This window comes from Cellvibrio sp. UBA7661 (genome assembly GCA_002483365.1).
Taxonomy (GTDB): domain Bacteria; phylum Pseudomonadota; class Gammaproteobacteria; order Pseudomonadales; family Cellvibrionaceae; genus Cellvibrio.
The window spans coordinates 117475-175145 of record DLHT01000015.1 but is presented as its reverse complement, the minus strand read 5'-3'; the positions used below and the strand labels follow the sequence as shown (position 1 = coordinate 175145).

The 57671-nt window shown below is 48.5% G+C and carries 54 protein-coding genes, 1 tRNA gene and 1 pseudogene (2 of these 56 only partly in view); 42 read left to right on the top strand and 14 right to left on the bottom strand.

Annotated features, from left to right (window positions below):
• From B2739_RS12890 to B2739_RS12875, 4 genes are all read left to right on the top strand, one after another.
• A protein-coding gene (locus B2739_RS12890; protein WP_331346252.1) for a type IV pilus secretin PilQ family protein crosses the window boundary here: on the top strand, nt 1-342 show its final stretch. 1800 nt of this gene lie to the left of the window's left edge; 342 of the gene's 2142 nt are visible here — the last part of the coding sequence; the start codon falls outside the window, past its left edge; the stop codon is at nt 340-342.
• On the top strand, nt 342-860 hold the full coding sequence (gene aroK, locus B2739_RS12885; protein ID WP_331346251.1) for a shikimate kinase AroK: 519 nt from the start codon (nt 342-344) through the stop codon (nt 858-860). The genes B2739_RS12890 and aroK overlap by 1 nt, the downstream gene beginning before the upstream one ends.
• Before the next feature lie 141 nt (nt 861-1001).
• Nucleotides 1002-2084 (top strand): 3-dehydroquinate synthase, encoded by a 1083-nt coding sequence (gene aroB / locus B2739_RS12880; RefSeq protein WP_331346250.1) that lies wholly within the window; start codon nt 1002-1004, stop codon nt 2082-2084.
• 26 nt (nt 2085-2110) lie between these two features.
• Nucleotides 2111-3823, top strand: coding sequence for an SPOR domain-containing protein (locus tag B2739_RS12875; RefSeq protein WP_331346249.1), 1713 nt, complete (start codon nt 2111-2113; stop codon nt 3821-3823).
• A gap of 73 nt (nt 3824-3896) precedes the next feature.
• On the opposite strand, the gene gcvH is transcribed toward B2739_RS12875, so the two are convergent.
• The 6 genes and pseudogenes from gcvH to B2739_RS12845 all read right to left on the bottom strand — a co-directional run.
• Entirely contained in the window at nt 3897-4289 is a 393-nt protein-coding gene (gene gcvH, locus B2739_RS12870; protein ID WP_049631809.1) for a glycine cleavage system protein GcvH, read from the bottom strand.
• Between the two features lie 63 nt (nt 4290-4352).
• Nucleotides 4353-5441, bottom strand: coding sequence for a glycine cleavage system aminomethyltransferase GcvT (gcvT, locus tag B2739_RS12865; protein WP_331346248.1), 1089 nt, complete (start codon nt 5439-5441; stop codon nt 4353-4355).
• A gap of 108 nt (nt 5442-5549) precedes the next feature.
• On the bottom strand, nt 5550-6503 hold the full coding sequence (locus B2739_RS12860) for an FHA domain-containing protein (RefSeq protein ID WP_331346247.1): 954 nt from the start codon (nt 6501-6503) through the stop codon (nt 5550-5552).
• Nucleotides 6500-7972, bottom strand: a complete 1473-nt coding sequence (locus B2739_RS12855; protein ID WP_331346246.1) for a serine protease — start codon at nt 7970-7972, stop codon at nt 6500-6502. Before B2739_RS12855 ends, B2739_RS12860 begins: the two co-directional genes overlap by 4 nt.
• Before the next feature lie 162 nt (nt 7973-8134).
• Complete coding sequence (locus B2739_RS12850) at nt 8135-8650, bottom strand: ComF family protein (protein WP_331346309.1); 516 nt, start codon at nt 8648-8650, stop codon at nt 8135-8137.
• A 57-nt stretch (nt 8651-8707) separates the two neighbouring features.
• Nucleotides 8708-8884: pseudogene (locus B2739_RS12845) on the bottom strand (hypothetical protein); the annotation flags it as partial.
• A gap of 207 nt (nt 8885-9091) precedes the next feature.
• Between B2739_RS12845 and bioB the strand changes: the two are divergent.
• The 16 genes from bioB (at nt 9092) to pnp (ending at nt 26385) form a co-directional block, all read left to right on the top strand.
• Nucleotides 9092-10150, top strand: a complete 1059-nt coding sequence (gene bioB, locus B2739_RS12840; protein WP_331346245.1) for a biotin synthase BioB — start codon at nt 9092-9094, stop codon at nt 10148-10150.
• 12 nt (nt 10151-10162) lie between these two features.
• Complete coding sequence (locus B2739_RS12835) at nt 10163-10948, top strand: carbohydrate-binding family 9-like protein (protein ID WP_331346244.1); 786 nt, start codon at nt 10163-10165, stop codon at nt 10946-10948.
• A 56-nt stretch (nt 10949-11004) separates the two neighbouring features.
• Complete coding sequence (gene bioF / locus B2739_RS12830; protein WP_349681269.1) at nt 11005-12192, top strand: 8-amino-7-oxononanoate synthase; 1188 nt, start codon at nt 11005-11007, stop codon at nt 12190-12192.
• On the top strand, nt 12185-13729 hold the full coding sequence (gene bioC / locus B2739_RS12825) for a malonyl-ACP O-methyltransferase BioC (RefSeq protein WP_331346243.1): 1545 nt from the start codon (nt 12185-12187) through the stop codon (nt 13727-13729). Before bioF ends, bioC begins: the two co-directional genes overlap by 8 nt.
• Nucleotides 13730-13744: 15 nt before the next feature.
• Nucleotides 13745-14440, top strand: coding sequence for a dethiobiotin synthase (gene bioD / locus B2739_RS12820; protein ID WP_331346242.1), 696 nt, complete (start codon nt 13745-13747; stop codon nt 14438-14440).
• Complete coding sequence (locus B2739_RS12815) at nt 14437-15141, top strand: DUF2459 domain-containing protein (RefSeq protein WP_331346241.1); 705 nt, start codon at nt 14437-14439, stop codon at nt 15139-15141. Before bioD ends, B2739_RS12815 begins: the two co-directional genes overlap by 4 nt.
• Before the next feature lie 182 nt (nt 15142-15323).
• Entirely contained in the window at nt 15324-15566 is a 243-nt protein-coding gene (locus B2739_RS12810) for a hypothetical protein (protein ID WP_049632517.1), read from the top strand.
• A gap of 30 nt (nt 15567-15596) precedes the next feature.
• Complete coding sequence (locus B2739_RS12805) at nt 15597-16556, top strand: putative metalloprotease CJM1_0395 family protein (protein ID WP_331346240.1); 960 nt, start codon at nt 15597-15599, stop codon at nt 16554-16556.
• A gap of 195 nt (nt 16557-16751) precedes the next feature.
• A tRNA-Met gene (locus B2739_RS12800) sits at nt 16752-16828 on the top strand.
• 303 nt (nt 16829-17131) lie between these two features.
• On the top strand, nt 17132-17626 hold the full coding sequence (rimP, locus tag B2739_RS12795; RefSeq protein ID WP_331346239.1) for a ribosome maturation factor RimP: 495 nt from the start codon (nt 17132-17134) through the stop codon (nt 17624-17626).
• Between the two features lie 114 nt (nt 17627-17740).
• The gene (nusA, locus tag B2739_RS12790; RefSeq protein WP_331346238.1) at nt 17741-19222 is read left to right on the top strand and encodes a transcription termination factor NusA; all 1482 of its coding nucleotides are present in this window, start codon (nt 17741-17743) and stop codon (nt 19220-19222) included.
• 59 nt (nt 19223-19281) lie between these two features.
• Complete coding sequence (infB, locus tag B2739_RS12785; protein WP_331346237.1) at nt 19282-22047, top strand: translation initiation factor IF-2; 2766 nt, start codon at nt 19282-19284, stop codon at nt 22045-22047.
• Between the two features lie 158 nt (nt 22048-22205).
• Entirely contained in the window at nt 22206-22622 is a 417-nt protein-coding gene (rbfA, locus tag B2739_RS12780; RefSeq protein ID WP_331346236.1) for a 30S ribosome-binding factor RbfA, read from the top strand.
• A 5-nt stretch (nt 22623-22627) separates the two neighbouring features.
• Nucleotides 22628-23617, top strand: coding sequence for a tRNA pseudouridine(55) synthase TruB (gene truB / locus B2739_RS12775; protein ID WP_331346235.1), 990 nt, complete (start codon nt 22628-22630; stop codon nt 23615-23617).
• A 153-nt stretch (nt 23618-23770) separates the two neighbouring features.
• Nucleotides 23771-24040, top strand: a complete 270-nt coding sequence (gene rpsO, locus B2739_RS12770) for a 30S ribosomal protein S15 (protein WP_049632519.1) — start codon at nt 23771-23773, stop codon at nt 24038-24040.
• 212 nt (nt 24041-24252) lie between these two features.
• Entirely contained in the window at nt 24253-26385 is a 2133-nt protein-coding gene (pnp, locus tag B2739_RS12765) for a polyribonucleotide nucleotidyltransferase (protein WP_331346234.1), read from the top strand.
• A 77-nt stretch (nt 26386-26462) separates the two neighbouring features.
• Here the strand turns inward: pnp and B2739_RS12760 are convergent, their stop codons facing one another.
• Both B2739_RS12760 and B2739_RS12755 read right to left on the bottom strand, forming a co-directional pair.
• On the bottom strand, nt 26463-27134 hold the full coding sequence (locus B2739_RS12760) for a ChrR family anti-sigma-E factor (protein ID WP_331346233.1): 672 nt from the start codon (nt 27132-27134) through the stop codon (nt 26463-26465).
• On the bottom strand, nt 27131-27733 hold the full coding sequence (locus tag B2739_RS12755; protein WP_331346232.1) for a sigma-70 family RNA polymerase sigma factor: 603 nt from the start codon (nt 27731-27733) through the stop codon (nt 27131-27133). The genes B2739_RS12760 and B2739_RS12755 overlap by 4 nt, the downstream gene beginning before the upstream one ends.
• A gap of 281 nt (nt 27734-28014) precedes the next feature.
• Between B2739_RS12755 and B2739_RS12750 the strand changes: the two genes are divergently transcribed.
• From B2739_RS12750 to B2739_RS12720, 7 genes are all read left to right on the top strand, one after another.
• On the top strand, nt 28015-30828 hold the full coding sequence (locus B2739_RS12750) for a DUF4397 domain-containing protein (RefSeq protein ID WP_331346231.1): 2814 nt from the start codon (nt 28015-28017) through the stop codon (nt 30826-30828).
• A gap of 166 nt (nt 30829-30994) precedes the next feature.
• On the top strand, nt 30995-31870 hold the full coding sequence (locus B2739_RS12745) for an ABC transporter ATP-binding protein (RefSeq protein ID WP_331346230.1): 876 nt from the start codon (nt 30995-30997) through the stop codon (nt 31868-31870).
• Nucleotides 31867-33237: a hypothetical protein gene (locus B2739_RS12740; protein WP_331346229.1), complete on the top strand. Its 1371-nt coding sequence runs from the start codon at nt 31867-31869 to the stop codon at nt 33235-33237. The genes B2739_RS12745 and B2739_RS12740 overlap by 4 nt, the downstream gene beginning before the upstream one ends.
• A complete protein-coding gene (locus B2739_RS12735; RefSeq protein ID WP_331346228.1) occupies nt 33237-33611 on the top strand; it encodes a GntR family transcriptional regulator in 375 nt (124 codons plus the stop codon). Before B2739_RS12740 ends, B2739_RS12735 begins: the two co-directional genes overlap by 1 nt.
• A gap of 26 nt (nt 33612-33637) precedes the next feature.
• Nucleotides 33638-35176, top strand: coding sequence for an alpha/beta hydrolase (locus B2739_RS12730; protein WP_331346227.1), 1539 nt, complete (start codon nt 33638-33640; stop codon nt 35174-35176).
• A complete protein-coding gene (locus B2739_RS12725) occupies nt 35173-35967 on the top strand; it encodes an ATP-binding cassette domain-containing protein (protein WP_331346226.1) in 795 nt (264 codons plus the stop codon). Before B2739_RS12730 ends, B2739_RS12725 begins: the two co-directional genes overlap by 4 nt.
• The gene (locus B2739_RS12720; RefSeq protein ID WP_331346225.1) at nt 35960-37153 is read left to right on the top strand and encodes an ABC transporter permease; all 1194 of its coding nucleotides are present in this window, start codon (nt 35960-35962) and stop codon (nt 37151-37153) included. Before B2739_RS12725 ends, B2739_RS12720 begins: the two co-directional genes overlap by 8 nt.
• A gap of 151 nt (nt 37154-37304) precedes the next feature.
• On the opposite strand, the gene B2739_RS12715 is transcribed toward B2739_RS12720, so the two are convergent.
• Entirely contained in the window at nt 37305-37865 is a 561-nt protein-coding gene (locus B2739_RS12715) for a glutathione S-transferase family protein (protein ID WP_331346224.1), read from the bottom strand.
• 18 nt (nt 37866-37883) lie between these two features.
• Entirely contained in the window at nt 37884-38354 is a 471-nt protein-coding gene (locus B2739_RS12710) for a nuclear transport factor 2 family protein (protein WP_331346223.1), read from the bottom strand.
• A gap of 274 nt (nt 38355-38628) precedes the next feature.
• On the opposite strand from B2739_RS12710, the gene B2739_RS12705 reads away from it, so the two are divergent.
• The 4 genes from B2739_RS12705 (at nt 38629) to B2739_RS12690 (ending at nt 41124) form a co-directional block, all read left to right on the top strand.
• Nucleotides 38629-38934 carry a hypothetical protein gene (locus B2739_RS12705; protein WP_049631829.1) on the top strand — a complete coding sequence of 102 codons (306 nt, stop codon included), beginning with the start codon at nt 38629-38631 and terminating at the stop codon, nt 38932-38934.
• Nucleotides 38935-39088: 154 nt separating this feature from the next.
• The gene (locus tag B2739_RS12700; RefSeq protein ID WP_331346222.1) at nt 39089-39610 is read left to right on the top strand and encodes a hypothetical protein; all 522 of its coding nucleotides are present in this window, start codon (nt 39089-39091) and stop codon (nt 39608-39610) included.
• Nucleotides 39611-39718: 108 nt separating this feature from the next.
• Nucleotides 39719-40483 (top strand): sulfite exporter TauE/SafE family protein, encoded by a 765-nt coding sequence (locus tag B2739_RS12695; RefSeq protein WP_331346221.1) that lies wholly within the window; start codon nt 39719-39721, stop codon nt 40481-40483.
• Between the two features lie 116 nt (nt 40484-40599).
• Nucleotides 40600-41124: a porin family protein gene (locus B2739_RS12690; RefSeq protein ID WP_331346220.1), complete on the top strand. Its 525-nt coding sequence runs from the start codon at nt 40600-40602 to the stop codon at nt 41122-41124.
• 68 nt (nt 41125-41192) lie between these two features.
• Here B2739_RS12690 and B2739_RS12685 read toward each other — a convergent pair whose 3' ends face one another.
• From B2739_RS12685 to B2739_RS12675, 3 genes are all read right to left on the bottom strand, one after another.
• Entirely contained in the window at nt 41193-41735 is a 543-nt protein-coding gene (locus tag B2739_RS12685) for a hypothetical protein (protein ID WP_331346219.1), read from the bottom strand.
• Nucleotides 41736-41800: 65 nt separating this feature from the next.
• The gene (locus tag B2739_RS12680; RefSeq protein ID WP_331346218.1) at nt 41801-42139 is read right to left on the bottom strand and encodes a zinc ribbon domain-containing protein YjdM; all 339 of its coding nucleotides are present in this window, start codon (nt 42137-42139) and stop codon (nt 41801-41803) included.
• Between the two features lie 120 nt (nt 42140-42259).
• A complete protein-coding gene (locus B2739_RS12675; protein ID WP_331346217.1) occupies nt 42260-44590 on the bottom strand; it encodes a Tex family protein in 2331 nt (776 codons plus the stop codon).
• Between the two features lie 228 nt (nt 44591-44818).
• Here B2739_RS12675 and B2739_RS12670 point away from each other — a divergent pair, with 228 nt between their 5' ends.
• Together B2739_RS12670 and B2739_RS12665 are read left to right on the top strand one after the other, a co-directional pair.
• The gene (locus B2739_RS12670) at nt 44819-45604 is read left to right on the top strand and encodes a DUF2884 family protein (protein WP_331346216.1); all 786 of its coding nucleotides are present in this window, start codon (nt 44819-44821) and stop codon (nt 45602-45604) included.
• A gap of 69 nt (nt 45605-45673) precedes the next feature.
• Nucleotides 45674-46444 carry a head GIN domain-containing protein gene (locus B2739_RS12665; RefSeq protein WP_331346215.1) on the top strand — a complete coding sequence of 257 codons (771 nt, stop codon included), beginning with the start codon at nt 45674-45676 and terminating at the stop codon, nt 46442-46444.
• On the opposite strand, the gene B2739_RS12660 is transcribed toward B2739_RS12665, so the two are convergent.
• Nucleotides 46431-47744: a sensor domain-containing protein gene (locus tag B2739_RS12660; protein ID WP_331346214.1), complete on the bottom strand. Its 1314-nt coding sequence runs from the start codon at nt 47742-47744 to the stop codon at nt 46431-46433. The two genes, B2739_RS12665 and B2739_RS12660, sit on opposite strands and share 14 nt — an antisense overlap.
• Nucleotides 47745-47964: 220 nt before the next feature.
• Between B2739_RS12660 and B2739_RS12655 the strand changes: the two genes are divergently transcribed.
• The 9 genes from B2739_RS12655 to B2739_RS12615 form a co-directional block, all read left to right on the top strand.
• Nucleotides 47965-48354, top strand: coding sequence for a hypothetical protein (locus B2739_RS12655; protein WP_331346213.1), 390 nt, complete (start codon nt 47965-47967; stop codon nt 48352-48354).
• 67 nt (nt 48355-48421) lie between these two features.
• Nucleotides 48422-49456, top strand: coding sequence for a hypothetical protein (locus B2739_RS12650; protein ID WP_331346212.1), 1035 nt, complete (start codon nt 48422-48424; stop codon nt 49454-49456).
• Between the two features lie 38 nt (nt 49457-49494).
• Entirely contained in the window at nt 49495-49863 is a 369-nt protein-coding gene (locus B2739_RS12645; protein ID WP_331346211.1) for a GntR family transcriptional regulator, read from the top strand.
• Nucleotide 49864: 1 nt separating this feature from the next.
• Nucleotides 49865-50743 (top strand): ABC transporter ATP-binding protein, encoded by an 879-nt coding sequence (locus B2739_RS12640; protein ID WP_331346210.1) that lies wholly within the window; start codon nt 49865-49867, stop codon nt 50741-50743.
• Nucleotides 50743-51672: a hypothetical protein gene (locus tag B2739_RS12635; protein WP_331346209.1), complete on the top strand. Its 930-nt coding sequence runs from the start codon at nt 50743-50745 to the stop codon at nt 51670-51672. Before B2739_RS12640 ends, B2739_RS12635 begins: the two co-directional genes overlap by 1 nt.
• A 94-nt stretch (nt 51673-51766) precedes the next feature.
• The gene (locus tag B2739_RS12630) at nt 51767-52441 is read left to right on the top strand and encodes an ABC transporter ATP-binding protein (protein WP_331346208.1); all 675 of its coding nucleotides are present in this window, start codon (nt 51767-51769) and stop codon (nt 52439-52441) included.
• Entirely contained in the window at nt 52441-54924 is a 2484-nt protein-coding gene (locus B2739_RS12625) for an ABC transporter permease (protein ID WP_331346207.1), read from the top strand. Before B2739_RS12630 ends, B2739_RS12625 begins: the two co-directional genes overlap by 1 nt.
• A 36-nt stretch (nt 54925-54960) precedes the next feature.
• Nucleotides 54961-55770, top strand: coding sequence for a hypothetical protein (locus B2739_RS12620; RefSeq protein WP_331346206.1), 810 nt, complete (start codon nt 54961-54963; stop codon nt 55768-55770).
• A gap of 141 nt (nt 55771-55911) precedes the next feature.
• Nucleotides 55912-57671, top strand: partial view of an insulinase family protein gene (locus tag B2739_RS12615; protein ID WP_331346205.1) — the 5' portion only. 1078 nt of this gene lie beyond the right edge of the window; the window shows 1760 of its 2838 coding nt (coding positions 1-1760); the start codon lies at nt 55912-55914; its stop codon lies beyond the right edge, outside the window.

Sequence of the window (57671 nt, the reverse complement as noted above, 5' to 3'; positions counted from 1 at the left end):
GCAGTACTGAAGCTGGAAGTAACTCCGCAGATAACACCTGATAACCGGATTATTATGGATTTAAATGTGTGGAAAGATTCGATTGCTGCGGTTGAGGAAAGTGGACGCCCTACATTGGATATTACGCGTCTGCAAACGAAAGTGCTTGTTAACAATGGCCAGACAGTTGTGTTAGGCGGTGTGTTTTCGTTAGAGGGTACAAAAGGTGAAAACAAAGTGCCTGTATTGGGCGATATTCCTTACCTGGGCCGTCTATTTAAGAAAACGGTGGATAACCAATTCAAAACCGAACTGTTGATATTTGTTACTCCCAAGTTGATGTCGGATACCCTTTCTAACTAATGCAAAAGCCAAATGTTTTTCTTGTCGGCCCCATGGGGGCCGGCAAATCTACCATAGGCCGTTTATTGGCTGCTGAGTTGAATCTTAATTTTCGCGATAGTGACCGCGTTATCGAAGAGCGGACAGGGGCTGATATTCCCTGGATCTTTGACATGGAGGGAGAGGAGGGCTTTCGCGAACGTGAGACTGCGGTATTGAAAGAGTTGGCTGGTGAAACCGATGCTGTGGTCGCTACTGGTGGCGGTATAGTACTGCGTGAACAAAATCGTGAGCTGATGAAATCATCGGGGTTTGTGTGTTATCTCACCGCGTCTATTGAACAGCTGGTAGAGCGTACGGCTCGTGATAAAAAACGCCCCCTGTTGCAAGTTGATAATCCGCGTCAGAAAATCATTGATTTATTGGCCTTGCGTGATCCTCTCTATCAAGCGGCTGCTGACTTTGTTGTCAATACAGATCGTCGTTCCCCCAAATCTGTTGCTCAGGAAATAGCTGCGTTAGTGCAGCAAGGGCAATAGTAATTTTCGATGCGTTTGGTTGCTTCGTTTTTGTCCTGATGACCAGCAACTGCAGTATCTCTGGATTTACCGCTTCTGATATCGGCTGCTGCTTTGTGATAAAGTGCGGCTGATTTCTATTTTCATTGTCAAAGGTTTTATATGCAGGTTCTAACCGTTAATCTGGATGACCGTAGTTACCCTATTTATATCGGCGAACACTTAATGGCAAAGCCGGGATTGCTAAATCAACATATTCGTGGTCGCCAGATTTGTGTCGTGACTAATGAAACGGTTGCTCCTCTTTATCTCGAAAAACTATGTTCATCTTTAGCTGATTATCAGGTCGATCATGTGATATTGCCTGATGGCGAAAGTCATAAAACCTTGGATGTCTGGAGTGGCATTTTCGACACATTACTGAATAAACGTCACAACCGCACTACAACACTGATCGCATTGGGCGGAGGTGTGGTTGGTGATATGACTGGTTTTGCGGCGGCTTGCTACCAGCGTGGCGTTGACTTCATTCAAATTCCAACCACTCTGCTTTCTATGGTTGATTCCTCTGTTGGTGGTAAAACAGGAGTCAATCACCTCTTGGGTAAGAATATGATTGGTGCGTTTTATCAACCATTATGTGTTGTGGCTGATACATCGTTATTAGTCACCTTGCCTGGGCGCGAATTGTCAGCTGGTATTGCTGAGATCATCAAATATGGGTTGATCTCAGATTATGAATTTTTTGTCTGGCTTGAAAATAATATGGATGCGTTGCTTGCAGGTGATCAAGCTGCGCTTGCCTATGCAGTAAAACGTTCATGCGAAAATAAGGCGGATGTAGTTGCCCAAGATGAGCGCGAAGGAAGTATTCGGGCGATTTTGAATTTGGGGCATACATTTGGTCATGCGATTGAGACTGCTCAAGGTTATGGCAATTGGCTGCATGGAGAAGCTGTCGCAGCCGGAATGGTAATGGCGGCGGATTTATCCTGGCGTCGTGGAGCCATTACGAAGGAAGATCTTGGGCGCACAATACAACTGTTGCAGCGAGCAAATTTGCCCGTTAAAGCGCCTGCAGATATGACACCCGAACAATTTATGAGCCTGATGGGTGTTGATAAAAAAGTATTGGATGGCCGTTTGCGTTTGGTGCTGTTAGCTGCGATGGGGCAGGCGATTGTCACCAGCGATATTGATATGCGAATGTTGCAGGAGACATTCGATGCTTGTAAGGCTAATTAAGCAAACAGGATATAGAGAAAGAAATCATGACAAGAGAGCCTCCTATGCGTGCCGAGCCTGATAGCCGTTTGTTGGATCATGGTGAATCGCAGCAAGGCTATCTATTTGACGAGGTGGATGATAATCCTGTTGGTGATCAACTACTGGAGGATTATCGCCAGCGTTATGGCTTGTCGGAAGATCCTTTTTCGCATGATTACTCATTCCCATTGTTTACTGGTGCCGGGCGTCGTCAGTTGTTGGATCAATTACTGCACCTGTGTCAATTCAGTAACAGCGTCATGGTTGTATTGGGTGAATTCGGTGTTGGTAAAACCCGTATTGCCCATGCATTTATGGACTCTTTATCTGATCAGGATGAAATTTGTTTTATCAGCTTGCGCTCCGGGCAGGGGCTTGAGCAAATTTTATTGTCCATTGTTCAAGCTTTTGGTTTGCGCACCAATAATCCGTTATCGATTGAAAACCTGTTGACCGAAATTGAGGCATTTATTGCCCAAGAGGCTGTCTCTGAAGATGATGGTTTGGCGGTCGTGGTTTTGGATAATGCGCATTTACTGGACGATCAATCTATTTCGGTCATCACGTCGTTATTACACAATTTCCCCCAACAAAACCGTTTACATTTGGCGCTTTTTGGCGAGCCGCAATTGATTGCTCGCTTGGAGCGGTTGAGTCCTGAAAATTTATTAGTCAATGATTTTAATTTGCCGCCACTTGGTCTGTCGGAAACGGTTGACTACTTAAATTTTCGTATGGAAATGGCAGATTATCTTGGGCCGGAAATTTTTACAGAATCAATAGTGGAGCCTTGGTGGCGTCAGATGCATGGGCAGTTAAATGTGCTCCATGAGTTGGCACAAGACCGGCTTCTTCAGTCGGTGACCTCCACCCAGTCTGCCAGTAAGCGGCCATTGCCTATTGTTCATATCATCGCTCTGTCGATGCTGATTGCAGTTGTTGGCGTGGTGTTTTTATATATGGGCGATGATGATGTCGCACCAGCAGTTGTTACCACAAATCCCGGTGTGCAACCTGTCGCAACCACATCATCTGCGGGCAATCAGGATGTGAGAAATCTGAGTTCGACAGAGACTCCCGTGCAACCGTTGATGCAATCATTACCTCAACCGACGCAACCTAATCAGCAAGCGGCCGCAAACGCCATCGCACCTGATTCATTGCCGCGCGAGGAAGTAGTGCCATTAGCACAATTACCTACCTCGCCCAAAAAAGCTGAAGCAATGCCTTCCAGCGCAGCAGCGGCAATCGCCTCATCCCAAGCACCAGTGGTTGAGCACGCGCCCGCATCTGTACCTTTACCTGAGCCGATGAAAGTGGCTGGCGAAACCCAACCAGCAAAGCCGGTCGAAAAAGTCGTTGTGCCTGAGCCGGTCAAGCAAAAAACCACCACTGTAGTCTCGACCGCCCCTGCAGGAAGCGCGCAGGAGCGTAACATCCTGACATGGAGCCCTAATGAATTTACTATTCAATTATTGGGCGTCAGTAGTAAAAAAGCAGCGCTTGATTTTATTGCTGCCCAGCCGAACAAAAAAGATTTATTGGTATTCCAAAGCAAGCGTCAGGGGCGCGACTGGTTTGTGGTCATTACTGGCCGCTACGCCAACTCGGCGCAGGCGCGTCAAGCAATAGCGCGATTGCCTGCCGTCCAGCGCGATGCAGGGCCTTGGCCGAGGGATGTCAGAACCATCCAGAATGAAATCAAATCGGCGATGTAAACGGCGCAGCTTGATCAATAAAAAACGCGGCACAATGGCCGCGTTTTTTTATGAAGAATGTCGAGAAGCAGAGTTACTCTTCGCTTTCCAACATTTCACGATATTCACTTGCATCGAGCGCTTCATCCAGCTCGGCCAGATCATCGGGTTTGACGCGGAAAAACCAGCCCTCATCGTAAGGTGAGCTGTTGACGGTTTCAGGTGCTTCTTGCAAGGCTTCGTTTACGGCAACGACTTCACCCGATACCAGTGAGTAAATGTCAGATGCCGCTTTTACTGATTCAACAACACCGGCTTCTTCGCCGATGGATACGCGGCTGCCTACTTCCGGTGTTTCTACGTAAACAACATCGCCCAAGGCGTCTTGTGCGTGATCGGTAATGCCGATGGTGACGGTGCCGTCTTCTTCAACACGCGCCCATTCGTGGCTGCTCAGGTATTTCAGTTCTTTGCGAATATCGCTCATGGTGTTATTCCTGTGGTGGTTCTGTAAGAATTTTTTAATGCTTGGTGTTAAAAACGATCGGTTTTAAATAAGGGCTTTGCCATTGCGCACAAAAGTAGGTGCTACCACTTCAACGGTGATGAGCTTGCCGCGCATATCAACCTGACAGTGGCTACCGATAGTCGCTGGTACCCGTGCTAAAGCAATAGAATAGCCCAAGGTTGGCGAAAATGTCCCGCTGGTGATTACGCCTTTTTCATCGCTGCCATCGATACTGACAACTTGTTCTGCGCGCAAGACTCCGCGCTCGCGTAATACCAGCCCCACTAATTTAGGTGCGTTGCCCGCTGCTTTTTGTGCTTCCAGCGCGCGACGACCAATAAAGTCGCGCTCGCTGGGCTGCCAGGCAATAGTCCAGCCCATATTCGCAGCCAGAGGCGATACGGTTTCATCCATTTCATGGCCGTAGAGGTTCATGCCCGCTTCCAGGCGTAAAGTATCGCGCGCGCCCAACCCGCAGGGTGCGACACCGGCGTTGGCCAGGGCGTTCCAAAAATCAACTGCTTGCTCGTTGGGCAACATAATTTCCAGCCCGTCTTCGCCGGTGTAACCCGTGCGGCCAATAAACCAATCACCGGCAGGTAGCCCCTGGAATATTTTCAGGCCGGCAATCACCTGCGCGCGTTCGGCGCTAACCAGTGATGATGCTATGCGTATCGCTTCCGGCCCCTGAATGGCGATCAGGGCCAATTCCTGGCGCTCGGTGACTGTCACCGAAAATGCAGTGGCGACTTTATTCATCCAGGCGAGGTCTTTCTCGCGTGTGCTGCAGTTGACGACGACACGGTACCAATCGCCTAAATTGTAGACAATCAGATCATCGATAACGCCGCCCTCTTCATTGAGCATACCGCTATACAGTGCTTTGCCCGGAACAGAATCCAATTTAGCGACGTCATTCGCCAGCAAATATTGCAGATAGGCTTTGGCATCGGTACCCGCGACATCCACAACAGTCATGTGGGATACATCAAACATCCCCGCGTGTTGGCGCACCTTGTGGTGTTCTTCGATTTGCGAGCCGTAGTGCAATGGCATGTCCCAGCCGCCAAAGTCCACCAGTTTGCCGCCCATTGCTTGGTGAGTGGCATAGAGCGCGGTTTTGTTGCCCATGTTGATACCTATTGAGTTAACTGCAGGATGCTAAAAGATGAGGTTGGGTAAAAAGGGGCGCCATTCTAGGTGCGCGCCCCGCGTGTGTCCAATGTCGGTGCCCGAGGGCTATTCTTTTGGCTCCGTTTTACGTGCGCTATCGACCTTTTCCTTGAGTGCTTCCATATCCGTCATGAACTCTTCCAGGCTGTGGTCGCGGCTGATCCGGACGGCCGGTGGATAAATTTTGCTCATATACAGTTCCCCCGCCAAATGGTTGCTGGCTTGGTACTCTTTGGTCATGGCGATAGCTGAGCCGAGTATGGCGATTGCGGCCAAAACAAGCTGCAACCGTTTTGGCTGCTTGTTGCCTGCGGTGATGAAGTGGAAATAAAGCACGACGGCGCAGATAAAAATCATCGGATGGGAGCTAAACGTCTGCAGTGATTCCCAACTCATTGCATAAGCGAGCAGGCCGCTTCCGTGTTCCCATAACTCCAGAAAAGCCAGGCCGGCGCTGACGATAAACAAATGGCGGCCAAATCGTGCATGGCCATTGAACAGGCGGCTGAACAAAGCCCAGACCCCACTCCAGCCAATTGCAAAGCCGAACACACTGACCAGCTCCAGTAAGTATTTGCTCAGCGTGCCTTGGTTCAAGTCGGCGAGCCAGGTGCTGAGCAATCCGCTGGTCAACAATAACAGCAGGCCGGTAAAGGCGGGTAGCCAGCCTTCCCAGTGATGGTTGGTTGAGTCGCTCACCTCGGCTGCGACCGGATAATCGGCTGTGCGGATGCGCAGATGGGTGTGTCCGAGGCGATAAATATGGTCGCCATCGACCACAAAGAACCGCTCGCGGTTTTTACCCAGCGCGAGACCGTTGTAGCTCCCCAGGTCCGAAATAATCAGCTCATCCAACTGGTTCAGCTCTACCTGCGCGTGGTGCGCGGCGGTGTGTGGGTCATCAAGGATAACCTCGTTGTCATAGGCGCGCCCGATCCGCGCAGGCAAGTGGGTCACTTTGGTGCGGTGCAATACTTCGCCATCCGGCGTCAGTTGTTCGATAAAAACGGGCTGGTTCATGGCGCTACCTCCCCGTTTGCCGGAGTACTTGTTGGAGTGCTTGTTGGGGTGCTTGCCGGGGTGATTGTTGGCTCGTCTGTTTCATTTTCTTTGGTGTCAGTTATTAGAGCGGGTGTTTTATCCGCATCAGCCCGGTCTATGCCCTGCAAAAACAGCGAAATCAATTTCATCCCGTTGTCATAAGCGACACCCTGGATGTTGATCATGCTCTGCAAGCTGGTTTGGCTGTCATCGGTGCTGGCGGTGATCAGGGTGAAATCGTAAAGGCCATTGAACTTGTGATAAGCCTCGGCACAGACCAGTGCACGCAGCGAGATCTTGTTGTGTCTGATGAAATCCTCAGTGCAAGATGCCGGTGTGATGGTCTCGCTCTTGGCGGTGCTGTATACCTGTCCATCAAACATATTGGTCGCGAGCTGTGAGAACTGCATGACGTTGAGCTTTTTGTTGTGCGCGTACTTGTGATGCATGCTGATGTGGCCGGTTTGCATCTCGTTGGAGACGTAAATAGCCGATTCCATCGAACAGTTGATGCTGGCGATGGTGTACGCCTTTTTGGCTGAGCTGTCGGTATTGCCCCAGCAGCGCACCTGATCGGATTCCCGCACCGGCACGCGGTAAGGTCCGAGGGATTTGATGCTGAAAGGCTGTTCCAGCAATTTATCGACCATGACGGTTTGATGTTCCAGTAATTGCTCGCCGATGATCGGTTTGAAATCCTCTGGTGGAGCCATATCGCTGGTGACACGTGAGAGTAGCGCCTGTACATAACGCACCGGCACCAAAAAACTCACCAGTTCGCCATCGCGCCGGTGCGCCACATTGACTCCGGCAACTTGTCCGTCGGCGGTCACGTTGGGGCCGCCGCTCATGCCGGAATTCACCGCGCCGGTAAACATCAATTGGTCGGAAAAGCCGCGCGTACTAATACCGTTATAGGTTCCCTCGGAAATGGTAAAGCCCAAGTCGAGCGGGTTGCCTAATGAGTACAGGTGTTGTCCTTGATGCAGCTTCACCAACTCGGGTTGGTCTTTGCCTTGCGATGCATGGGGCACCTTAAAAAATCCGCTGCCATTGCGCGCAATGCGCACAATCGCCAGATCGTGCAGCACATCTACGGCCAGTAGTTCGATGGAACCGCTTTTGCCGCTGGTGTCTTTGTATTCGCCAAAATAGGTTTCGGGTTCCAGCGCAATTTGCGATACCACGTGAAAATTGGTCACAACCAGATTGGAATTGCCAATCAAAAACCCCGAGCCAACCGACGATTGGCTATTGCCGTTTTTGAGCAATACGCGCAATTGCAACAAATTCTGCTGGGCAGAGGCATAGAGTTGTTGTGCGGCCGAGGATGGGGCAGTGTTGGGTGTTGTGTTAGCTGCTGTGTTGGGGGTGTCGGTTTGTGCCGCGACACCCAAGCTGGCCATCAGCGTGAGCGCGAAGGTCAGGGGGCGGTAGAAAAATCTCATGAAGATCCTTGCAGTAGTTGAGTCGTCAAGTAATAAAACCATCAAGATAAATGCGGGATTACAAGGCAGGCGCTGTGAAAGGATAGGCGCTGCAAAAGGATAGTAGCGACTATTTTGTGGCAGAGGTAGAAAGATTTGTAGTGCTGCCACCCGCTGCTGGGTTTAGCGATCAGGCGTTCGCGCCAGTGCCCAAATATCCACTTGTCTGGCACCGGCTTTGAGCAAGAGTTCACTCAGTGCGCGTGCGGTGGCGGTGGTCGTTACCACATCATCTACCAGCGCCACATGCTTATTTTTCAGTCGGGCAATCGCTGCGGGGTTAATCCCAAAAGCCTGCTTTTGGTTGCGCAGTCGCTCTTTGCGCCCCAGGCCTTTTTGCGAATGGTGATGGCGTGTCTGGGTTGCAGCTGCCAAAACCGGAATCCCCAGTTGTTTGCCAGACCAATAAGCCAATAGTTCGCTTTGGTTAAAGCCGCGTTGCCAGCGCTTGCGCCAATGCATGGGAACCGGCACCAGAAAATCCGGGCACTCATACTTGCAGTGCTCAGCCAATAGCCTTGCCAACACTTTTCCGCTGCTTAACTGGCGACGGTATTTGAACTGCTGGATTAAAAAATCGAAGGGATAGTCGTAGGTAAACGGAATGCAGGAGCGTGTGAAGGGGGGTGGGTAGCGCAAGCATTTACCGCATAAAGGAGCATCGCTGGCCATCGGCAGGGCGCAGCATCCGCACAAATGGCTCTGGTGTGATTGGTATGGCAGGGCATGAGCGCACTCAGGGCATAGTAGCGGGTGTCTGGCATTAGCCAAACCGCACAACAAGCAGGGGGCAGGCAGCAGCCGGTTGGCCAGTGTGGTAACAAGAGCGAAGGGCGAAGATAGCAAAGCAAGCGGATTGATCGGGTGAGGCATAAAAATCCTTATCAATAAAGCGGGGCGAGTCCTTTGAAAGGCATTTTCAATAACCGGGCGATGCTTGTCAAAGCGGCGAAGTCAGCCTGAAGGGGGCCGCCGTCAATCCAAAATTTTCCGCAGTAAACCTGCAGGAGGCTTTTTGGTTGACAGCGAAGTTTGCTCGGTTAAGATGAGGCCATCTGTTTTCGTCTATATGGACTTTTTATGAACGCCAGCTTTGCCCCTACTATCCGTCACGATTGGGCCCGCGCCGAAATCCTCGATTTGTTTGCTATGCCGTTCAGCGACCTGATGTTTCAGGCGCAATCAGTGCATCGCGCCTACTTCAATCCCAATGAGGTGCAAGTCAGTACGCTCTGTTCGATTAAAACTGGAGCCTGCCCGGAAGATTGCGCCTACTGCCCACAGTCTGCCCGTTACGACACCGGACTTGAGCGTGAAAAATTGATGGCGGTGGAAAAGGTCATCGAGGAAGCCAAAGCGGCAAAAGCCTCGGGTGCTACCCGTTTTTGCATGGGCGCGGCCTGGCGCTCACCTAAAAATCGCGATATGCCTTACGTCACCACTATGGTTAAAGGTGTAAAAGCGCTGGGGCTGGAAACCTGTATGACGCTCGGCATGCTCGATGAAGATCAAGCGCAAGAATTGGCCAGCGCTGGTTTGGATTACTACAACCACAATCTGGATACATCGCCTGAGTACTACGGTGAAATCATCACCACGCGCACCTATCAAGACCGTTTGGAAACCCTCGCCAATGTGCGCAAAGCAGGCATGAAAGTCTGCTGCGGCGGAATTGTCGGAATGGGCGAAGAAGAATCTGACCGCGCCGGTTTATTGCAGCAATTGGCGAACATGTCCGAGCATCCTGAATCGGTGCCGATCAATATGCTGGTTAAAGTAGGCGGCACGCCGCTGGAAAGCGAAGCCGATCTCGATCCATTTGAATTTATCCGCACCATCGCCGTAGCGCGCATTTTAATGCCTAAATCCCACGTGCGTTTATCGGCCGGGCGCGAGCAAATGAATGAGCAAACCCAGGCGATGGCATTTCTGGCCGGTGCCAACTCCATTTTCTACGGCGAAAAATTACTGACTACACCCAACCCTGAAGCCAACAAAGACATGCAGTTATTCAACAAGCTCGGCATCAAGCCTGAAGCTTATGAAGTGCATCAAGATGAAAGCGAACAGGAAGCCGCGATTGTGAACAAGCTGCAAGAAGCGGCAATGGATTCCCTGTTTTACAACGCCTCCAAATAACGCATCGCCATAATGTATCGGTTGTTTGCTGTGCAAGGGTTAACGCCAGTGCGATTTTTTATCGCGCTGGCGTTTATCTTTTTTGCAACAGGCTGTGCTCAAGTCGATAACTCATCATCCGTTAAACAATCCGCCATACATGAAACTATCGCGAACCATGTGCGCGATGAAAGTGCACCGCTCAATGCTGCTCAACTCAAGCAGCCATTGGTCGTCGATGGTGAAATTGATTCTGTTTGGGCAACCGCAACGCCCCTGAAATTCAATACTGATTGGCAAGGCCGTGCCACAGCAACCCCAACACAAGTGCGCGCACTCTGGGCGCAAGACGCGCTTTATTTATTGTGGGAATTGGAAAACGCTGCGCTGCGTAATACCGACCATCAGTTTTCTGCCGGGCAGGAACGCAACAAGTTGTATGACGAAGATTGTGTAGAAATTTTCATCGCGCCTAACCCTGCTAATCCTTACAAATATGCCGAAATAGAAGTCGGGCCTTTTGGGCATTTTATGGATCTGTGGGTGGATCGCCGCCGCAAAACACATGAGTCTTCCTGGTCATCCAATGTGAGTGTTGCAGCAACGCAAAATGCATTACATAAAACGGTAGTGATTGAAATGGAAATTCGCGCGCCCGACATTACACGCGCATTGGTAGCGGGCGCGCAATTGCCGATTGGGCTTTATCGTTTGGAAGGCAACAATCCGCGGCAGTATCTCGCTGCTTTTCCTACGCATACCCGCATCGCCAATTTCCATGTGCCGGACGCTTTTGGTGTGCTGGTGTTGAATCCCTAATTTTTTGTTTATCGCAGCGATTATTGCGCGCCGATAATTTTCTTGTGGTTACTTCTGTGAACATAGATCAAACACTCGCTCCTGCCCTTGCTGAACGTCGTGCAGCGCATTTGTACCGCACACGCAAATTGTTGCAGTCACCACAAATGCCACAGGTAATCGTTGACGGTAAGCCTTATCTCGCGTTTTGCAGTAATGATTATTTAGGTTTAGCGAATCACCCCGATGTTATTTCCGCATTGCAAGCGTCTGCGCAAACATTCGGTGTAGGCAGTGGTGCATCGCATTTGGTTGCGGGGCATTCCAGTGAACATCATGCACTGGAGGAAGAACTGGCCGCATTTACCGGCCGTGAGCGCGCCTTATTATTTTCCACTGGCTACATGGCTAATATGGGCGCAATTACCGCATTGGTTGGACAGGGCGATGCAATATTTGAAGACCGTTTGAATCACGCCAGTTTGTTAGATGCAGGCTTGTTAAGCGGCGCGCGCTTCCAGCGCTTTTTGCACAATGATGTGGATAATTTGCAAAACCGGTTGGATAAAACTGACGCGGCGAGAAAATTAATTGTCGTGGATGGTGTGTTCAGTATGGATGGCGATTGCGCGCCCTTGCCGGAGCTTGCTGCGCTGGCGCAAAAAAATAACGCCTGGCTCATGGTAGATGATGCGCATGGTTTTGGCTGCCTTGGAAAAACCGGTGCGGGCAGTGCAGAGCATTTCGGTTTGACGCAAGAGCAATTGCCTATTTTGATGGGCACACTCGGTAAAGCCGCAGGCAGTTTTGGTGCTTTTATCTCGGGCAGCGAAATATTAATTGAAACGCTCATTCAATTTGCGCGGCCCTACATTTACACCACTGCGATGCCACCGGCAGTTGCCGCAGCAACACGTGCGAGTTTGCGCATCATCCAACATGAACACTGGCGACGTGAACACCTTGCGCAACTGATTGCGCATTTTCGTAAAGGAGCGGCAGCGCTGGGCTTACAATTAATGGATTCGTTTTCGCCCATTCAGCCGATTGTGATTGGCGATGAAGCCAAAGCATTGTTGATTTCACAAAAGCTGGCTGAGCGCGGCATTTTAATTATTGCGATTCGCCCGCCAACGGTGCCAGTTGGCAGTTCGCGTTTGCGCATCACGTTTTCAGCGCAACATACCATCGAGCAGGTCGATCAATTGTTGGCAGTGTTAGCCGATGTTATCGATGCGGTGGAGCGCGAGGTTGCGCATGATTAATCTGGTGCTTATCCACGGCTGGGGTTGTGACAGCCGCACCTGGCAGCCGGTGTTGGAGCCCTTGCGATCTATTGCTGCAGTCACAGTAATTGATCTGCCGGGTTTTGGTTCCGCTGCTGCATTGCCTGAATTTTCTCTCGATGCTGTGCTTGATGCGCTTGCAACACAATTGCCCGCAAAATCAGTGGTTGTGGGTTGGTCGCTTGGCGGCATGCTTGCCGTGCAATTGGCTGCGCGGTTTCCCGAACGTATCGATGCCGTGATTACCTTGGCGGCGAATGCAAAATTTGTTGCATCAATCGATTATCCAACAGCGATGCCGCGTGCGATCAATCGCCAATTCAACCAGGGTTTTGAGCAAGACCCGCAAGCTACGTTGAAATTATTTGGTGGCTTGCTGGTGCAAGGCGATGCAAATGAACGAGCCTTGCTAAAACAGTTGCGCCGTATGGAGGCGGGTGTAATTTCACCTGCTTGGCTGCAAGCGTTACAGTTATTATCGGTGTTGGATAATCGTGAAATTTTGGCGCAATTGCGTCAGCCTTGTTTGCATTTGTTTGCTGAAAAGGATGCCTTGGTTCCGATCGCAGCTGCCGCCGCAATAAAAGACATAAATCCGCAACAGGATATTGTTGTGCTGGACAATACCGCCCATGCAGTGCACTGGAGTCAACCGCAACAGGTAGTAGATTGCATCGGCAAATTTTTACTGCAACATGCAGTTGGTGGTGATCTCGATAAAAAAAAGGTTGCCCAATCATTTAGCCGTGCAGCACAAACCTATGATTCGGTTGCACAACTGCAGCGCGATATTGGTTCGGTTTTGTTGGAGCGATTGCCCGCGTTGTTGCCTGAACAGTCGGTGGTGATGGATCTTGGATCGGGTACCGGATTTTTTACGCAGCACATAGTGCATCGTTATCCGCATGCGCAGGTGATCGGGTTGGATATTGCGGAAGGTATGTTGCGCTACGCATCCACGCAACTGACATCGGCACATTTATCCCATATCCGGCAGGCTGATGTGAAATGGATTTGTGGTGATGCAGAACATTTGCCGCTGGCGGATAACAGTGTGGACGTTATTTTTTCCAGCCTCGCCATTCAGTGGTGCAATAATTTGCCGCAGTTGTTTTGTGAGCTTGGGCGCGTGCTTAAACCGGGTGGACAATTGTGCATCGCAACGCTCGGGCCGGATACATTGCATGAATTAAAAATGGCGTGGCAAAAGGTGGATAATTACGTTCACGTAAATCGTTTCCAGTCGTGTGAAAATATTGTCGCTGCGGTAGAGCAGGCGCGACTGGTTGCCGACGAACTGAAACAGGAAAACTGCACACTTCATTACGCCCAGCTCAATGAATTTACGCGCGAATTAAAATCCCTGGGCGCGCACAATATCAATACAGGAAAGCCCGAGGGGCTTACCGGGCGTGCGCGCTTACTCGCGTTCAAAAATGCTTACGAGGCTTTCCGCACCGCGCAAGGGTTGCCCGCGACTTACGATGTTATCTATTTAACAGCACACAAAATTTAACGGCACACAGATCTCATGGCTAAAAAAACATTTTTCATAACGGGAACGGACACTAACGTCGGCAAAACACTCATCGCTGCGGGTTTGTTGGTCGCTGCAAAAAACACTGGGCTTAGTACCGCTGCATTAAAACCGGTTGCGGCGGGTTGCGAAAAAACTGACGCGGGTTTACGCAATGATGATGCCTTGTTGTTGCAGTCGGTGATGACGATACCGCTGGCTTATGAGCAAATTAATCCTATCGCGCTACAAGCGGCCATCGCTCCACATATCGCCGCGCAGCAAGAAAAACGCATTTTATCGGCCGATCGGTTAGCGGGTTTTTGTCGTGGCAGTTTGGGACAGGCCGATTTCACGCTAATAGAAGGTGCGGGTGGTTGGCGCGTGCCGTTAAATCCGCAAGAGACGCTGGCCGATGTGGCCAAGTTGTTACGTGTTCCGGTTATTTTGGTTGTCGGTGTGCGATTGGGGTGCATCAATCACGCACTGCTCACTGTGGAGGCAATCCGTAACGATGGTTTGTTGTTAGCTGGTTGGGTCGCCAATTGTATTGATGCCGATATGCCGGTGTTGCATGAAAATATCCAGAGTTTGGCTGCGCGCATTCCTGCGCCCTGTTTAGGTGTCATTCCCTGGTTGGCCGATGCGAAACCCGAAGCGGTGGCTGCCGAATTTATACCTGAATCGCTCTCTCAATTATTCTCATCATGATGCCTGTTTTTGCTATTGCATGTATTGCGCGCGTGTTGCGATTAAGCGTGCTGTCTGCCTTGCTGTTTTTAATAACAAGTTGCACATCTGTACCTGCGAAACAAAAAATTCCTGTCGCCAATACTGAACACATTATTCATTTTATTTATCGCGAATGGCATACCAGCATTTTGATCGATGCAAACACCGCTGCGCTTTACAGTAAGCACTTAAAAAAAGAAGCGCAGGGGCAGCGTTATATTCGCATCGGCTGGGGCGATGGCAATTATTTCACTGGCAAAAGTAAATCGGTTGGCGCGGCAACCAAAGCATTAATCGCCTCCAGCCATTCAGCGCTGCAGGTCATTACCTACATGCAATCGCCTTTTGCATCCATTCCGGAAGAGACGCGCGTGGCTATCGCTGTGAGTGATAAAGGCATGCGCAAGTTGCTCCGTTATCTGGATGACTCGTTTGCACTGGATGAGTCCGGACAGCCTATTCCCCTTCAGGCCTACGTTGAAGGCGCAGGTCATTTTTACCGGGCGAGCGGTCATTACAGCGTATTTAGTAACTGCAACACCTGGAGTGGTCGCGCTCTTCAAGCTGCCGGGTTGCCGGTGCGCAGCAGTTTGCAGTTAACAGCGCAGAGCGTATTCGAGCAGGCCAGTTATATATCCCAACATCAACAGACGCTTGGGTTGCTCAATCACCTGGAATAATTCCCGGTTATATCGCTGCACTTTTTAAAGCTAACTTGTCTTAAAATCCCTATTTTGCACGGCAAATTCGCCTGTTTTTTAAGCGCATTGCAGCGTAAACTGTTAATAACAGTGGGGAAGTCTTTCTGATAGGTTTTCCTCGCGACACCAATTCACGCACTACTAGCCAAGAGGGGATACTGATGGACGTAGGTTCTGTCGTTAACCAAGGTTTGATTGGCATGCAAAAAAGCCAGTCATCCATGTTGCAGTCTGCCCAGCAAATTGCCCAGGCGGGTACTACCCAGCGCGATAACCCGCAAGCGAACGATGTTGCTGAGCCGCTGATCAATATCAAAGTACAAAGCCAGTTATTTGATAGTTCAGCCAAGGTAGTTAAAGCCGCTGATGAGGCTATTGGTACCTTGCTGGATGTGCGAGCCTGATGTACCGGGCTTAATCAGGAGGTGAGTTGAGTGATCAATAATATCCAGTCTAACTACGCCAACACTGTTGCGCCGTTCGCGCCGGTGGGTCGTGCACCTGTTAGTCAGGAAACCACTGATCTGAAATCATCTACTTTTCGCCCCGCTGAGCAGCTCGCTGAATCAGGGCGCGCACTTAATCGCCGCTTTCCTGATGAGCGTCCCAATGATGATGTGGAGCGTGACCGTGTCGAGCGCGGTGCTCGTAGTAATGGTGATGATCCTGCTGCTCGTGAAGCTGCCGCAAAGAAAAAAGTAGAGCAGGAGCGGCAGCAGGCGGAGCGCGACCAAATTGAGGTGCTTGCCGCACGTGACCGCGAAGTGCGGGCACACGAGCAATCCCATGCTGCTGTTGCAGGTCAGTATGGCGGCAGTCCAACCTATTCCTTTGTTCGCGGCCCGGATGGGGTCAGTTATGCTGTCGGTGGTGAGGTCCAGATTGATACCAGTCCTATCCTTGGTGACCCCGAAGCAACCTTGCGCAAGGCACAGCAATTGCGTCGTGCGGCTAATGCGCCTGCCGAGCCGTCTTCGCAGGATGGTCGTGTAGCTGCATTAGCGGCACAAATGGAGTTGCAAGCGCGCACTGAGTTGGCCGAGCTGAAATCAACAGAGGCAGCGCAGAGCCGCGAGGCTGTGGCTAGCGGCGATGGCGCGCGTCAGGGTGAGAATGCGCAGCAAGCTACTTCCGGTGAAACCTCTGATGTCGAAATGCGCGCGCGCGATGAGCGGGAGCGTGAGAAACAGCGTATCGAAGAGGAAGAGGCTCGTTTGCAGGCGGATCAGGAGCGGTTTGAAGCAGAGCAGCGCTTGTTGGATCAGCGTCAGGCGCGGGCAGAGTTTTTCAATGAGGGGGCTCGCCGCAATATCGACCTGAATCGGCGCCTGATTGAAATTGGCGTGCTTGGTTCCGATACCGGTATTGGGAGTTTCCTGAATAAAACAGTGTAGGTTCATCTAATGGTCATTTTTGCTGTTTTATAGTTTGGCTATTGTTATAGTGTGTTGGCTTTTTGCGCGTATCGATCAATTAAACTGCCAGTTTGAGAAATATCCGGTTTAAATGGCTATTTCCCTTGACCGCACTAATATCCCTCCCTATAATTCGCGGCCTCACTTGAGCAGTTGGCAAGTTTGAGTTTCAGTCGCGGGGTGGAGCAGCTTGGTAGCTCGTCGGGCTCATAACCCGAAGGTCGTTGGTTCAAATCCAGCCCCCGCAACCAAAATTCTTTGCTTCTTGTTGTTTTTCTTAAACAAGAAACAGGTAGAGAAAAAGGGACTTCCCGGCTCTCGCCAGAACTAAGAAGTATTGAATCCGCTTTTTCGTAAGGCGAATTCAAGTCGAGAAGCCCCTTTATGGGGCTTTTTTGTATTTGTAGTTTTTGGGGTTAACGGTTGTTGAAGCTAATCCCCTATCACGCAGGCCTGCGTGATGACAGATGTAAACGTTCGAATGGGCCTTGTGCCCATTTTTGTTTTTTGGGCTGCTGTTTTTCGCAGCGATTGATTTGAATGCGGACCAAAGCATGGCTTCCAAGCAAGAATTGTTAGAAAACCTGATTGCTCCTGTTGTTTCATCCCTGGGCTGCGAGCTTTGGGGTTTGGAATATTTGACGCAGGGGCGTTACACCACTGTGCGTATTTTTATCGATGGTGCCAACGGGGTGTCGCTTGATGATTGTGAGCGAGTCAGTCGCCAGATCAGCAGTGTGTTTGATGTAGAAGATCCAATTGATGGTGAATATACCTTGGAGGTGTCATCCCCCGGACTGGATCGTCCTCTTTACACAGAAGCGCATTATGCTCGCTATGTGGGTGAAACAATCAGTGTGCGTTTGCGTATTGCGCGTGATGGTCGTCGTCGCTTTAAAGGTGTTATCACTAAAGTTGAAAATGGCGATGTGTTTTTGCAGGTTGATAATCAGGAAGTACAGGTATCTATCGATGTTATCGATAAAGCCAATGTAGAGCCTCGCTATGAAGAATTGATGCGTGCAAACAATTTGAGTGATAAAGATTAATCGCGTGAAAAACGAATTTTTTGCAAAAAAATTGTAAAAACGTGAGATGGAAAACGTAATGATCTAGGGCACTTATTTGTTGCGCTAGCTTGAGGAGTTAACAGAGGCAAACCAATGAACAAAGAAATTTTGCTGGTCGCTGATGCGGTATCCAATGAGAAAGGCGTTGATAAGGAATTAATTTTCCAGGCGATTGAAACCGCACTCGCTACAGCTACCAAAAAGCGTTTCGACGAAGACTCAACAATTGAAGTTAGCATCAATCGTGCTACTGGCGATTACGAAACTTATCGCAGCTGGGAGTTGGTTGCTGACGATGTTATGGCTGAGCTGGGTACCCAACTGTATTTGGATGAAGCGCGCGATAAGGATGCTTCATTGAAAGTAGGCGATATTTATCGTGAAAAAATTGAAAACGCAGAATTTGGCCGTATTGCGGCGCAGACTGCAAAGCAAGTTATTGTGCAAAAAGTGCGTGAAGCTGAACGCGCGCAAATGGTTGACGAATACCGCGATCGCATGGGCGATTTGATCAGCGGTACAGTGAAAAAAGTAACACGCGATAGCATTATTGTTGATTTGGGTAATAACGCCGAAGGTGTGTTGCCGCGCGATCAATTAATTGGCCGTGAAATTTTCCGTATGGGTGATCGTATTCGTGCTTTGTTGTTGGAAGTACGCACTGAAGCGCGCGGCCCGCAATTATTACTGAGTCGTTCCAATCCACAGATGTTGGTGGAGTTATTCAAAATTGAAGTACCTGAAATTGCTGAAGAAGTTATCGAAATTAAAGGTGCTGCACGCGACCCTGGTTTACGTGCAAAAATTGCAGTAAAAACCAATGACGGACGAATTGATCCGGTTGGTGCTTGCGTTGGAATGCGTGGTTCGCGTGTTCAGGCGGTATCGAACGAATTGGGCGGTGAGCGCGTGGACATTGTGTTGTGGGATGATAATCCTGCGCAATTTGTGATCAATGCAATGTCTCCAGCCGAAATTGAATCGATTGTAGTTGATGAAGATGCCAACTCAATGGACTTGGCCGTAAATGAAGAAAATTTGGCAATGGCAATTGGCCGTGGCGGTCAAAACGTGCGCCTTGCGTGCGAATTGACGGGCTGGAATATCAACGTGATGAGTATTGCTGACTGGCAAGCGAAACAAGAAGCAGAGTCAGGCAGTTACATCAATATGTTCATGAGCGCGTTGGATGTTGATGAAGATATTGCTGGCGTTCTCGTAGAAGAAGGTTTCACTACGCTTGAAGAAGTTGCTTACGTTCCGCTTGAAGAAATGTTGGCAATTGATGGTTTTGATGAAGATATCGCAGAAGAGTTACGTGCGCGTGCAAAAGATGCGCTTTTGACACAAGCGTTGGCTTCTGAAGAGCGAATTGAAGGCGTAGCGCCAGCGGAAGATTTGTTAGGTATGGAAGGTATGGATGGAGCACTGGCCGCAGAATTGGCGCGTCGTGGCATCGTCACCATGGAGGACTTGGCAGAGCAATCCATTGATGAATTGGTAGATATTGAAGGTGTTGATGCGACTCGTGCCGCCGCACTGATTATGAAAGCGCGCGAGCCCTGGTTTGCCTAAGTGTGAGCCACCCTGTGAGCAAAACCCTGTAGGCAACGAACAATCCCTGAGGAAAAACAATGGCAGAAGTAACCGTTAACGAACTCGCCAAGTCGATAGGTGCACCGGTCGAGCGTTTGCTCAAGCAGATGCAGGAAGCTGGTTTACAGCATAAGAATGCCGAGGCAAAAGTTTCTGATGATGAGAAACAACGCCTGTTGAATTTTTTAAAGAGCAGTCATGGTGAGGCGGCTCTGGAACCTAAAAAAATTACTTTGCAGCGTAAAACTACCACTACCATCAAAACCGGTACGGGTAATGCAAAGAAAACCGTGAATGTTGAAGTGCGCAAAAAGCGTACTTACATCAAACGCGAGGATGAAGTGGCAGAATCCGCTGTTGTGGCAGACTTAGAGCCAGAAATTGAAGCGACCCCTGAGCCAATCGTTGCTGAGGTCGCGCCTGCACCAATGCCGGAGCCTGTGGTGGTTGAGGTTGTTGAGCCAGCCGTTGTCGAGCCTGAAGCTGCTGAGACAACTGTTGCAGAAACCCCTTCGCATCGCATTTCGTTTACTGATGGCATCGAAGAGAAGCGTCGTGCGGCTATTGAGCGTCGTCAAGCTGAAGAAGCTGCACGTCTTGCCGAGATAAAAGCGCGTGAAGAAGCCAAGCGTGAGGCTGAAAATAATCGCCGCAACTCTGCGCGTACAGAAGCTCCGGCTGATAAACCAGCCGCCCAGGCTCCCGCTAAGAGTGCCAAGCCAGAAAGTCGCGGTGCAAACAAAGGCGCTAAGCCTGCTGTAGCGGTCATTGCTCCGCCGGCAGAAAAAGAAGATACCCGTCACGGTCATGGTCACAAAAAACACCACCATGGTCGTAGCGATGATGATTTTGATGAGGAAGGCGCTGGTAAGCGCAGTGCAGGTAAGCCGGTCAAAAAAGGCGCTGCGACTCCGAAAAAAGCAGCAAAAATTGATCTGCTGGACTTTGTTGGTGATGACGGTGAAGACAGTGATGTATTGGCACGTCGTAGTCACATCCGTGCGCATCACAAAAAGACCAACAAGCACGCCTTCAAAAAGCCGACAACGCAAATTGTGCATGAAATTGATGTGCCGGAAATGATCCCTGTGGCCGAGTTGGCGCAACGGCTTACCATCAAAGTAAACGAGCTGATCAAGCGCTTGATGAAGATGGGCGTTATGGCTTCTATGAATGAATCCATTGATCAGGATACTGCGGTATTGATCGTGGAAGAATTGGGCCACAAAGCCAATCTTGTCAGTGAAAACGATATTGAACATGCATTGGAAAAATCGTTGGAAACTGAAGGTGAGTTGACTACCCGTGCGCCGGTAGTGACCGTAATGGGTCACGTTGACCATGGTAAGACGTCGCTGCTTGATTACATCCGTGAAGCCAAGGTGGCATCCGGTGAAGCGGGTGGTATTACCCAGCATATCGGTGCTTATCGCGTATCAACGTCACGTGGTGAAATCACCTTCCTGGATACTCCTGGTCACGCCGCGTTTACCGCAATGCGTGCCCGCGGTGCCAAGGCGACTGACGTGGTTATTCTGGTAGTAGCCGCAGATGACGGTGTGATGCCGCAAACTGAAGAAGCGATTCTTCACGCCCGCGCTGCAAACGTGCCTATCGTGGTAGCGATCAACAAGTGCGATAAGCCATCGGCTGATCCTGATCGTGTAACCAATGAATTGGTTGTTAAAGGTGTTATCCCGGAAAACTACGGTGGCGATACCCAGTTTATTCAGGTATCTGCCCATACTGGTCAAGGGATCGACGAGCTGCTGGAAGCTATTTCCTTGCAAGCTGAAGTATTGGAGTTAACGGCGGTTACCAATGCTGCGGCGAAAGGCGTGGTGATTGAATCGCGCGTTGATAAAGGCCGCGGTACTGTTGCGACTGTGTTGGTACAACAAGGTACTTTGAAGCAAGGTGATTTGTTGCTCGCGGGTCAGAGTTATGGACGTGTTCGCGCCATGATGAACGAGCGTGGCGAACAAGTGAAAGAGGCTGGGCCATCAACTCCGGTTGAAATTTTGGGTCTGGATACTCCGCCGAGCGCTGGTGATGATTTCGTGGTGCTGGATGACGAGCGCAAAGCGCGTGAAGTGGCTGCATTCCGTGCCGAGAAAGAGCGTAAAGAGAAACTTGCGCGCTTCCAGGCCGCCAAGCTGGAGAATATGTTCTCCAACATGGAAGCTGGCCAGAAGAAGACACTGACTGTTGTCGTGAAGGCAGACGTACGTGGCTCTCTCGAAGCTATCCAGGCATCGTTGGCTGAGATCGGTAACGAAGAAGTACAAGTGAATGTGATTTCTTCCGGTATTGGTGGAATTACCGAAAACGATGTGAACCTGGCGATTACCTCGGGTGCCATCATCGTTGGCTTTAATGTGCGTGCTGACGGTGCGACTCGTCGTCTGGCAGAATCCGAAGGCGTGGATATTCGCTACTACAGCATCATTTACCAATTGCTGGATGAAGTGAAAGCGGCACTGAGTGGTATGCTTGATCCTGAGCGTGTGGAGACCATTGTTGGTATTGCCAACGTGCGCGAAGTATTCAACTCGCCCAAATTTGGCCAAGTGGCTGGATGTATGGTGGTTGAGGGTACCGTGTACCGCAATAAGCCAATCCGTGTATTGCGCGACAACGTAGTGATTTTCACCGGCGAATTGGAATCGCTGCGCCGCTTTAAAGATGACGTTGCTGAAGTACGCAATGGCTTCGAGTGTGGTATCGGTGTGAAGAACTACGATGTGAAAGTCGGTGACCAGATCGAAGTTTACGAAGTGAAAGAGGTTGCCCGTCAGCTTTAATGCATGAGGCAGTACCTGCGCCCCACCCCTGCGAGGGGGTGGGGCTTTGTTATTTTTAAGTCCTCCCTAACCCTCCTTTTTCAAAGGAGAGAAATTAGCTCCTCCCCTTTGAAAAAGGGGAGGTCGGAGGGGATTTTTACTACTGAGGTTAATGGCGAATGCCAAGAGAATTTACCCGTTCAGACCGCGTATCCGATGCAATCCAGCGTTTGTTGGCTCAAGTGATTCCGGCTGAAATCCGCGATCCGCGTATTGGTATGGTCAATATCAATGAGGTGACTGTCACTCGCGATATGGCTTTTGCCAAGGTCTACGTGACCTTTGTTGGCCGTGATGATGAGAAAGAAAGCCTTGAGGCAGCAGCTATCCTCAACAAAGCGAGCGGTTTCTTACGTACCTTTCTCGCAAAAGAGTTGAGCATGCGTACTGTGCCCAAGTTGCAATTTATTTATGACAAAACCTCAATCAAGGGGCAGGTTTTGTCATCCCTGATTGATCGCGCGATGAAAGAAGATAGCCTGCATCAACACGATGATGAACCCGATGGCGCGCCATCAAACGATAAAGGCGAGTAAGCGGGATGGCGCGTAGAAAAGGCCGTCCTGTTGATGGCGTATTGTTACTGCATAAGCCCGCGGGCATGACGTCTAACCATGCCCTGCAGCGAGCCAAGCGGTTGTTTTTTGTGGAAAAAGCCGGACATACCGGCGCGCTTGATCCCTTGGCAACCGGTGTGTTGCCTCTGTGTTTTGGCGAAGCGACCAAATTTTCGCAGTTTTTGTTGGATGCCGATAAAGGCTATCGCACCTGTATTCGCTTGGGTGTCACCACTGATACTTGTGATGCTGATGGTGAGATCATCGAACAAAAGTCCACTGCAGGTATTACACTTGCCCAAGTAGAGGCTGCACTAAAACCCCTGCGCGGCGATATTTTACAAGTGCCTCCCATGTATTCCGCGCTGAAACTCAATGGCCAACCGCTGTATAAAATGGCGCGCCAGGGAGTTGAAGTGGAACGCGCGCCTCGCCCGGTCACTATCCACAAAATGGACATTCTGGCATTTCGTGCAGGTGAGGCGGCTGAAGTTGAGCTGGATATCCTTTGCACCAAAGGCACCTACATTCGCTCGATTGCGGTAGATTTGGGTGAGGCTCTGGGGTGCGGAGCCCATGTGAAAACCTTGCATCGCTCTCAAGCGGGGCTATTCACTGAATCCCAATGCGTCACCCTTGAAGAATTGGAAGCGCGCTTCGCTGCGGAACAAGAAGCCAAAGGTGATGATGCGGGCTTCGCTGTTTTGGATAGCTACCTGCTCAGTGCCGATGCGCCAGTCGCCAGTCTTCCTGCGATAGATCTTCCGGCAAATAGCGCCTATTACTTTCGCTTGGGGAATCCGGTTATGGTCTCCAAGGTCTACCGATTTGGCGAGCAAGGTGCTATTGTGCGCGTCTTTTGTGCAGAAACCGAACAATCACCCCGCGTGTTTCTCGGGTTGGGTAGCATCACCGGTGAAGGTGGCGTGGCCCCCAAACGAATTTTGGCCAACCGCTCGGCAAACGAGGTTTAGGTTGGATAAGGATTTATCGATACGGCATTGCCCATCGATAAAAAGCCGCGGATGACATCCATTTTTTATGGAATGGATAATCACCGCAACAACCCTCCTGTAAATATGCACGGGCGGGCTGTAATTGAATCGCATATTAATGAGGAAAACATCATGGCACTGAGTGCTCAAGAAAAAGCGGCAATCGTTAAAGAGTATCAACAAGCAGAAGGTGACACTGGTTCACCCGAAGTCCAGGTAGCTCTGTTGACTGTAAACATCAACAAACTGCAAGGCCACTTCGCTGACCACAAGGCAGACCACCATTCACGTCGCGGTTTGATCCGCATGGTTAACTCCCGTCGTAAATTGTTGGACTACCTGAAAGGTAAAGACTCTTCTCGTTACGTTGCCCTGATTCAAAAATTAGGTCTGCGCCGTTAAGTTTGTCCAGTGCCCGCTCTGCGGGCACTTTTATTTTGTAAGCTGATGTTCCGAAATGAAAAGTAGTGAATGGAGACGCGCTGGTGAGAAGGTGATTGGCGCAGCTGCAGGATGCACAGGTTGTTTTATTTTTATTGTGATGATGAAAAAGCAAACTTAAGACGCGTAACAATTAACGCAATTGATTTTTAGTGAAAACAAAGGATAAAAGAGTGAATCCGATTATTAAAAAGTTCCAATACGGCAACCAAACCGTAACCCTCGAAACTGGCCGTATCGCACGTCAAGCGACCGGTGCAGTACTGGCAACCATGGGTGAAGTGTCTGTACTTTGTACCGTTGTAGGTGCAAAACAAGCATCACCAGGCCAAGATTTCTTTCCACTGTCTGTGCATTATCAAGAGAAAAGTTATGCCGCTGGCCGTATTCCTGGCGGATATTTGAAGCGTGAAGGCCGTCCCTCCGAAAAAGAAACCCTGACCTCGCGTTTGATCGATCGTCCGATCCGTCCATTGTTCCCCGAAGGTTTCCTGAACGAAGTACAAGTGGTTTGTACGGTTGTATCCACCGACAAACAATACGATCCCGATATTGCTGCCATGATTGGTACCTCAGCAGCGCTGGCGATTTCCGGCATCCCGTTTAACGGCCCGATTGGTGCTGCGCGTGTGGGATACACCCAGGACGAAGGTTACATCCTCAACCCAAGCTTCAAGCAACTCGAAACCTCTGAGTTGGACATGGTAGTAGCGGGTACCAAAGACGCAGTATTGATGGTGGAATCCGAAGCAAAAGAATTGCCGGAAGACATTATGCTCGGTGCCGTTCTCTATGCTCACCAGGAGTTACAAGCTGTTGTTCAGGCCTGTGCAGAATTGGCGCGCGATGCAGGAAAGCCGCGTTGGGATTGGCAGCCACCAGCGCCAAACACTGCACTGACCGATGCATTGGTTAAAAACTTTGGCGATTCAATCGGCATGGCTTACCGCATCACCGACAAAGCCAAACGTTATGACCGTTTGGGCGAGCTGCGTACACAAGCTGTTGCAGAATTGGCAACCGAAGCGACCGGTTTCTCAGCCGATGAAGTTAAAGCCGAATTCGGCATGGTTGAATACCGTTTGGTGCGTTCACGTATCGTAGCGGGCGAGCCACGTATCGACGGCCGCGACAACAAAACTGTGCGTCCAATTCAAGTAGAAGTTGGCGTGTTGGGCAAAGCCCACGGTTCTGCATTGTTTACCCGTGGTGAAACCCAAGCGCTGGTAGTAGCGACTTTGGGTAACGCGCGCGATGCACAAATCATCGACTTCCTCGAAGGCACCAAAAAAGATGCTTTCCTGCTGCACTACAACTTCCCTCCTTTCTCGGTAGGTGAGTGTGGTCGTATGGGCGCAACTGGCCGTCGCGAAATCGGCCACGGCCGTTTGGCGCGCCGCGGTGTTGCTGCGGTTCTGCCAGCTGAGTCAGAGTTCCCTTACACCCTGCGTGTGGTGAGTGAAATTACTGAATCTAACGGTTCAAGCTCCATGGCTTCTGTGTGTGGTTCTTCATTGGCATTGATGGATGCGGGCGTTCCGCTGAAAGCACCAGTTGCCGGTATCGCGATGGGCCTGGTGAAAGAAGCCAATGGCTTTGCGGTATTGACCGATATCCTCGGCGACGAAGATCACCTGGGCGATATGGACTTTAAAGTAGCCGGTACCACTAGCGGTGTAACTGCACTGCAAATGGACATCAAGATTGAAGGTATCACCGAAGAGATTATGGAAATCGCACTGGAGCAAGCTCTGGCAGCGCGTTTGCACATTCTCGGCGAGATGAACAAAGTGCTCGCGAAATCACGCGATGTGGTGAGCGAAAATGCACCGCGTTTTGAAACCATCAAAATCCATCCGGACAAGATCCGCGACATCATCGGTAAAGGCGGTGCGACTATTCGTGCAATCACCGAAGAAACCGGCTCTTCTATCGACATCGATGATGACGGTACCGTGAAGATTTACGCTGACAATACCGATGCATTGAACGCTGCTATTTACCGCGTACAAGGTATTGTTGCTGAAGCGGAAATCGGTGCGATTTACGAAGGTACTGTAGTGCGTATCGTAGACTTCGGCGCATTTGTTAACTTCCTGCCAGGCAAAGACGGCTTGGTACACATCTCTCAAATCGCCGACGAGCGCGTAAACAGCGTGAGCGATTATTTGAAAGAAGGTCAGGTTGTTAAAGTGAAATGTTTGGATGTAGACCAACGTGGTCGCATCAAGCTTTCTATCAAAGAAGCCTTGGCAGAAGAATCAGGTGCTGCTCCTGCACCAGCAGCGGAAGTGACTGAAGAGTAATTCTTCGCTCAATTTCCCTGAGCCAAATAAAAACGCCCGCATCGAAAGATGCGGGCGTTTTTATTTGCGAGGTATTTTTAATTCCACGCCATAAGCGGGTTCAGAAACCGATACCAGCCAGTAAATTTCAGTGGTGCGTTTAATACGGTTAAGCAAATGCAGTCTTCATTTTGCAATGCGGTGGGGCTGTGTTTGTGGGTGGTATCGCGGGCGATGAAATCGCCTTGGGAATACACGCCCAGTTCATCGGAGAAACTGCCGCTTAATATAACGGTGTATTCAAAACCTTTATGGGTGTGCGTGGGGACTTTTGCGCCGGCGCTGATTTTTTGTAGTGCAACCTGAAAACCTTTCACATTAATAAGTGATGTGAGATCAAACCTGCTGATTTCTTTGGTTTGGCGTTGCCAGGGTAAATCCTGTAATGATGCAGGCAAATAGCGCAACAATGGATTGGTGTAGTGCTGCGTAACTCTTGCATCGTCCTGCACTTCCAATTTGGGTTTTGGTGCTTGCGAATGATCATGCGGCTCAAGCGTTGCCATGAGCGTATCAAACGCATCCTCCTCGGTGCTGGCAGGCTTGATGGTTTCCAATAATGCGCCACCAAGGTGATTGAAATTTTTCACCAAATCGCGGCATTCATGACAAAAACAAAGATGTACAGACACAGCCAACGCTTGCGGTAGGCTCAAGCTGCCTGCTGCATAGTTCATCAATGTCATATCATCGGGATGATGAGTGCTCATATCTCTTTAGCCTCAAACATAACGCGTAATTTCTGCAGAGAAAGGCGCAAGCGGCCTTTGACTGTACCCAAAGGAATATTTAATTCCTCTGCCACTTCCTCGTGGGTTTTACCTTCGTAATACACTTTGCGCAGCGCGATCATTTGCTCTTCGGGTAAATGGGCAATGGCAGATTTCACAAACTTTTCAGTCGATAAATTCTGGATCGAACAGATGGTGGTATCTTCTGTTGGAATTTGCCACAGCTCTTCGGTTTCGATCACCACTTCTGCGCGGGTGCGATTTAATTTACGTAACATGTCGATGCGTTGGTTGCGTGTAATGGTAAAAATCCACGTGGGAACCGACGCGAGCGATTCAGAATATTTTCCGGCGTTACGCCATACATTGGTCATCACTTCTTGTACCAGGGCTTCTGCATGTTGGCTAAAACCCTGATTAACCGCGTAGGCTTTAATGCGCGGTGCAAAATATTGATAGATCTGACGGAATGCCGCCTTGTCATCGCTCTCGGCGACGCGTGCCAGGAGTGCTCCCCAGTTGGGTGCATCGCTGTGGGCGGTAGAGTCATTCATCGACACGGCCTTGGTTGTTGTCATGTGAAGTCTCATTATCGCTTACCGTTAGGATTTATGTAGCTTTTTGCTCACTGTCAATACGCTTTGCCTTGGCGGCTGGATCATTTCTGCGGCTATTCCATTTGAACTTTTTCACACTTAGCCAACTTTCTTGCATTTTTCATTTGTAAATTGATCGTAAAAAAAATCCCTCGCGTAAATCAACCCGCTAACGCTGCTCCTGCACTTGTAAACCAAGCGCAGGGATTCCCTTTGATAACACATTAACAAGCTGCTGATTTGATCAGTAGGAGGGTAAGGAAATGAAGCTAATGAAAGGCTTTTTACTAGTGCTATTAAGCATTTTCATGGTCGCCTGTGGTGGCGATGATGATAAAGACAATGTGAGTATTTCGATCAACCCTGCTACCGCCACCATAAAGGCGGGTGCAACCCAAAGTTTCACCGCCAGCGTGACCGGCACCAAAAACACAGCAGTATCCTGGTCGGTGGTTGAAGCTAACGGTGGTAGCGTGACCTCATCCGGTGTTTACACCGCACCTGCGGCTGCAGGCACCTATCACGTCACTGCAACCAGTGTTGCGGACAAGAAAAAAAGTGCGACTGCAACCGTCACTGTAACGCCATTGCAAAAAACCATGGTGCGCGTGTTCCATGCATCGCCCGATGCCCCCAAAGTGAATTTGTGGGTGAACGATGCGGTGGTGGCTTCTGCGTTGGATTACCAAAAATCAACCGGCTATCTGACGCTTGATGAAGGTACTTACAAAGTTGCCGTGGAAGGCATTATCCCCGGCGGTAATGCTGTGGTTATCGGCCCTGTGAATTTGTCCTTGGCGGGTAATACAGATTACGACGTTATCGCAGTTAATAGCGTGAGTGCTATTGAGCCTCTGGTGCTGAGCGATACCGGCAGCCTGAGCGACAACACCAAAGTACGTGTGCGTGTTGCACATCTGGCTGCAGCTGCACCGGCGGTAAAAGTATTTGTGACTGCGCCCGGAGCTGACTTGGCTTCATCTGCTGCGCTGGGGACTTTTGCATTCAAAGAAACCTTGGGTGCGGTAGAAGTAGCGGCGGGTGATTATCAAATCCGCGTGACGCTTGAAGACAACACCGTGGTGTTCGATTCCGGCACTGTCACCCTGGCTGCCGGCAAAGACTTATTGGTTGGTGCAGTGCCTAATGTCGGTACTGGTTCATCACCAATCCAACTGGCGGTACTGGATGGCGATGCTGTGGCAATGATCAGCGACAAGAGTGCTGGTGCTGATTTGCGTGTAGTGCACAATTCGGCAGATGCACCTGCGGTAGATGTCACTGCAAACAATGATGCCACTCCAGCGATTGCCAATCTGGCATTCCCTGAATCAACTGGTTACATCAATCTGCCAGCGGCCACTTACAACTTTAAAGTGACCCCTAACGCAGCAGCTGCTCCGGTGGTGATCAATGCCGATGTGCCGCTTGCCAATGGTTCAGCCTACACCCTGATTGCAATGGGTTCATTGGCGACTATCGAGCCGGTATTGCTGAATGATGACAATCGCTCTGTCGCTACCGAAGCCAAAGTGCGTTTGGTGCATGGTTCTACCCTGGCAGGCAACGTTGATATCTATGTGACTGCCCCGGGTGCTGGTATTGCCAATGCAACACCGGCGTTCTCTGCAGTTCCTTTCAAGGCGAACACTGGTTACGTCAGTCTGGCAGCAGGTGACTATGATGTGGTGATCGCGCCTGCCGGAACCAAAACTGAAGCTATTAAAGTCGGTGTTGCGCTGGAGGCGGGTGGTGTTTATACCGCGATTGCCCGCGACGGTGCTGGTTTGACTGCTGCTCTGGGTGTGATTGGTTTGGACGGTCTTGCGCCCAACAAAACCCATGTGCGCGTATTCCACGCTTCTGCTGATGCACCCAAAGTGAACCTGTGGGTGGATGGTGCTGTCGTGGCCTCCGGTCTTGATTACCAAAAATCAACTGGCTATCTGGAGTTGGATGCGGACACCTACAACGTTGCCGTTGAAGGCATTATCCCCACCGGCAATGCAGTAGTGATTGGCCCTGTTGATTTGGCGTTAGAGCGCAATACCCGTTACGACGTGATCGCTGTCAACTCAGTTGCCAATATTGAGCCTTTGATCCTGACCGATATGGGCAAGCTTGCCAACGCTAACAACGTGCGTGTGCGTGTTGCGCACTTGGCTGCAGCAGCGCCTGAAGTGAAAGTCCATGTGACTGCTCCTGGCGATGCCATTTCTGATGCAACCTCATTGGGTAGTTTCTCGTTCAAGGAAACCCTGGGCCCTGTGGAAGTGCCAGCCGGTACTTACCGCATCCGTGTGACCCTGCCTAATAACACTGTGGTGTTTGACTCAGGTTCCGTTGCGCTCACCAGCGGTAAAGACTTGCTGATCGGTGCTGTGCCCAATGTAGGCACTGGTTCATCGCCCATTCAATTGGCGGTGCTGGATGGCGCGAACGTAGCGGTATTGAGTGATGCAGCAGCCGGTGCCAATTTGCGTGTAGTGCATGCATCAGCCGATGCCCCAGCGGTAGATGTGATCGCTAATGACGGTACAACACCTGCTATAAGCAATCTGGCGTTCCCGTCATTCACTAACTATCTGAACCTGCCTGCGGCTACCTACAACTTCAAAGTGGTTCCAACGGGTGCTACCACCCCAGTGGTGATCAATGCCAATGTTGCTCTGGCGAACGGCACCGAGTACACCTTGTTGGCAGTGGATGCGCTGGCGAACATCAAACCGCTGCTGTTGACCGACAATAACCGCAAAGTGGCCACTGAAGCCAAAGTCCGTTTGGTACATGCATCAACCTTGGCTGCTAACGTGGATATCTATGTGGTGGCTGCCGGTGCGTCTATCGCCAATGCAACACCTGCATTCAGCAATGTGCCATTCCAGGCTGAAACAGGTTATGTATCGCTCGGGGCAGGTAATTACGATGTGATCATTACCCCAACCGGCACCAAAACCGAGGCGATCAAAGCCACGCTCACCTTCGCTAATGGCATGGTGTACACCGCCATTGCGCGCGATGGCGTTAACTTGACCACACCTTTGTCTGTGATTGGTTTGGATGGATTAGCCCCTTGATCCTGACTGGCTCGCACTGAGCCCGTTTCCGATTCCCTCTTCTGCGCCCGGATAGTTCCGGGCTTTTTTATTTTTCAGGCCGGTATTTTTGTTAATAGCCCGGCTTGCTGTTTTTATCTATGTGTATTAGTGTAGTGATACACATAGATAAAAACAGGACGTTCCCATGAATCCATCTATTTCATTGCAACACCTCCAGCGCAGTATTGGCGGCACCAGTATCCTCAATGGCTTGAATGCCGATATTTATCCCGGTCAAGTCATCGCCTTGCTCGGTAAAAATGGCGCGGGCAAAACCACGTTACTGGATACTATTTTAGGGTTTGGTTTTCCCTCGTTCGGCCACGCCAAATTGTGGGGTGTGGATGCAACAGCTATTGCCGGTGATACCAAACAGCGCATCGGTTTTGTTCCGCAGCAGGATGAGTTGCTGCCGAGCCTCACCGTGGTTGAGCATCTCAATTTATTCAAAACGTTTCGCCGCCATTGGAATGATGCGCTGGTGAACCGTTTGCTCAATGAGTGGTTAATTCCATTGTCTACACCCGCGGGAAAAATGTCGGTAGGGCAGCGGCAAAAATTATCGATTCTGTTGGCGATTGCGCACGAGCCGGAATTGCTCATTCTGGATGAACCTGTCGCGAGCCTTGACCCTCTGGCGCGCCGACAGTTTTTGCAGCAATTAGTGGATATTGCGGCTGACGAAAACCGCACTGTGATTTTTTCTACCCATATCGTCAGCGATGTTGAGCGCGTCGCCAATCAGGTGTGGATGCTGCGCGACGGTAGTTTCTCGTATCAAGGTGAATTGGATGCGCTAAAAGAATCAGTCGCGCGCGTCAGTTTGGTTGCGGAAACGCCATTTCCTGCGAGTGTTAATTTGCCGCATTTGCTCACACAAAAAATTCACGGCAATCGCGCGCAGCTCACGTTTAAAGACTGGGAGCCGGAACGTGCCGAGCGGCTTGCGCAACAATTTTCAGCGCAAGTGGAAGTCGAGTATTTAAGTCTGGAAGATATTTTTCTGGAGATGAATACATGAGTGCGCCTTTGGTATTGCAACAATATTGGCAGCTGATACGAACGCTCATGTTCCCGTTGCGCGCAACGCGCTGGATGACTATCGGTTTTATGGGGCTGCTGGTGCTGGGCGGCTTACTGCTATGGTGGTTTGACCAGCCGATTGTATTGATGATTGGCAGCGGAGCGCTTGTTGTGATCAGTATTCTTATTGGTGTGATGGTGCCGCCGCAAATGTTGTCGCTGGTCAGCAGCAAACAGCTGTCATGGATTCCCGGTCTGCGCAGCAAAACATTTTGCATCCTATTTTCGCTGTATAGCCTGATTGCATTAACCTCTGCGCTGTTGTTTTCTTTTAAACCAAATGGATATCCATTTTTAACCAGCATGGCTATTGCACTGACTCTGGTGGCGGTAATTGCTGCTGCAATGCTGATAACCAGCGTTTATTTTCAGGGGTTCCAGCCATTTATTTTTGCCTCTATTTGGCTGCTGTATTTCGCGGTAGAGCAGTTGGTACAGATTAATGCCCTTGTCTGCATTGCAGTGGGGTTGCTTGTGTGGGGCGCGCTGTATTGGTGGTGGTGCCGATGGATTCCCGAGAAATACCTTGTTAACTATATGACGCTATCGCCTGCAAAAATGCGTGAAATGCAGGAGCAAAAAGTGGGCGTGGTGCAAGCATTTAATTATTGGGTGTCATCCACACCGAAGAGCTTGTGCGGGACGTTATTGCTGGGTACATCTGATGGATTAAAAGCGCAGTTAAAATACGAGTTGGGTCAAGTTATAGCGTTATTGTTAATGGTACTGCTGTGTTCATTTTTACTGCGCGGCATGACCGAGGCATTTTTTCTAAAGATGGCTCCGGTCATTATTTTTACATTTATGGCAATGCGTAATGTGCAATTTCAAGTGCTGATTTATCGCAATCTGAATCGCGTCTGGATTTATTTTGGTGGTTCGCGCACGCGTCTTTTTTACTATGTCGAAAAACAATATTTTCAGCATGTGGGCGTTGCTTATGGAACCATGCTGTGCATTATTGTGGGCATAAATTTTATGTTCGGTAATGCCTTATCGCTGTATTTTCTAGCCAACATAGTGGTAATCAGCGGTTTATTCGCCGCGCCATTATTTTATCTTGGCTGGATTATTTACTACAAAACAACTGCCAGCCTGAATTGGTTGGGGTGGCTTTCGGGCATTATGATTATTCTATTTATATTGCTGTTGACCTCGTTGAGCTTGTTTTGGCAGCCCGCCGCTGGTGCAGAATTGCAAAACAATTGGTTGCTGATCCTGGCGATGTTGATATTGTTGGTAGGTATGCGTTACTGGGCTCTGCGTGTGTGGAGTCGTATTAGCTTTTATCGGGTGAAAAATTAATGTTTACCCTTAATCCCCAATCCGGCATTCCTATTTATCGCCAGCTGGTAGAGCAAATTCGGCGTATGGTTGCTGGTGGCCAATTAAAAGCAGGCGATGAATTGCCTTCGGTGCGCGATCTTGCTGTTGAACATGCAGTAAATCCCATGACCATTTCCAAAGCCTACAGCCAATTGGAATTGGAAGGGATATTGGTTCGTCAGCGCGGCAAGCCTATGCAAGTTGCCGCACAACAACACAGTGCCAATTCAGAGTATGCCCGCTTGCAGCATTTGCAACCGCATATCGAACAATTGGTTTTGGTTGCGAAGCAATTGGAAATTTCCGATAAAGTTTTGCTTGCCAGTCTGCGTGAACAATTAACGAAAAAATAATTCACCATTTCATAGGGACTTAACGAATGAATATAAACAGGTTTGGCTCTGCGGCCTTGCTGCTACTGACAACACTTTATGGTTGCAGCCCTACGCCAGAACATGAAGCCGGTAAAGCTGATTTTATGAAGCTCTGCCCCGGTTTTGTGGAAACTGGAAAGCCGCCTTTGGTATTTGGTGCCGAGTGCGGTGAATTATCCGTTAAAGAAAATCCGGATGACCCTGCGAGCGCCGATATTCAATTATCGGTTCTGCGCTTACCGGCAATCAGCCCGGTGCCCAATACCGATCCATTGTTTTTAATTCAGGGCGGCCCCGGTGGTTCATCGATTGATATGGCGAACCAAATTCACGGATTTTTTGCCGATGTACGTAAAAATCGCGATCTGGTATTTGTCGATCAACGCGGCACGGGTAAATCCAATCCATTGCGCTGCGAATCATTAAGTACAGATGACCAACTCTTGCCCGAGTCAGAACAACATCAAAAATATCTCAGCTTGTTAAAAAACTGTGCTGAAAAATACGCGGGGAGCAGCGGTTTTTATACCACGCCTTATGCAGCGCAGGATCTGGATTTGGTGCGCAAGGCATTGGGTTACACGAGTATCAATCTCTGGGGCGGTTCTTATGGAACGCGCGTCGCATTAGAGTACTCGCGTCGTTATCCGCAGCACACTCGCACGCTAATTCTGGATGGTGTTGCACCGGTCAGTATTGCGCTGCCGAAATATTTTGCGCGCGACACCATGCTGGCTTTACAGGCGGTGAATGATGAGTGCCTTGCGCAGCCGGATTGCGCAACTGAATTTGGCAATATCGTGCAAAAAGCAGAATCCGTTTTTCAGTATTTGCAATCCACACAAGCTGATGCAGGCGCTCTATCGATTTCGTATGAGCATCCGCGCAATCAACAAACCGAAACCCTGATGCTATCCCCGCGCACATTTTCATCACTGTTATTTATGTCGCTATATTCGCGCGACCTGACCGTATTGCTGCCACGTGCGATCAGTTATGCCGAACAAAAAGATTATCGTTTACTGGCTGCACTTTCGGCATTGGCGAATGAGCAAATGCAGCAAATGAATATCATGGAAGGTATGCGCTACAGCGTGATTTGTAACGAAGACTGGCCGCAAATATCCGCTGACGATATTGCCCAGAGCACCCCATTTTTTGGGATGCACTTTGTAAAAGACATGCAGGCGATTTGTGAGTTTTGGCCCAAAGCCACCTTGCCTGCCGATTATTGGGCGCCGATAAAAAGTGAAGCACCTGCGCTGTTATTGTCTGGCAAGCATGATCCGGTTACGCCGGAGTCCTGGGCAAAAGCGGTTGCTGAGCATCTTCCCAATGCGCTGTTGCTGACGGCGAGCGGTGGCAACCATTCTATTTCTACTGAAGGTTGCATTCCGCAATTGATTGCACAGTTTATTGAGCGCGCCTCCATGGAAGGAATTAACAGCGAATGTGTCAGCCATATCAAACCACTGCCGCTGGTGTTGGGTGCTAACCAGAAAAAATCAGCCAGCTCGTCATCTACAGGGAGTGAACAACCATGATCCGTGTTGAGCATCTCAGTAAACATTTTGCAGCAAAAAAAGCATCGGCTTTTCAATTGCCGGGTTTTAAAAAATCGCATCAACCCGATGTGATTACGGCATTGGATGATGTCAGTTTTACGTTGCGCGATGGTGAAATTACCGGCCTTTTGGGTTTGAACGGTGCAGGTAAATCGACACTGATGCGTTTGATTTACGGTTTGTTGCAGCCCAGTGCGGGCGATGTATGGGTGAATCATTTTCGGGTGAGCGATAACGCCAATGCGGCGCGCCAGCAATTAGGTGTGCTACCGGACGATACCGGATTGTATAAGCGTTTAACCGCGCGCGAAAACATTCGCTACTTTGGTGAATTGCAGGGTATGACAGGTCAATCATTGGAGCAGGCGATTGACCAGTTAATTGCATTGTTGGGAATGGAGTCTATCGCGGATAGGCGCGCGGAAGGATTTTCATTGGGTGAGCGAATGAAAACCGCATTAGCGCGCGCGATTGTGCACCAGCCACAACATATTTTATTGGATGAGCCCACCAATGGTTTGGATGTGATTACCACCCGCGCGGTGCGGCGCTTGTTACATGAATTAAAACAGCAAGGGCGGTGTGTGATTTTTTCCAGCCACTTGATGCATGAAGTCAGTGGCTTGTGCGACCGTATTATTGTGATTGCGCGCGGAAAAATTCTTGCCGATGGTTCATTGGCTGAAATATTGGAAGCAGGAAAATCCCATCAATTAGAAGAAGCATTTGTCAATCTGGTGCAGCCGGAAGAGGAATATTCCCATGCGTGAATGGTTTATGAATATGCGGATCGTGTTGCACAAAGAATGGCGCGATGCACTGCGCGATAGCAAAAGTTTGCGTATGGCGCTGTTAATGCCGGTGTACTTTGTGGGTGTTTTTGTTGCGTCATCATTATTTATTATCCATATGTCAAACCAATCGCGTGCCACGACCAGTGAGCCGATTAAATTGGCTGTAGTCGGTGCAGAATTTTTGCCTCCACTCATCGGCTGGCTGCAAGAGCGTGGTGTCAAAGTAGATGCAGTGGATGATGATGCCTACCAACAAGTTGAGCGCGGCGATTTAGGTTATGCGTTGATTATTCCAAGCGATGCACGTGAAAAATTTGCAACCGGTGAATCGATTGAGTTGGCATTGGTGTTCGATGCAACCAACAGCAAATTACAGGGCAGTTTGCATTTTGTGCGGCAGCAAATCTGGAGTTGGAATGCACGCATGGGCAGTTTGCGGCTGTTATCGCGCGGTATTTCACCGGGCATTACCAATCCGGTGTATATCCGCGATCTCAATATTGCCAGCGATGAAAAGATGGGCTTTTTCGTGATGGCCAGTTTGCCCATGTTGTTAATTCTCACGGCATTTATTTCCAGTGTCGGTTTCAGTGCAGATATGACCGCGGGTGAGCGCGAGCGGCGCTCGTTAGAATCATTGCTGATCACACCGGCATCCTCTGCTGCATTGGCAATCGGCAAATGGTTCACCAGTTTTTCACTGACCTTGACAGTATTACTGGTAGAAATTGTATTGCTTGCTGTGGCGTTTGCTTACGTTCCATTTAAAGAGCTGGGCTTGCGCGTTGATGTGTCTGCAGCTGATCTCACTGGTGTGTATGTGGTGTTGATATCGGTCGCGCTGCTGGCAACCTCGCTGCAATTTGTGATTTCACTGTTTGCACGTAATTTTAAAGATGCCCAGACTTATATGGGGTTAATGGTATTTCTTCCGATGGTGCCACTGTTTTATACAATGTTTAACCCAAGTGCGTATGAAGAATGGTTCCGCTGGGTGCCGGTGTTAAGCCAGCAGGTGTTGGTCAAGGATTTGCTTTTGGGTGGTGATGTATTGCCACTCCATTTTTTCCAAGCCTGGATTGTGGCAGTTATGCTGGCGATACTATTTTTGTATTACACGGCAAGCCAATTGCGAAAGCCGAAAATTGTTTACGGTATTTAATCCGGTCTTTAAATACAGCGCCTGATTAATAAGCCGGTACAACATACCGCTAAAAAATACCTTTAAAAACATAACTTTAAAAACATGGCAAAAAAAAGCGCAGACATCATAAAATGTCTGCGCTTTTTTTATGACACTCTGTTTTTTGTTGTTAACTTTGTGGTGGTTGTGTGGCCTGAAAATGTGGGTGTTGGTTTGCCTTTGTATAGAATTTTTCCAGTGCGGGGTAAGCCGAAAAATCTACCTGGCTGCGCAATTTTGCCCAGCCAATAAAACAAGCCAGGCGTATGTGCGCATCGGTGTAGGGCGCTGAATCGGGTAGCGGCAATTGGTTCAATTCTTTCAGTGTTGTGTGAATGCGTGCCGCTTGCCGCTGTAAATAAGGAATCCCGCTAATATCAACGCCATCGCGTTTGATAAAAAATAAATTCACGGTGGCATCCATCAGCGTACTTACCAAACACAGCTCATCCAATTCTTTGGCTGTTTTGCAATAATCTTGGCCAACCTGCTCGCGCAGGTATTTAATAATCGATGCAGAGTCCGTTAAAAAAATATCGCCATCCTGTAAAAACGGAACGCGCTGTGTGGGCGATTGTGCAGCACTGCCGGTTTGGTCTGTTTCAATAAACTCGCAATCCAAACCGGTTTCCAGCAGGACTATGCGCACGTGGCGCACAAAAGGTGATGTATAGCTTCCGTACAGCTTCATGAGGTGTTCTCCGGATAATTATGGTGTTACCTGCGGTGGATATTTGAATGCCTGACGGGCGAGCAGTTTCCAGTCGCCGGATTGCTTTTGCCATACCAACAAAATGCCTAAATGAATGGTGTTTGGTACGCCGCCGTCTTTGATGTCGGCTTTCAGGTCATGGCGCACCAGTGCGGTATCTCCTGAAATGCGGATGGTCTGGTTGGTTAAATCTATGGTGACAAAGTCGGATTTACCGCTGCTGATTTTTTCAATAAACGCCTCTTGGTCCTCCATGACTCCGCTTGAGTGGCCGTAGCTGAGCTGCGGGGCGGACAAGTTGCGCAAGGCTTTCCCGTCGCCGTCAATCATGGCTTGGCGCAGGGCTTCAACTTTTTGTGCAACCTGTTGGGAATCGCTTGCATCAGCCATCGCCACAGCCGTGCCGCAAACGCTGCTGATGAAAAGTGTCCAGGCCACAAGGCGCTTGGCTAAATTATTGAAACTCATATAAAAACTCCTATAAAAACCGTGCAGTAAAGTGATTGGGTGACCGAGTGATTATGCTTGTTATAGGTGTTGATTCTAGCGGCTCTTATGGCGTTATGGGCGTTGCAATTATGTAAAAGCATGCTTATGGGCTGGTTGGATATTCCAACACGGTTTTTGACAAGCGTGATAATTATCACGACACTGATGTGAGGTTGATCACATATGTTGTGATTGATGCCACTGGCGGTATAAGTAGGCAGTAGCAAACAGTAACAAATAAGGGAGTTGCACTATGCCGGAGTTAAGCCCATCCAAGTCTTCACTGAAAACCACCTTAGCAGAGCGTTTACAGCATGTTGTAGATGATCGGCGCGGAGGCCAAAAAGCAGTGCCTATCGATATAGGACGCTATTTGAATGAATCCCAATTGCTCGCGCTGCACAGTCTGGAAAGTTTTGGTTGGCATTTATGGTTTGTGCGGCGGCCGCTGTTTATGCAACCGGTTGTGGTGGTTGCCAATGCCGAATCTACCCAGCATGCGTTGCTTGAGGAAGATGGTTCTGTCAATTTAAAACCCGCGTTGCATTTTCGCCACTAATCGCTAACAGCGCATCGGTTATGCACCTATGTTTATCCGACTGCGTGCTGTTTTAGTCGTGTTGTGTTAATGCAGTCGCGTAGTTTTTTATTCAGGCATTATTCAGTGCTTCGGTCATAGCATCAGCTCCATATTCCCCCCGCGGAGCTGTGCTATGAAAAAATTGCTGCCTGTTATTGGTATTCTATTTTGCGTGAATTTTTTATCGGGTTGCGGCAGCGAAACAGTTGCAGCCGATGATCCGCATGAAAACTACATCCCTGAGTTGCGCGCGTTTGATATTATCGATAGTTACGATACCGATACCGCAACACCTAACCATCCTCCGCTCATTCTTGATCCCTATCTTTACGATGGATTGTTTGAAATTTTTTGGGATGTCGATAGCCTTGAGGATTATCGCGTGTCTGTGCGGATCAATGATCGCAATACGATTGAAAATAGTATTGTGGTGCATTCACAGTGGTGCGGAGCGGGGCGCTCATGTGACCAAAGTGGCAATTTGATTTGTGAGTACACATCAGACTTTTTTATGTCCTGCGGTAATGCAGCGCAAGAGCGCGATATTTACCCGTTAATCGACCAGATCCCGCAAAAAGTCTATTTGTTCATTGAAATCTGCGATTACAACTCTGGTTACTGTGAGTACGATTACTATCCTGTCGAACTGCACTAACAATTTGCACATACGCTGTGCGTAAAGATTTATCTTGCGCAAGGATAGCGCTGGATAAATTGCCTCCGCTTCGCCATGCTAGCGTCTTTTATCGCAAAGATGGCTGGCATGATTTCTGACCCTCTCTTTTATTGTCTTGCTATCCCTGTCGTAATATTGGTGGGGATGTCCAAAGGCGGCTTTGGTGGTGGCTTTGGCACACTGGCCGTTCCCCTGTTAGCATTAATGATTGACCCGCGCCTTGCTGCGGCAATCCTGCTGCCGATTTTATGCAGTATGGATGCATTCAGTTTATGGAGTTTTCGCGGAACCTGGGACAAGCTCAATTTAAAAATTCTTTTACCTGGCGCGTTGCTCGGTACTGTTGCGGGTGCCTTGACATTTGAGATTACCAACGCCGACTGGATTCGTTTATTAATTGGTTTGTTGTCAATTTATTTTGTACTTCATTATTTGTGGGGTAAAAAATTTCTGGAGCAATTGCGCGAACAAAAACCCAATAAAATCGCTGGCACGTTTTGGGGGGGTGTTGCCGGTTATGTCAGTTACATCGCTCACGCCGGTGGGCCACCGGTGGCAATTTATTTATTGCCGCAACACCTTTCCAAATCTGTGCTTGCCGGAACAACCATTTTATTTTTTGCCATCATTAATTTTATTAAGTTAATTCCCTATGTGTGGTTAGGGCAAATTACACAGGCCTCGTTTTTCACGTCGCTGATGCTTTTGCCATTGGCACCGCTGGGGGTATGGCTGGGTGTTTATCTGCATCATCGCGTATCTGACCGTATTTTTTACTGGGTCAGTTACGGCTTTTTATTGTTGGCGGGAATTAAATTAACCTACGAAGGTATATTGGGATTGTGGGGGTAAGCTCTCCGGCTGGAATTTATAGGCAAATTGGGTATGATGCTCACGCACATGACTGGGCGATGATGGTGGATAACAACGATATCGCCTCAACACACATCCATTAAAGGACTCAAAAAATGAAAAAGTGGTTAGCTGCCTTGGCGTTAGGTTTACCAATGGTTGCCGTTGCGGGTGATAACTCTACCGGCGGTTTTTATGTAGGTGGAGGCGCTGCAGATTTAAAAATGCGCTTTGATGAGGGCGGCTCTCTGGATTGGACCACCGGTGAGATTCTTGGTGGATACAAACACAGCCCTTTTGTCGGTGGTGAGGCTCGTTTAGGTTATGGTTCAGAAGATGGCCTTGATTTGCTTTACACATCCTTGTATTACCGCACAGAAAGCTCTAACGATACTGCCAAAACGTATTTGTTATTTGGCTACACCTTTGGTCAAGTTAAATTGGATGGTGACGTAGGTGAAGATGATTCTGTTAGCCTGAACGGTTTTTCCTATGGTGCAGGTGTTGGCTTTCCTGTGACATCACAGTTGAACTTTAATTTGGAAGCCCGGATGGTTCTTGATGGCGATGCCAAATTTGACGGTGACTCAGAAGGTGTTGAGCTCAGCGGTGTTTCGATAAACGTCGATTACCGTTTCTAATTCTGCTTTTTTGCACTTGGGCATTTTTATTAAGCGCCCAAGTGCAGTTCCTCACTCAGGTTTTTGCGTTACAGTTGCCCGTTGTTTTCGCTTTGATCCACATCTGCATTATTAGCTGGGTGCTCTGTGCTATTTGATGAATGCGCCGCGCTACTCGTTTGCAATGTGCAATATTGAATAATTTTTTCTTCTATTTTGGCGGTAGCGCTGGATGTTTTTTGTTGCTGTTTCCAGAATTTGCACTCCACGCTTTTTTCTTTAATCGCACTCAGTTTTGCAAGCCGGTCTGCTTCTGCTTCATCGATCAAACGCTGCTCGCGGCGCGCTTCTGCTTGTGCTAAAAACTCATCGTGCGTGAGTTCAGCTGGCTCTTCTTCCGGTGTTGCTACATGTGAAGCTGTTGCGGTTGTTTCAGGTGCAACTATTTCAGGTGCATTGGCGGCATTATTTGTGCGTAACTGCTCTATTGCCTCTTGCATGGCCGCGGGTTGATGGGTAGCGGTTGGTGCTGGTGCTGCACCAGAGTTGTTTGCCATGATTAAATAAACGCTGAACCCGCCCAGAAAAAATAAGCCAATTCCGGCTGCGATTGTTTTTTTACCAATTTCCATTGCGTGCTCCTGTATGCAATTGGTTTTACTTGTATGTGTGGCTTTTGTAAGTCACTTTTTTGTGACTAAGCCTTTTTGACAAACTCTGATTTCAGCATCATGGCACCGTGACCATCTACTTTACAATCCAGATTATGGTCGCCATTCACCAAGCGGACAATTTTTACTTTGGTGCCGACTTTAAGTACTGATGAAGTGCCTTTGATTTTTAAATCTTTTGCGACTGTAGCATTGTCACCATCGGCCAGCAAATTGCCGTTGGCATCGCGAACAATCAGTTGGTCTTCATTATCTGCTACTGCAGCTTGCGGCCACTCGTGTGCGCATTCGGGGCACACAAAATTAGCATCGTCTTCATAGGTGTATTCGGAATTGCATTTGGGGCAGTTGGGTAAAGTACTCATAATTGTTTTTACATCGCAATAATGTCGTGCTTTGCCGCCATTCTCGCTGCGCGAGGATGGCGACTTCCTTTTTAATCATTTACCAAGCTCAGCTTGGGAGTGACTATTGTGGGCAACTAACTATTTTTTCTTCATCGCCTGTTGCAACAGCGCGCCCATGCTGCCCATTGCGGCCGGTGCAGGATTATTTTTCTGCGCCGCGCGTTGTTGGTTTTGCGATGGTGAACGCTCGCCACCTTTCTTACCTTCCACCTTTTCACCGGGCGTATCATCCAAACGCAATGAAAGGGCGATGCGTTTACGTGGCACATCCACTTCCATTACTTTCGCTTTGACGATATCGCCTGCTTTTACCGCCTCGCGCGGGTCTTTAATAAAGTTGTGCGAGAGCGCAGAAATATGCACCAGTCCGTCCTGATGTACACCGATATCCACAAATGCACCGAAGTTGGTGACGTTGGTAACAGTGCCTTCCAAAATCATACCGGGAACCAAATCGGTAATTTCTTCTACACCATCCTGGAATTGCGCTGTTTTAAATTCCGGGCGCGGGTCGCGGCCGGGTTTATCTAACTCTTTAATGATATCGGTAACCGTCGGGACACCAAATTTCTCATCGGTGTAGTCCGCTGCTTTTAAGCTGCGCAGGAACGATGAATCGCCAATCAAGCCTTTAATATCGCGAGTGTTTTTTTGCGCGATTTTTTCTACAACCGAATAGGATTCCGGATGGACTGCTGAAGCGTCGAGCGGATTGTCGCCGCCGGCAACACGCAAAAAGCCTGCGGCTTGCTCAAAGGTTTTTTCACCAAAACGCGGTACTTTTTTCAGCGCGGTGCGTGAATTAAATGCACCATTTTGGTTGCGGAATTCCACAATGTTATTGGCGAGCGTGGTGTTCAAGCCGGAAACGCGCGCCAGCAGCGCTGCCGATGCAGTATTCACTTCCACACCGACCGCGTTCACACAGTCTTCCACTACCGCATCCAGTGAGCGCGCGAGCTGTGATTGTGATACGTCGTGTTGGTATTGACCAACACCAATGGATTTTGGATCGATTTTTACCAATTCAGCGAGCGGGTCTTGCAAGCGGCGCGCAATAGAAATTGCACCGCGAATCGTCACGTCCAAATCCGGAAATTCTTTCGCAGCGTATTCTGATGCTGAATAAACCGATGCACCCGCTTCACTAACGATTACAGCGCTGGCTTTGATTTCCGGATGGCGTTTGAGCACATCTTTGGCAAATTTTTCGGTCTCGCGCGATGCAGTGCCGTTACCAATCGCGATCAAACCTACGTTATGTTTGTTGCACAGATGCACCAGAATCGCTTCTGACTCGGCAATTTTATTGAGCGGCGGCGTTGGGTACATCACGCAGTGGTCGAGCACTTTACCGGTTGCATCTACCACGGCCACTTTTACACCGGTGCGCATGCCCGGGTCTAAACCTATGGTGGCTTTTTGGCCTGCAGGTGCAGCGAGCAACAAATCTTTTAAATTGGATGCAAATACTTTTATCGCTTCTTCTTCAGCTTTTTCGCGCAGCTCACCGAGCAGATCCGTTTCCAGATGGGTGAGCAATTTGACTCGCCAGGTCCAGCGTACCACTTCAGCTAACCAGCCATCGGCAGCGCGGCCTTTATCCTGAATTTGCCAATGTTCGGCGATCATGGTTTCACAAGGATGGCCGATGCGTTGTTCTTCATTGCCCACTTTAATACTGATGCTCAGTACGCCTTCATTGCGGCCGCGGAACATAGCCAGTGCGCGATGTGAAGGCACCGATTTGAGCGCTTCATCGTGCTCAAAATAATCGCGGAATTTTTGCACTTCTTGCGAGGTGTCATTGGCTTTTTCGGGCACCGCGCGCGCAGACAAGGTGGCTTCGTTATGCAGGAAGTGGCGCAGGCGGCCGAGCAATTCCGCATCTTCACTGAATTTTTCCATCAGTATGTATTTGGCACCATCGAGTGCCGATTTCACATCATTAATGCTGTGCTCAGCGTTGAAATACTTGGCGGCTTCCACGTCGGGGGCGAGTGTTGGGTCGGCCAGCAGTGCTTCTGCAAGTGGTTCCAGCCCTGCCTCTTTGGCGATCTGGCCTTTGGTGCGGCGCTTGGGCTTATATGGCAGGTACAAATCTTCCAGGCGGTTTTTGGTATCGGCGATGGATACCTCATGTTCCAGTTCCGGCGTGAGTTTGCCTTGTTCGCCGATGGATTTCAGGATCGCCGCGCGGCGCTCTTCCAGTTCGCGCAGGTAGCGCAGGCGCTCTTCCAGCGTACGCATTTGCGAATCATCCAGCCCACCGGTCACTTCTTTGCGGTAACGGGAGATAAAGGGCACGGTCGCGCCTTCATCCAGTAGCCCTACGGCTGCGCTAACTTGTTGTTCCTGAACGTTTAATTCATCGGCGATGCGTTTGGCAATGCTGGGTAAACTGGTCATAACGAAATGGCTCATGTTGCGGCTTGAATCGGAAAGGGCACCATTATCGCCAAATAACGCGCCACTTCCAGACTTGTTTTTAGCGAGGCTTTATGGGGGGGCAGTAATCAGATAGGGCAATGATCAGATGCGGATAATTTTTAACGCTGCTGAATCTGATTGTGGTTTTGCTGCGTCTTAAGGTGTAGCTAGCGAAAACAGCAATACAAATCAAGTGAAGGAGAAGATATGAAAATCGTAATTGCCGGCGTGTGTTTGGCAATGGCTTGCGGTGTGCAGGCGGGCCAAAGTTGCAATATTAATGTGCAGGGTGATTTGAGTATTTCCAAAGAGGCGATTCGCGTTGCGGAAGAAGGGCGGCCAGTCTATGAAATTACCCGCAATCACACGCTACTTGTTGATGGTGTGGCGGTTGCGTTGGATGACGAGCAGACCGTGTTATTGGCTCGATATGAATCACAACTGCGTGCATTGGTGCCGCAGGTGAAAGGCGTTGCTGTAGAAGGCATCAATATGGCAGCGACAGCACTTTCCATTGCTATCGATAGTTTATTGGGTGACGGCAATAAAGTGTCGCAGCAATTGCGCGATGAACTGAATGGACTGAAGGGCGATGTCCAGCAATATTTTTCACCGGACAATACCATCAGGTTCAATGCCAAAGGTGATAACACACCCGATTTGTTAGGCGATTATTTTGCAACGCGTGTCGAGCGGATTGTTGAAACATCCGTACAGGAATCACTGGGTGATGTGTTGTTAGCTCTGGGCCGGGAAGTATTGGCCAGTGGTGTTGATATGGAGGCATTTGGCGTGCGGATGGAAAAATTTGGTCAGCAAATGGAACAGCAAATGAATGCAAAATCAGCACTGCTTGAAACTCGCGGCGCAGCATTGTGCGATTCCATCCGCGCACTGGATGTAGTTGAGGAACAATTGAAAGTGAAGTTGCCGCAGGTTGACCAATTCAATCTTTTGCAAGTGGAAGCGCCTGCGCAGTCACACATAATTTAATGTTCGTTCGAACGTGAATTTAATCGTTATTTATTAATCGTTATCAGTTGATATTTTTTGAGGTTTACCATGTTAATTCGCACAATATCATTTGCATTTATAGCGCTGCTCACTGCTGCCGGTGTTCAGGCGGAAATCGTTGCCAAAACCTATCCGGTAAAAGATTTTTCTGAATTTGTCAGCGGCGGAAATACTTCTGTTGAAATTACCCAGGGCGGCACTGAGTATTTGCGTGTCGAGGCAGAAGCCGAGGTGATGAAACGTATCAAGGTCGATCAAACCGGAAAGCGCGTCAGTGTGTGGGCAAAAGGGGAGCCGGGATTTTTCAATTGGTTTAATCACAGCAATGAACCGGTGCGCATAGTGCTGCGTGTTAAAAAATTGGAATATCTGGAAATTTCCGGTGGTGCACGTGCCAATGTCGGTGACTTGCAGGGCGAGATCTTCCGCCTTGGTGTAAGCGGTGCGGGCAATGTGGAGTTTGCAGGCCTTAATGCAGAGGAATTGGTTGTGGATTTGTCGGGTGCGGCCAATGTAAAACTGAACGCACTCAACAGTAAGCGTCAGGATTTTGATTTATCCGGCGCATCAAACGTGGATATACGTGCAGAGGGGAATACCCAGTCATTGGAAGTGACTGCCAGCGGTGCGAGCAATTTCCGCGGTAGAAAATTAACTGCAAAAGACGCAAATTTAGGTGCGAGCGGCGCATCGCATGTTGAAGCATCCGTTACAGATATACTGACTGCAGAGGCAAGCGGAGCATCGAGCATTGATTACTACGGCGATCCAAAAGCAAAAACCAACTCCAGTGGCGCCAGCCACGTCAATGCACATTAATCGTATTTTGCTTTGCTGCGTACATGGCTTTATCGGCATGGCGCAGCAACGTTTGGTCGGTATCGCCATCTAATGGATAATGTGCAATTCCTATGCTGGGCATGATGTGTACCATTTGCCCTTGCAGATTAAATGCTTCTTGAAACACATCCTGAATTTTTTGCACAACCGTAATACTTTGTTCCGGATAATCCAAATTTTCCAGCAGTATTACAAACTCATCGCCACCAAACCTGACTACGGTATCGCATTCACGCACGCAGGATTCCAAACGGCGCGCAGCTTGTTCTAATAGCGCATCGCCTGTTAGGTGGCCATAAGTGTCATTAACTGCTTTGAATTTATCCATGTCCAAATACAGCAATGAAAAAATGGCGTGGTGGCGTTTGGCGCGCGCCATAGCTGAATTGATTCGATCATAAAACAACGTGCGGTTAGGGAGCTTGGTCAGTTGGTCATAAAGCGCAAGGTGTTCCAGACGCGCCATCATTTGTTTGCGCTCAACTGCGGCAGCAATTTGGGTAGAAACAAATTGCAATAATTCCAAATTTTTTTCGCTGTAATGATGTTGTGCAGAATAACTTTTTAATACCAATGCGCCCAGCACGCCTGAGTGTGATTTAAGCGGAACACCCAGCCAACTTTGCAGCGCCATGCGCTCATGCATAGCGTTGTAAAGACAAGCTTCGTTTTTATGCAGCACGTTGTTTAAGAGTTGGTTGCTCATTTCGCTACTGTCTTTACCAAAGTCCAACATCACTTGCTCGCGTGAATAAGGAAGGCTGACCGCAGCAGAAGATTTGTCTCGTAATGCAATAGCGAAATTATCAGCCGGTAACAGCTCGCTGATAATGCGGTGGATTTGTGCGAAGAGGGTATTCAAGTCTTGTGCGTTATGGGATGCCTCCGCAATCGCAAACACGGCTTGCTGCAGGCTCTCCGCATGTTTGCGGCGGGTGATATCGCGCGCGACAGCTACACGGCACTGGTCTGCTTCAGACCATCGTGCCGACCACATGATATGCACTATCTCACCGTCTTTGCGGATGTAGCGGTTTTCAAAGTGCGGCTGGGGTTCTCCTTCCATGATGTCGGTAACGGTATGAAGCGTGCGCTGGCGGTCATCAGGGTGTATCAATTCCAGCATTTGCTTGCCCATCATCTCCATCTGGCTGTAGCCAAAAATCTGTTCGGCGCTGGGGCTCACATAGAGAAAATGTCCGTGTTTATCCACTACGCAAATAGCATCAACCAGCAGATCAATATATTTGCCCAGGGTAGGGAAGGAGGGGGAATTCATAATCTACATCCATCAGAACGGCCAAGCTCAACAGGCTGGCCTCATATTCTACATAGCATAGTCAGGTGCACGACGGATTAAAACCTGGCCGCAAACTTTTGTATGAATCTGTGGCGGTCAGGAAGAGGCCCGGGCTTGTTTTAATCTGTTATGGTGTTATATTTGTGTATAACACCTATGGATGTGAAATGTGTGGGCTAATCATCATAAGGAGTGGGATATGTCGGAAGTTGTAGGAGTCACAAAAGTGCAGATGATATTGCTGCGGGCAATGTATCTGCTGGTAGTTGTTGGGTTGGGGTTAACGATTTGGCCGTCGATTATTGTTCCGGAAACGCGCGTTACTGATCCGCATTCGGTAATCCAATCCATGTTGGGGGCGTTTTCGCTATTGGCGCTTGTCGGGCTGCGTTACCCGTTACAGCTGTTGCCCATTTTGTTGTTTGAATTGATGTGGAAAACCTTATGGGTGTTGGTATTTGCCCTTCCTGTGTGGCTGCAAACGGGGCTTGATGAATATGCCAAAGGTGTTTTGTTTGCGTGTGTGATGGGTATTGTGCTTACGCCTTTTGTTATTCCCTGGCGTTATGTAATGGCGAAGCTTCGTTAGTGTGAATACATACGGCTGAATGAATACAGCGAATGAATAGACACTTATTGTTAGAGGAGTTGATGTAATGAAGGAAATGTTTATGTTTTTAAATAAAAAAATCAGTGTTGGCGCAAGCGTTTTTTTGTTCTCGGCAATGGTAGCTGCGGCGGATTCATCGTCTGTTGTTGATGCAGAGGCAGAAAATACCAATGCCGGAGTTCATGCTTATCTTGAAGGGCGTTATGACGATGCTGAGCAGTTTTTTTTAGATCATACGAAAACCGCAGCAAGTAAAAATGAGTCGCTTATGTTTCTGGGCAGGATCGCCATTATGCGCGGTGATACGGAATTGGCAGTAAATTACGTTGAGCAAGCTTTGGCTATTGGCCCTAATTCTGCGGAAGAAGTGAAAATTTCTGGCGATGTGTATTGCAATCAAGCGCAAGGTGCATCGATTTTTACTGCGCTGAAATTAGCGAAAAAATGTGCTGCTCAATATGAGGCAGCATTACAGATAGATGCCAACAATATAGAGGCTTTAGCCGCTGCGGCACGCTTTTATCTGAGTGCGCCCTCTATTGCCGGAGGGTCAACTAAAAAAGGTACCGAGTATTTACAGCGCTTGCAGCAGTTGTCTCCTGAAGATGCAGATACCTATAAAATTTATAGTCTGGAGCAAGAAGGAAAGACCGATGCCGCACTGAAATTGGCAGATGAGCTAAGTGGTAAAACATTCCGCTCGGCAATCAATCAATATGAGGTTGCACACTACTTGCGCGATAAAAAAGAATTCGCTAAAGCAAAACGCTTGTTTGAATCGGTATCCAATACACCTGTTGCGGTCAAAACCAAATGGCACATCCATGACAGCCTGCTCCAGTTAGGTGAAATTGCCATCATGGAAAACGACTTTGATAAAGGTATTGAGTTTATTGAACGGTATCAATCCAGGAACAAGAATCCAAAAGATCCGCATTATTTTTGGGCATCCTGGAGTTTGGCAAAGGCGTATAAGTCTGTAGGCAATACAGAAAAATACGCGCTGTTGGTTAATAAAATAAAGTCTGAGGACTATCAAAAAGATAAGGCTTTCTCCAAAGAGTTTGAAGCCAATATATAACCTTGATGACAGGGATGTCGACCAGCCATGAGATGCGAATGACAATGAATTGGAATGATGACCAACCTATCTATCGACAGCTGCGCGAAAAAATCGCAGCGTTGATTTTATCTGGCGCGATTAAAGAAGGGGAACCTTTACCTTCTGTTCGTCAGGTATCGAGCGATTATCAAATTAATCATATTACCGTCAGTAAAGCTTATCAGGAGTTGGTAGATATGGGGCTGGTTGAAGCGCGGCGCGGTATGGGTATGTATGTGCTCGATGGTGCCCAACAAAAACTACACAGCACAGAAAAAGAAAAATTCATCTCTACCGAGATTCCGGCGTTATTGTTGCGTATGCGCCAACTGGGTGTGAGCAAAAAAGAATTGATCGCTGCATTGCAAGCAGTTCAAGGAGAATAAGGTGAGTCAAGTCATTAGTGCGCAAAATGTCAGCAAGCATTACGGAAAAAAAGTAGCGCTTGATAATGTGAATTTACAAATAGCATCAGGAAAAATTGTTGGACTTATTGGCCCTAACGGTGCGGGTAAAACCAGTTTGCTGAAAGGTATTTTGGGCTTGGCTCCTGTTGAAGGCGAGCTTAGTGTTTTAGGAATGAACCCCCAGCGCGAGCGAGTGAAATTATTGGAGCGCGTTTCGTTTATTGCCGATACCGCCACACTGCCGCAGTGGATCAGTGTGCGCGAGTTAATTACTTACACTGAGGGTGTACATCCACGTTTTAGTCGCGCCCAGTGTCTGAAATATCTCGCAGAGACCTCCATTGCACTGACCGATAAAGTCAGAACCCTTTCCAAAGGTATGGTTACCCAACTGCATCTGGCATTGATTATGTCGATTGATAGTGAGTTGTTGGTGCTGGATGAGCCGACCTTGGGCTTGGATATTCTCTATCGCAAACAGTTTTATGAAAACTTGTTAAATGATTATTACGATGACCAGAAAACAATTCTGATTACCACGCATCAAGTAGAAGAAATCGAAACTATCCTGACGGATCTGGTGTTTATCAATCAGGGCAAAATTGTGCTGGATGCCAGCATGGAGCAAATTGCCACGCAATACGTTGAGTTACAAGTTGACGCCAATTACAAAGAGCATGCGTTGGTACATAACCCTATTCACAGTCGTCGTTTGCTGGGTGGTTTCAGTATGTTGTTTGAACCTAATGAACAACAGCGCGAATCGCTGGCGCAATTGGGTAAGCTCACTACGCCGAGCTTAAGTGAACTATTTGTAGCAAAAATAAAACCACAGCATGTGGCGAAGGAGGTTGCGTAATGTTTGCAAAGCGTGTGACGGTGCAGTTGAAACGTGAATACTGGGAGCACCGCAGTCTGTTTATATTGTTACCTTTGGTGTGTGTGCTATTAGTGACGGGTTTTTGGGTGTTGGCGGTTATCAGCGATCCCACCATCAATCAAGCAAATGGCTCAGGTATCAAGTTGGCTGATCCTCATTTTCAGGAATTTTTAAAACTGGATGAAACTGGTAGTGGCTATAAAATCAATTTTGCAAGTAACCAAGTAGTTGGTTTTATCCTTGCTTTGCAACAATTTATGGGGTGGTGGTTTTTTTCCGTAGTCAGTGTGTTTTTGACTTTGTATTACTCTACGTCGTGTCTGTTTTCTGATCGCAAAAGCCGCGACATTTTGTTTTGGCGCTCCATGCCGGTAAGTGAACATTTTAATGTGCTGATCAAATTGGTTGTAGCTGCCGCGAGCGTACCCTTGTTGACACTGTTAATGAATGCCTTGACGAGCTTGGTGTTATTGCTCGTGGTTTGTGTATGGCTGGGTGACTTTGGGCAATTTGTCACTGCCTTGCGTGCCTTGCCTCTACTGGGAAATTATTTATTGGGCAGCATGGGTTTAGTGCCGCTGATTCTGCCTGTATTTGCCTGGGCGATGCTGGCATCGGCCTACGCCAAAAAATCGCCCTTTCTCGGTGCTACTTTTATCCCGTTAATCCTGCTGGTTGCCGATCGCTTTCTCAATAAATTTATGGGAATCAATATTCATATTTATGAATTACTTAAAACCTATCTGAATACGATTGGCGATGTCATGCAGATGTCGTTTGGCGATGCTAGCAACGGCTATGTGAGTTTTACGTTTAACTATTCTGCTGAAGTGGCGATTTATAGTCTGATCGTGGCTGTGTTGCTGGCTGTAATTATATGGCTGAGAAATAATCGTTACGAAATCTAGTGTTATCGCAACCTGTTAATAAGGTGTTCGTTTAGATACTGCTACACATTTTTTTAACCCTGCCTCGATAACATACCAAGGATTAAATCTGATCATGCTAGACGTTAAAGGAATTACTAAAAAAGTGACAACAGCGGAGGGTGACTTAACTATTTTGCAGGATATTTCGCTCTCAGTTGCCGCTGGTGAATCCATTGCAATTACCGGTGCATCTGGTTCAGGTAAATCCACTCTCCTGGGGATTTTGGCTGGCTTGGATGTGCCCTCGGCAGGGGAAGTTATTTTGAATAATCACTCGCTTACGTCCCTCAATGAAGAAGGGCGGGCGCAAGTGAGAGCGGACAATATTGGTTTTATTTTTCAATCATTTCAGCTATTGCCCGGTTTGACCGCTTTGGAAAATGTCATGTTGCCCTTGGAGTTGCGCGGCAATAAAAAAGCTAGAAACTTGGCGATGGATTTTTTGGTGCAAGTGGGATTGGAGAAGCGTACCAGCCATTACCCGCAACAGCTCTCCGGTGGCGAGCAGCAGCGAGTTGCTATAGCACGGGCATTTGCCAGTCAGCCAAAAATTCTTTTTGCCGATGAGCCAACCGGTAATTTAGACAGCACCACTGGTGCGCGTATTATTGATTTGCTTTTTCAATTAAATACGGAGCAAAACGCAACACTTGTTTTAGTTACCCATGAGCACCGTCTTGCATCGCGCTGCCAAACACGCATTGAATTATCGGCAGGCGAAATGATGCCGTCGCAGGGTAAACAATAATGTTGGCATTAAAATTATTGCTGCGTAATTGGCGCAGTGGCGAGTTAAAACTGTTGGCTATTTCCCTTATTCTTGCTGTGGCTGTCTTAAGTGGCATCTCTATTTTTTCTGCAAGACTTGAATCAACCTTGTTGTTACAAAGTAATAGCATCTTGGGTGCAGATGCTGTTGTCAGTGGTTCTGTGCCGATAAGTCAGAAATGGATTGACCTCGCCACAGAGAGCAAACTCCAGCAATCATTTTCAACTACGTTTATGTCAGTTGTTTATGCCGACGATGAGATGCAAATGGCATCGATTAAGGCCGTAGATTCGTATTACCCATTGCGCGGAAAATTGGACACTAGTCATCTGGCTTATGCGGAAAATGCGGTTGATATTAGAACGGCCAGCGCAGCCCCTGCCGCCGGTGAGGTGTGGGTAGATTCGCGATTATTCTCTGCCCTAAAAGTAGCTCTGGGTGATAGGGTTTCGGTCGGCGATGTGGATTTAACGCTAACAAGGATTTTGATTGATGAGCCGGACGGCGTGAATCCGTTTTTTAACTTTGGCGCGCGCTTGATAATGAATATTGGCGATCTGCCAAAAACCAATATTCCGCAAGAGAATTATCAATGGCTGCTTGCTGCGAATAATGGCAATAATTTGACTGGCTTCCTTGAGAAAATAAAACCTGAGCTTAATCAACACCAGAGTATCGCGACCATTGAGTCGTCGCAGGAACAGTTAGCAGCCAATTTAACAACCGCCAAAAACTTCCTGATAATTGCATCGGTGATGGCGGTGCTCCTCGCGGGTGTCGCAATTGCTATTGCGGCGCGCCAGTTCTCAGTGCGCCACACCAATCAAATTGCGCTAATGAAAAGTCTGGGCACGAGTGCTATTCATGTTCGATTATTATATTTCGGACAGTTATTGATCTTGGGTGTGGCGGCGGCTTTGTTTGGTTTGATGATAGGTTTCGGGATTCAGGAAATTGTGGCAGTCAGTATCACGCAGTTGTATCAAATTACGCTGGTGACATCGGGTGTTTATCCCTATGTGCTGAGTTTTACCGGAGGTTTGGTTTGTGTGCTGTGTTTTGCATTGCCTGCGCTCTGGCTTTTGCCTGGTATTCCCCCGCTAAAAATTTTACGCAGGGAATTAGCGGTGAATAGACCGCAGGTGTGGTTGCAAATAGGTTTGGCTCTGTTTGCGATGATAGTGTTGGTGGGATTATTTAGTCGCAATTTAAAAATCACTGTGAGTTCAACCTTAGGCTTGCTGATTGTTTTGGTAGTGGCCTGTGTGGTGTCCTGGTTGTTGTTGAAAATCAGTAAACTATTTATGAGCAATTTAGGCGGCGTCTGGCGGCTCGCATTTGCGGGAATGCAAAAACGCAAGGGGAAAAGCGTTGTACAGGTGGCCATTTTTTCAGTGGCGTTGATGCTATTGCTCACCCTGACGATTATTCGCACCTCATTTATAGCGGAATGGCAGGGGCGAATTCCTGCTGATTCACCGAATCATTTTGTTGGCAATATGAATGCTGCTGACGTGGAAAATTTCAAACAGTTTTTGCTCGATAGGGGTATTGATGCGAACCCAATTTATCCTGTCGTAAGGGCTCGAATCGCACACATTAATTCAGTCGAACCGAGTGAGGAATTGCGTAATCGCCATCCTGCATTTAAGCAGGAGTTGCATGTTACTGATTTTGACTCATTGTCGAGTGATCATGACATCGTGGCGGGGCAATGGTGGGATTTATGGCAAAAAACTGCACCCGATAGGGTAGGGGTTTCGGTCGATGCTGAATTTGCAAAACTTATTGGACTGAATATTGGCGATCAACTGGCTTTCTCTGTTGGGGGCTTAGCCTTGAATGCAGAAGTGGCCAACTTTAGGCGTATTGATTGGAAGTCATTAAATCAAAATTTCTTATTTATATTTGAGCCAACTGCACTTGACCGTTTTTCACCGATTTATGGCACCAGTGTGTTTATTCCAACAGGCGATACGCAATACTTTAACCATTTTGTGCGCGAACACCCCAACTTAATGATATTGAATTTTGGGAGCATGATTGAAAACATCCAAATACTGATCAGCCAGGTTAGTAACGGTATTGGCTTAGTGCTGTGGTTGACTTTGGGTGCCGGATGCCTGGTGCTGTTTGCGGCGGTAATGGGCAGTATTGACAGCCGCAAACAAGAAGCAGGTCTGCTGCGTGCGCTGGGAAGTTCGCGCCATTTAATATTGGGCAGTGTGTTGATCGAGTTTGCTGTTCTGGGTTTTCTATCGGGTTTAATTGCTATCGTTGGTGCCGAATCATTTTTGTATGCTTTGCAATACCTGGTGTTTAAGAATGAAATGCAACCTCACTATGTTTATTGGTTTGCATCGCCACTTATTGGAATGGTGTTTATTGCAATGCTAGGTGTTGTGTGTTGTCGGAGTGTCGTTGTTACACCTCCTGCTGTGGTGCTGCGCGAGGCCGCTTAATCATAGGTGTAGTTTTATAATAGGAAGGGAATGTTAATGATCAAACGTTTTTTTGGGTATGGCTGTTCAACACTATTTGTTATGTTTTGTGCGATGAGCCTTTCTGCCAAGGTAAGGGCTGATGGCCTTACAGATTTTCGCAGTGCATTAACACAGCTTAAATCTTCTGATCCGATTGCGCTTAATACACAATTCAAATTATTTGGCCGCAGTGGCGAGCACGACGAATTGATTGAGCGTGAAGGCTTGATTAATGTACGTTTGGAGGATGGGGATGGCGGACTGCGAGCAACCTATTCACCAGAATTAATTGCGCAATTGCACGCCGAAGAGTTAGCTAAAATTGACGATGAAAATGTAAAAAATTCAGCGCTGAATGCAGTTGGGCAATTTCAATATTGGGAGTGGCGAGAGATATTGTACCCTGCTGCGCAAATGGAATTAGTCTTAGGTCGCTACCAGTTTGTGAGCGAAAAAATGGATACGCTGAATGGTCAATCTGCGCGATTACTTACCTTCAGTATGCCCAAAGAAAAAATCGATAAAAGCTTTCGCAAATACGTTAAGAAATACAAAAATCATTTTTTGGTGTGGATTGATGCGAATGGTGTTCCGCTAGCAAGCAAGCTGACGGAAAAAGGCTCGGGGCGTGTGTTTATCGTGATTGGATTTCATTTCAAAAATGAGATCCATACCGAATATCGCCAGCACAACGGGCGGTTGATTGCGGTCAAACGCGAAGTGAAAGATGAAAGCTCAGGCGCAACCATGCGCAGTCAGCGACATTTTATTATCACTGCAAGCCCGGTGAACCAAGCGAGCGGAACCTCTTACTTGCTGCAGTAGTCATACCCAGGCTGAACGGTGCTGCTTCTATGGTGTGCTTACATCGCCCGGCAGTACGCCCCTGTGCTAGCCCTGGTAAAACTGCTAGGCTTCCCGCACATAAATTTTCTCTCATCCTACTCATCCTAAAGGAACTACGCCATGTTAAAGCGCTACTCGGCCTATGCGTTCAGTTTATTGTTGCTGGGCGGAATCGGTTTGGTGGGCTGTGAATCTACCAGCAGCCCTAAACCGGTAGTACAACAACTTGAGCAGGTCACTATCACCAAAAGCCCTAATGATGACCGCCAATATGCGGCATTAATGCTGCCCAATGGTTTGCAGGTGGTGTTGGTGTCTGACCCTTCATTAGAGAACTCTTCTGCCTCGCTCGCGGTGGGTGTGGGTAGTGCTCATGATCCAAAAGACCAACTCGGGCTTGCGCATTATCTTGAGCATATGTTGTTTTTGGGGACGGAAAAATATCCCGAGCCAGATGGCTTTATGAAATACACCCAAGCCAATGGCGGTATGACCAATGCGTTTACGGCGTATGATAAAACCAACTACATGTTCCAGATTAATGCTGGAAAATTTGATGAAGCATTGGATCGCTTCAGCGATTATTTTAAAAAGCCGACGTTTGATCCGCACTTCAGCGATAAAGAGCGCAATGCAGTAAACAATGAATGGTCGCTGCAAAAAGCCCAGGACAATTGGAACTTATACGCATTGCAGGGATACACCGCAAACGCCAACAGCCCCAGCGCAAAATTCACCATTGGCAATCTGGATACTCTGAAAGACAAGCCAGGTTCTGTGCTCAATGATGAGATGAAAAAATTCTACAATGCTTATTACTCATCCAACATCATGAAGTTGGCATTGGTGGGCAAGCAATCACTACCGGAATTAAAAGCCTTGGCTGAAAAACACTTTGCAGCCATCCCCAATAAAAATGTAGCGCTCCCTGAAATCACTACGCCCGGTCTTACCAAAAGTGAAATGGGCAAAAGTATTCACTACAAGCCCATTAAAGAATTAAAAGTGTTATATGTAGACTTTCCGGTTAAATCCAATAAAGCCCAGTGGCGGTTGAAGCCCAATGAGTTCATTCATAGCCTGCTTACTTCTGAAGAGCCGGGCACCTTGGGTGAGCAATTGCGAGCACAGGGATTAGTGAAAACCTTGTCCGCCTATTTTGATGCCGAAGCCTACGGTCCGGATGGTTTTTTGCGTGTGCAGGCAGATTTGACTGATGCCGGTTTGCAAAAGCAGGATGAAGTGATCGCGGCAATTTTTGCTTATGTCGAATTGATCAAGCGCAAAGGGCTGGATAAAAATTATTATCGCGAATTGCAAGCCATGCGCACCAAAGATTTTGCCAATGCTCCCAAGCCTGATCCACTACAACAGGCGGTTGGTTTGGCTATGTCACAGTTTGATTTGCCCGTCGAAAACTTGATGAATTCGCAATACACCTACGAACGTTATGATGAAAAGTCAATCAATGCGGTACTGTCGCAATTGGAAGAAAAGCGCGCGCGTATTTGGTACGTTAATCCGAACGAAAAAGCGGATACACCCGTTCCATTTTTTGATGGTGTTTATTCAATCCGCGACATTACCGGCGATGAATACAAACGCTGGGAATCATTGAAGAAAAACTATGCGTTTAACTTGCCGCCGCTTAATGATCTATTTACTGATACCCAAGCGCCAATTGTTGATAATACCTATCTCAAACCACATCAGGTGGTGAGTCAGGCGGGTGTTGAGGCCTTCCTGGTGCATCCGGAATTTTATCGTGAAGACAAGGGTAAACTCGCATTGCAAATCAATGTGGATTTCGCAATGAAATCGCCAAAGGAAGCCGTATTGGCGAGCTTGGTAAATGACATTTATTCCAAACAAACAATGAC

What these genes read in the sequence shown, in the direction of transcription:
- aroK (WP_331346251.1), top strand. Translation starts at nt 342, where the DNA reads ATGCAAAAGCCAAATGTTTTTCTTGTCGGCCCCATGGGGGCCGGCAAA.
- aroB (WP_331346250.1), top strand. Translation starts at nt 1,002, where the DNA reads ATGCAGGTTCTAACCGTTAATCTGGATGACCGTAGTTACCCTATTTAT.
- B2739_RS12875 (WP_331346249.1), top strand. Translation starts at nt 2,111, where the DNA reads ATGACAAGAGAGCCTCCTATGCGTGCCGAGCCTGATAGCCGTTTGTTG.
- gcvH (WP_049631809.1), bottom strand. Translation starts at nt 4,289, where the DNA reads ATGAGCGATATTCGCAAAGAACTGAAATACCTGAGCAGCCACGAATGG.
- gcvT (WP_331346248.1), bottom strand. Translation starts at nt 5,441, where the DNA reads ATGGGCAACAAAACCGCGCTCTATGCCACTCACCAAGCAATGGGCGGC.
- B2739_RS12860 (WP_331346247.1), bottom strand. Translation starts at nt 6,503, where the DNA reads ATGAACCAGCCCGTTTTTATCGAACAACTGACGCCGGATGGCGAAGTA.
- B2739_RS12855 (WP_331346246.1), bottom strand. Translation starts at nt 7,972, where the DNA reads ATGAGATTTTTCTACCGCCCCCTGACCTTCGCGCTCACGCTGATGGCC.
- bioB (WP_331346245.1), top strand. Translation starts at nt 9,092, where the DNA reads ATGAACGCCAGCTTTGCCCCTACTATCCGTCACGATTGGGCCCGCGCC.
- B2739_RS12835 (WP_331346244.1), top strand. Translation starts at nt 10,163, where the DNA reads ATGTATCGGTTGTTTGCTGTGCAAGGGTTAACGCCAGTGCGATTTTTT.
- bioC (WP_331346243.1), top strand. Translation starts at nt 12,185, where the DNA reads ATGATTAATCTGGTGCTTATCCACGGCTGGGGTTGTGACAGCCGCACC.
- bioD (WP_331346242.1), top strand. Translation starts at nt 13,745, where the DNA reads ATGGCTAAAAAAACATTTTTCATAACGGGAACGGACACTAACGTCGGC.
- B2739_RS12815 (WP_331346241.1), top strand. Translation starts at nt 14,437, where the DNA reads ATGATGCCTGTTTTTGCTATTGCATGTATTGCGCGCGTGTTGCGATTA.
- B2739_RS12810 (WP_049632517.1), top strand. Translation starts at nt 15,324, where the DNA reads ATGGACGTAGGTTCTGTCGTTAACCAAGGTTTGATTGGCATGCAAAAA.
- rimP (WP_331346239.1), top strand. Translation starts at nt 17,132, where the DNA reads ATGGCTTCCAAGCAAGAATTGTTAGAAAACCTGATTGCTCCTGTTGTT.
- nusA (WP_331346238.1), top strand. Translation starts at nt 17,741, where the DNA reads ATGAACAAAGAAATTTTGCTGGTCGCTGATGCGGTATCCAATGAGAAA.
- infB (WP_331346237.1), top strand. Translation starts at nt 19,282, where the DNA reads ATGGCAGAAGTAACCGTTAACGAACTCGCCAAGTCGATAGGTGCACCG.
- rbfA (WP_331346236.1), top strand. Translation starts at nt 22,206, where the DNA reads ATGCCAAGAGAATTTACCCGTTCAGACCGCGTATCCGATGCAATCCAG.
- truB (WP_331346235.1), top strand. Translation starts at nt 22,628, where the DNA reads ATGGCGCGTAGAAAAGGCCGTCCTGTTGATGGCGTATTGTTACTGCAT.
- rpsO (WP_049632519.1), top strand. Translation starts at nt 23,771, where the DNA reads ATGGCACTGAGTGCTCAAGAAAAAGCGGCAATCGTTAAAGAGTATCAA.
- B2739_RS12760 (WP_331346233.1), bottom strand. Translation starts at nt 27,134, where the DNA reads ATGAGCACTCATCATCCCGATGATATGACATTGATGAACTATGCAGCA.
- B2739_RS12755 (WP_331346232.1), bottom strand. Translation starts at nt 27,733, where the DNA reads ATGACAACAACCAAGGCCGTGTCGATGAATGACTCTACCGCCCACAGC.
- B2739_RS12750 (WP_331346231.1), top strand. Translation starts at nt 28,015, where the DNA reads ATGAAGCTAATGAAAGGCTTTTTACTAGTGCTATTAAGCATTTTCATG.
- B2739_RS12745 (WP_331346230.1), top strand. Translation starts at nt 30,995, where the DNA reads ATGAATCCATCTATTTCATTGCAACACCTCCAGCGCAGTATTGGCGGC.
- B2739_RS12740 (WP_331346229.1), top strand. Translation starts at nt 31,867, where the DNA reads ATGAGTGCGCCTTTGGTATTGCAACAATATTGGCAGCTGATACGAACG.
- B2739_RS12735 (WP_331346228.1), top strand. Translation starts at nt 33,237, where the DNA reads ATGTTTACCCTTAATCCCCAATCCGGCATTCCTATTTATCGCCAGCTG.
- B2739_RS12730 (WP_331346227.1), top strand. Translation starts at nt 33,638, where the DNA reads ATGAATATAAACAGGTTTGGCTCTGCGGCCTTGCTGCTACTGACAACA.
- B2739_RS12725 (WP_331346226.1), top strand. Translation starts at nt 35,173, where the DNA reads ATGATCCGTGTTGAGCATCTCAGTAAACATTTTGCAGCAAAAAAAGCA.
- B2739_RS12720 (WP_331346225.1), top strand. Translation starts at nt 35,960, where the DNA reads ATGCGTGAATGGTTTATGAATATGCGGATCGTGTTGCACAAAGAATGG.
- B2739_RS12715 (WP_331346224.1), bottom strand. Translation starts at nt 37,865, where the DNA reads ATGAAGCTGTACGGAAGCTATACATCACCTTTTGTGCGCCACGTGCGC.
- B2739_RS12710 (WP_331346223.1), bottom strand. Translation starts at nt 38,354, where the DNA reads ATGAGTTTCAATAATTTAGCCAAGCGCCTTGTGGCCTGGACACTTTTC.
- B2739_RS12705 (WP_049631829.1), top strand. Translation starts at nt 38,629, where the DNA reads ATGCCGGAGTTAAGCCCATCCAAGTCTTCACTGAAAACCACCTTAGCA.
- B2739_RS12700 (WP_331346222.1), top strand. Translation starts at nt 39,089, where the DNA reads ATGAAAAAATTGCTGCCTGTTATTGGTATTCTATTTTGCGTGAATTTT.
- B2739_RS12695 (WP_331346221.1), top strand. Translation starts at nt 39,719, where the DNA reads ATGATTTCTGACCCTCTCTTTTATTGTCTTGCTATCCCTGTCGTAATA.
- B2739_RS12690 (WP_331346220.1), top strand. Translation starts at nt 40,600, where the DNA reads ATGAAAAAGTGGTTAGCTGCCTTGGCGTTAGGTTTACCAATGGTTGCC.
- B2739_RS12685 (WP_331346219.1), bottom strand. Translation starts at nt 41,735, where the DNA reads ATGGAAATTGGTAAAAAAACAATCGCAGCCGGAATTGGCTTATTTTTT.
- B2739_RS12680 (WP_331346218.1), bottom strand. Translation starts at nt 42,139, where the DNA reads ATGAGTACTTTACCCAACTGCCCCAAATGCAATTCCGAATACACCTAT.
- B2739_RS12675 (WP_331346217.1), bottom strand. Translation starts at nt 44,590, where the DNA reads ATGACCAGTTTACCCAGCATTGCCAAACGCATCGCCGATGAATTAAAC.
- B2739_RS12670 (WP_331346216.1), top strand. Translation starts at nt 44,819, where the DNA reads ATGAAAATCGTAATTGCCGGCGTGTGTTTGGCAATGGCTTGCGGTGTG.
- B2739_RS12665 (WP_331346215.1), top strand. Translation starts at nt 45,674, where the DNA reads ATGTTAATTCGCACAATATCATTTGCATTTATAGCGCTGCTCACTGCT.
- B2739_RS12660 (WP_331346214.1), bottom strand. Translation starts at nt 47,744, where the DNA reads ATGAATTCCCCCTCCTTCCCTACCCTGGGCAAATATATTGATCTGCTG.
- B2739_RS12655 (WP_331346213.1), top strand. Translation starts at nt 47,965, where the DNA reads ATGTCGGAAGTTGTAGGAGTCACAAAAGTGCAGATGATATTGCTGCGG.
- B2739_RS12650 (WP_331346212.1), top strand. Translation starts at nt 48,422, where the DNA reads ATGAAGGAAATGTTTATGTTTTTAAATAAAAAAATCAGTGTTGGCGCA.
- B2739_RS12645 (WP_331346211.1), top strand. Translation starts at nt 49,495, where the DNA reads ATGACAATGAATTGGAATGATGACCAACCTATCTATCGACAGCTGCGC.
- B2739_RS12635 (WP_331346209.1), top strand. Translation starts at nt 50,743, where the DNA reads ATGTTTGCAAAGCGTGTGACGGTGCAGTTGAAACGTGAATACTGGGAG.
- B2739_RS12630 (WP_331346208.1), top strand. Translation starts at nt 51,767, where the DNA reads ATGCTAGACGTTAAAGGAATTACTAAAAAAGTGACAACAGCGGAGGGT.
- B2739_RS12625 (WP_331346207.1), top strand. Translation starts at nt 52,441, where the DNA reads ATGTTGGCATTAAAATTATTGCTGCGTAATTGGCGCAGTGGCGAGTTA.
- B2739_RS12620 (WP_331346206.1), top strand. Translation starts at nt 54,961, where the DNA reads ATGATCAAACGTTTTTTTGGGTATGGCTGTTCAACACTATTTGTTATG.